The sequence below is a fragment of the Cyclobacterium jeungdonense genome (assembly GCF_010994275.1).
Lineage (GTDB): Bacteria > Bacteroidota > Bacteroidia > Cytophagales > Cyclobacteriaceae > Cyclobacterium > Cyclobacterium jeungdonense.
This window is the reverse complement of sequence record NZ_WMCD01000002.1, coordinates 114,863-172,533: the sequence shown is the minus strand read 5'-3', so window position 1 is coordinate 172,533 and position 57,671 is coordinate 114,863. Positions and strand designations below refer to the sequence as shown.

The 57,671-nt window shown below is 44.9% G+C and carries 46 protein-coding genes and 1 other RNA gene (2 of these 47 running past the window's edge); 26 read left to right on the top strand and 21 right to left on the bottom strand.

Annotated features, from left to right (window positions below):
• Both cdaA and folP read right to left on the bottom strand, forming a co-directional pair.
• Window positions 1–853, bottom strand: the 5' portion of a protein-coding gene (gene cdaA / locus GKS34_RS05845; RefSeq protein ID WP_163383874.1) for a diadenylate cyclase CdaA. 14 nt of this gene lie to the left of the window's left edge; 853 of the gene's 867 nt are visible here — the first part of the coding sequence; the start codon lies at window positions 851–853; the stop codon falls past the left edge of the window.
• Complete coding sequence (gene folP, locus GKS34_RS05840) at window positions 850–1,734, bottom strand: dihydropteroate synthase (protein WP_163383873.1); 885 nt, start codon at window positions 1,732–1,734, stop codon at window positions 850–852. Before folP ends, cdaA begins: the two co-directional genes overlap by 4 nt.
• Window positions 1,735–1,749: 15 nt before the next feature.
• On the opposite strand from folP, the gene GKS34_RS05835 reads away from it, so the two are divergent.
• From GKS34_RS05835 to GKS34_RS05825, 3 genes are read left to right on the top strand one after another with little or no spacing between them, the layout of a single operon-like run.
• Entirely contained in the window at window positions 1,750–2,298 is a 549-nt protein-coding gene (locus GKS34_RS05835; RefSeq protein ID WP_163383872.1) for a DUF1599 domain-containing protein, read from the top strand.
• Window positions 2,288–3,394 (top strand): BT_3928 family protein, encoded by a 1,107-nt coding sequence (locus GKS34_RS05830; protein ID WP_163383871.1) that lies wholly within the window; start codon window positions 2,288–2,290, stop codon window positions 3,392–3,394. The genes GKS34_RS05835 and GKS34_RS05830 overlap by 11 nt, the downstream gene beginning before the upstream one ends.
• A complete protein-coding gene (locus GKS34_RS05825) occupies window positions 3,391–3,927 on the top strand; it encodes a shikimate kinase (protein ID WP_163383870.1) in 537 nt (178 codons plus the stop codon). The genes GKS34_RS05830 and GKS34_RS05825 overlap by 4 nt, the downstream gene beginning before the upstream one ends.
• On the opposite strand, the gene GKS34_RS05820 is transcribed toward GKS34_RS05825, so the two are convergent.
• Together GKS34_RS05820 and GKS34_RS05815 are read right to left on the bottom strand one after the other, a co-directional pair.
• A complete protein-coding gene (locus GKS34_RS05820; RefSeq protein ID WP_163383869.1) occupies window positions 3,910–5,379 on the bottom strand; it encodes an OmpP1/FadL family transporter in 1,470 nt (489 codons plus the stop codon). The genes GKS34_RS05825 and GKS34_RS05820 overlap by 18 nt on opposite strands.
• Window positions 5,380–5,639: 260 nt before the next feature.
• Window positions 5,640–6,995: a hypothetical protein gene (locus GKS34_RS05815; protein ID WP_163383868.1), complete on the bottom strand. Its 1,356-nt coding sequence runs from the start codon at window positions 6,993–6,995 to the stop codon at window positions 5,640–5,642.
• Between the two features lie 131 nt (window positions 6,996–7,126).
• Here GKS34_RS05815 and proS point away from each other — a divergent pair, with 131 nt between their 5' ends.
• The 3 genes from proS to floA all read left to right on the top strand — a co-directional run bounded on the left by proS (window position 7,127) and on the right by floA (window position 10,244).
• Window positions 7,127–8,608: a proline--tRNA ligase gene (gene proS, locus GKS34_RS05810; protein ID WP_163383867.1), complete on the top strand. Its 1,482-nt coding sequence runs from the start codon at window positions 7,127–7,129 to the stop codon at window positions 8,606–8,608.
• A 157-nt stretch (window positions 8,609–8,765) separates the two neighbouring features.
• Window positions 8,766–9,227: an NfeD family protein gene (locus GKS34_RS05805; protein WP_163383866.1), complete on the top strand. Its 462-nt coding sequence runs from the start codon at window positions 8,766–8,768 to the stop codon at window positions 9,225–9,227.
• Window positions 9,228–9,230: 3 nt separating this feature from the next.
• Window positions 9,231–10,244 (top strand): flotillin-like protein FloA, encoded by a 1,014-nt coding sequence (floA, locus tag GKS34_RS05800; protein WP_162417620.1) that lies wholly within the window; start codon window positions 9,231–9,233, stop codon window positions 10,242–10,244.
• Window positions 10,245–10,265: 21 nt separating this feature from the next.
• Here floA and GKS34_RS05795 read toward each other — a convergent pair whose 3' ends face one another.
• Entirely contained in the window at window positions 10,266–11,849 is a 1,584-nt protein-coding gene (locus GKS34_RS05795; RefSeq protein ID WP_163383865.1) for a WG repeat-containing protein, read from the bottom strand.
• 120 nt (window positions 11,850–11,969) lie between these two features.
• Window positions 11,970–13,244 (bottom strand): glutamyl-tRNA reductase, encoded by a 1,275-nt coding sequence (gene hemA / locus GKS34_RS05790; RefSeq protein WP_163383864.1) that lies wholly within the window; start codon window positions 13,242–13,244, stop codon window positions 11,970–11,972.
• Window positions 13,245–13,427: 183 nt separating this feature from the next.
• Between hemA and GKS34_RS05785 the strand changes: the two genes are divergently transcribed.
• The 3 genes from GKS34_RS05785 (at window position 13,428) to GKS34_RS05775 (ending at window position 15,487) form a co-directional block, all read left to right on the top strand.
• Entirely contained in the window at window positions 13,428–14,141 is a 714-nt protein-coding gene (locus GKS34_RS05785) for a ComEA family DNA-binding protein (RefSeq protein ID WP_163383863.1), read from the top strand.
• Between the two features lie 55 nt (window positions 14,142–14,196).
• Window positions 14,197–14,673 carry a type I restriction enzyme HsdR N-terminal domain-containing protein gene (locus GKS34_RS05780; RefSeq protein ID WP_163383862.1) on the top strand — a complete coding sequence of 159 codons (477 nt, stop codon included), beginning with the start codon at window positions 14,197–14,199 and terminating at the stop codon, window positions 14,671–14,673.
• A 157-nt stretch (window positions 14,674–14,830) separates the two neighbouring features.
• A complete protein-coding gene (locus tag GKS34_RS05775; RefSeq protein ID WP_240459209.1) occupies window positions 14,831–15,487 on the top strand; it encodes a Crp/Fnr family transcriptional regulator in 657 nt (218 codons plus the stop codon).
• Here GKS34_RS05775 and GKS34_RS05770 read toward each other — a convergent pair whose 3' ends face one another.
• From GKS34_RS05770 to GKS34_RS05755, 4 genes are all read right to left on the bottom strand, one after another.
• Window positions 15,488–16,186 carry a 3-keto-disaccharide hydrolase gene (locus GKS34_RS05770; protein ID WP_163383860.1) on the bottom strand — a complete coding sequence of 233 codons (699 nt, stop codon included), beginning with the start codon at window positions 16,184–16,186 and terminating at the stop codon, window positions 15,488–15,490. It lies immediately after the preceding gene.
• 86 nt (window positions 16,187–16,272) lie between these two features.
• Window positions 16,273–16,989 carry a gluconate 2-dehydrogenase subunit 3 family protein gene (locus GKS34_RS05765; protein WP_163383859.1) on the bottom strand — a complete coding sequence of 239 codons (717 nt, stop codon included), beginning with the start codon at window positions 16,987–16,989 and terminating at the stop codon, window positions 16,273–16,275.
• Between the two features lie 3 nt (window positions 16,990–16,992).
• Window positions 16,993–18,732 (bottom strand): GMC family oxidoreductase, encoded by a 1,740-nt coding sequence (locus GKS34_RS05760; RefSeq protein ID WP_163383858.1) that lies wholly within the window; start codon window positions 18,730–18,732, stop codon window positions 16,993–16,995.
• A 120-nt stretch (window positions 18,733–18,852) separates the two neighbouring features.
• On the bottom strand, window positions 18,853–19,533 hold the full coding sequence (locus GKS34_RS05755) for an arylesterase (protein ID WP_163383857.1): 681 nt from the start codon (window positions 19,531–19,533) through the stop codon (window positions 18,853–18,855).
• A gap of 334 nt (window positions 19,534–19,867) precedes the next feature.
• On the opposite strand from GKS34_RS05755, the gene GKS34_RS05750 reads away from it, so the two are divergent.
• From GKS34_RS05750 to GKS34_RS05715, 8 genes are all read left to right on the top strand, one after another.
• The gene (locus tag GKS34_RS05750; protein WP_163383856.1) at window positions 19,868–20,545 is read left to right on the top strand and encodes an ABC transporter ATP-binding protein; all 678 of its coding nucleotides are present in this window, start codon (window positions 19,868–19,870) and stop codon (window positions 20,543–20,545) included.
• Window positions 20,538–23,057, top strand: a complete 2,520-nt coding sequence (locus GKS34_RS05745; protein WP_163383855.1) for an ABC transporter permease — start codon at window positions 20,538–20,540, stop codon at window positions 23,055–23,057. The genes GKS34_RS05750 and GKS34_RS05745 overlap by 8 nt, the downstream gene beginning before the upstream one ends.
• 110 nt (window positions 23,058–23,167) lie before the next feature.
• On the top strand, window positions 23,168–23,617 hold the full coding sequence (locus GKS34_RS05740) for a MarR family winged helix-turn-helix transcriptional regulator (RefSeq protein ID WP_163383854.1): 450 nt from the start codon (window positions 23,168–23,170) through the stop codon (window positions 23,615–23,617).
• 82 nt (window positions 23,618–23,699) lie between these two features.
• Window positions 23,700–24,227: a YceI family protein gene (locus GKS34_RS05735; RefSeq protein ID WP_163383853.1), complete on the top strand. Its 528-nt coding sequence runs from the start codon at window positions 23,700–23,702 to the stop codon at window positions 24,225–24,227.
• Window positions 24,228–24,287: 60 nt separating this feature from the next.
• Complete coding sequence (locus GKS34_RS05730; protein WP_163383852.1) at window positions 24,288–25,247, top strand: ring-cleaving dioxygenase; 960 nt, start codon at window positions 24,288–24,290, stop codon at window positions 25,245–25,247.
• Window positions 25,235–25,855, top strand: coding sequence for an alpha/beta hydrolase (locus GKS34_RS05725; RefSeq protein ID WP_163383851.1), 621 nt, complete (start codon window positions 25,235–25,237; stop codon window positions 25,853–25,855). Before GKS34_RS05730 ends, GKS34_RS05725 begins: the two co-directional genes overlap by 13 nt.
• 78 nt (window positions 25,856–25,933) lie before the next feature.
• Entirely contained in the window at window positions 25,934–26,641 is a 708-nt protein-coding gene (locus GKS34_RS05720) for an SIMPL domain-containing protein (protein ID WP_163383850.1), read from the top strand.
• 58 nt (window positions 26,642–26,699) lie between these two features.
• Window positions 26,700–27,383 (top strand): DUF2461 domain-containing protein, encoded by a 684-nt coding sequence (locus GKS34_RS05715; RefSeq protein WP_163383849.1) that lies wholly within the window; start codon window positions 26,700–26,702, stop codon window positions 27,381–27,383.
• Here the strand turns inward: GKS34_RS05715 and GKS34_RS05710 are convergent.
• The 3 genes from GKS34_RS05710 to ald all read right to left on the bottom strand — a co-directional run bounded on the left by GKS34_RS05710 (window position 27,380) and on the right by ald (window position 30,839).
• Window positions 27,380–28,192 carry a Cof-type HAD-IIB family hydrolase gene (locus GKS34_RS05710; RefSeq protein WP_163383848.1) on the bottom strand — a complete coding sequence of 271 codons (813 nt, stop codon included), beginning with the start codon at window positions 28,190–28,192 and terminating at the stop codon, window positions 27,380–27,382. The two genes, GKS34_RS05715 and GKS34_RS05710, sit on opposite strands and share 4 nt — an antisense overlap.
• Before the next feature lie 35 nt (window positions 28,193–28,227).
• Window positions 28,228–29,583 carry an oxygen-independent coproporphyrinogen III oxidase gene (gene hemN, locus GKS34_RS05705; protein ID WP_163383847.1) on the bottom strand — a complete coding sequence of 452 codons (1,356 nt, stop codon included), beginning with the start codon at window positions 29,581–29,583 and terminating at the stop codon, window positions 28,228–28,230.
• Between the two features lie 134 nt (window positions 29,584–29,717).
• Entirely contained in the window at window positions 29,718–30,839 is a 1,122-nt protein-coding gene (gene ald, locus GKS34_RS05700; RefSeq protein WP_163383846.1) for an alanine dehydrogenase, read from the bottom strand.
• A 367-nt stretch (window positions 30,840–31,206) separates the two neighbouring features.
• Here ald and GKS34_RS05695 point away from each other — a divergent pair, with 367 nt between their 5' ends.
• Entirely contained in the window at window positions 31,207–33,621 is a 2,415-nt protein-coding gene (locus GKS34_RS05695; RefSeq protein ID WP_163384201.1) for an alpha-ketoacid dehydrogenase subunit alpha/beta, read from the top strand.
• A gap of 19 nt (window positions 33,622–33,640) precedes the next feature.
• On the opposite strand, the gene GKS34_RS05690 is transcribed toward GKS34_RS05695, so the two are convergent.
• A complete protein-coding gene (locus GKS34_RS05690; RefSeq protein ID WP_163383845.1) occupies window positions 33,641–34,312 on the bottom strand; it encodes a hypothetical protein in 672 nt (223 codons plus the stop codon).
• A 76-nt stretch (window positions 34,313–34,388) separates the two neighbouring features.
• Between GKS34_RS05690 and GKS34_RS05685 the strand changes: the two genes are divergently transcribed.
• Window positions 34,389–35,381, top strand: coding sequence for a long-chain-fatty-acid--protein ligase (locus tag GKS34_RS05685; RefSeq protein ID WP_163383844.1), 993 nt, complete (start codon window positions 34,389–34,391; stop codon window positions 35,379–35,381).
• 188 nt (window positions 35,382–35,569) lie between these two features.
• Here the strand turns inward: GKS34_RS05685 and GKS34_RS05680 are convergent, their stop codons facing one another.
• The gene (locus tag GKS34_RS05680) at window positions 35,570–36,727 is read right to left on the bottom strand and encodes a sigma-54-dependent transcriptional regulator (RefSeq protein WP_163383843.1); all 1,158 of its coding nucleotides are present in this window, start codon (window positions 36,725–36,727) and stop codon (window positions 35,570–35,572) included.
• A 22-nt stretch (window positions 36,728–36,749) separates the two neighbouring features.
• Window positions 36,750–37,152, bottom strand: an RNA gene (gene rnpB, locus GKS34_RS05675) — RNase P RNA component class A.
• A 509-nt stretch (window positions 37,153–37,661) separates the two neighbouring features.
• On the opposite strand from rnpB, the gene GKS34_RS05670 reads away from it, so the two are divergent.
• The 3 genes from GKS34_RS05670 to GKS34_RS05660 all read left to right on the top strand — a co-directional run bounded on the left by GKS34_RS05670 (window position 37,662) and on the right by GKS34_RS05660 (window position 49,540).
• On the top strand, window positions 37,662–38,234 hold the full coding sequence (locus tag GKS34_RS05670) for a DUF3109 family protein (RefSeq protein WP_163383842.1): 573 nt from the start codon (window positions 37,662–37,664) through the stop codon (window positions 38,232–38,234).
• Between the two features lie 400 nt (window positions 38,235–38,634).
• A complete protein-coding gene (locus GKS34_RS05665) occupies window positions 38,635–48,321 on the top strand; it encodes a T9SS type B sorting domain-containing protein (protein ID WP_163383841.1) in 9,687 nt (3,228 codons plus the stop codon).
• 193 nt (window positions 48,322–48,514) lie between these two features.
• Complete coding sequence (locus tag GKS34_RS05660; protein WP_163383840.1) at window positions 48,515–49,540, top strand: PorP/SprF family type IX secretion system membrane protein; 1,026 nt, start codon at window positions 48,515–48,517, stop codon at window positions 49,538–49,540.
• Here the strand turns inward: GKS34_RS05660 and murA are convergent.
• The 4 genes from murA to GKS34_RS05640 all read right to left on the bottom strand — a co-directional run bounded on the left by murA (window position 49,537) and on the right by GKS34_RS05640 (window position 55,074).
• Complete coding sequence (gene murA, locus GKS34_RS05655) at window positions 49,537–50,844, bottom strand: UDP-N-acetylglucosamine 1-carboxyvinyltransferase (RefSeq protein WP_163383839.1); 1,308 nt, start codon at window positions 50,842–50,844, stop codon at window positions 49,537–49,539. The genes GKS34_RS05660 and murA overlap by 4 nt on opposite strands.
• On the bottom strand, window positions 50,844–51,521 hold the full coding sequence (locus tag GKS34_RS05650; protein ID WP_163383838.1) for a DUF4290 domain-containing protein: 678 nt from the start codon (window positions 51,519–51,521) through the stop codon (window positions 50,844–50,846). Before GKS34_RS05650 ends, murA begins: the two co-directional genes overlap by 1 nt.
• Window positions 51,522–51,613: 92 nt before the next feature.
• Entirely contained in the window at window positions 51,614–53,857 is a 2,244-nt protein-coding gene (locus tag GKS34_RS05645) for an ATP-dependent helicase (protein WP_163383837.1), read from the bottom strand.
• Window positions 53,858–54,219: 362 nt separating this feature from the next.
• Complete coding sequence (locus GKS34_RS05640) at window positions 54,220–55,074, bottom strand: lysophospholipid acyltransferase family protein (RefSeq protein WP_163383836.1); 855 nt, start codon at window positions 55,072–55,074, stop codon at window positions 54,220–54,222.
• 113 nt (window positions 55,075–55,187) lie between these two features.
• On the opposite strand from GKS34_RS05640, the gene GKS34_RS05635 reads away from it, so the two are divergent.
• The 4 genes from GKS34_RS05635 to nadD are packed head-to-tail and all read left to right on the top strand — an operon-like array spanning window position 55,188 to window position 57,219.
• A complete protein-coding gene (locus tag GKS34_RS05635; protein WP_163383835.1) occupies window positions 55,188–55,778 on the top strand; it encodes a sigma-70 family RNA polymerase sigma factor in 591 nt (196 codons plus the stop codon).
• Between the two features lie 17 nt (window positions 55,779–55,795).
• Window positions 55,796–56,068, top strand: coding sequence for an anti-sigma factor (locus tag GKS34_RS05630; RefSeq protein WP_163383834.1), 273 nt, complete (start codon window positions 55,796–55,798; stop codon window positions 56,066–56,068).
• A gap of 6 nt (window positions 56,069–56,074) precedes the next feature.
• A complete protein-coding gene (gmk, locus tag GKS34_RS05625; RefSeq protein ID WP_163383833.1) occupies window positions 56,075–56,656 on the top strand; it encodes a guanylate kinase in 582 nt (193 codons plus the stop codon).
• Window positions 56,653–57,219, top strand: coding sequence for a nicotinate (nicotinamide) nucleotide adenylyltransferase (gene nadD / locus GKS34_RS05620; protein WP_163383832.1), 567 nt, complete (start codon window positions 56,653–56,655; stop codon window positions 57,217–57,219). Before gmk ends, nadD begins: the two co-directional genes overlap by 4 nt.
• Before the next feature lie 91 nt (window positions 57,220–57,310).
• Here nadD and GKS34_RS05615 read toward each other — a convergent pair whose 3' ends face one another.
• Window positions 57,311–57,671: the 3' end of a vanadium-dependent haloperoxidase gene (locus GKS34_RS05615; RefSeq protein WP_240459208.1), read on the bottom strand. 1,028 nt of this gene lie beyond the right edge of the window; only the last 361 of its 1,389 coding nucleotides appear in the window; its start codon lies off the right edge, out of view; the stop codon is at window positions 57,311–57,313.

Below are 57,671 nucleotides of genomic sequence, written 5' to 3'. Positions count from 1 at the left end.
GTTTTTTAAAATCCCGGGGCTTATCTGTCTGGTTGATGGGTTCAAATTTTTCATCAATTTCTTCCCCGGTAAGATAGTTATTGATGATTTCGCGAACCTCCTGAAAGGACAAGTTGTGTAATATCTTCCCGTTTTTAGCCAGCGATACCTGCCCGGTTTCTTCGGAGACAATCAGTACCAGGGCATCCGTGGCTTCCGACATGCCAATGGCAGCGCGGTGGCGGAGTCCAAACTGCGCCGGTACCTCGCGCTCTGTGACGGGAAGAATACAACGGGCGGCTTTTACCCGACCACTAAAAATAATTACCCCTCCGTCATGTAAGGGAGAGTATTTGTTGAAGATAGAAACCAGCAAACGCTTGGAAACCAGGGCATCAATCAGATCCCCACTTTCAGCATAGAATTTCAATTCCGAATTTCTGGAAAGTACGATGAGGGCACCCGTGCTACTGCCGGATAGGGTTTTGGAGGCCTCAATGATGGGAGTTACATTAAAGGCAAGGCTTTCCCTTTTTCTCCAGAAAAGCAATTCCTGCCATAGGTTTTCATTGGAAAAGATCGAGGACTTGCCGACAATCAATAAGAATTTACGGATTTCCTGCTGGAAAAGAATAATGGCTGCCAGCACACCCACGCCCATAAACTGGCCTAGAATGATGGTCAGTAGCTCCATCTGTGCAGCACTCACCACCAGATAAATCAAATAGATGGATAAAAACCCTAAAAAGATCTTAATAGCCACGCTACCCCGCATCAACTTATATACCTGATAAATAAGAACACTTACCAGGGTAATGTCGATTAAGTTGACCAGGGAAACATCCAGGAAACCTATTTTAAATAGTAAATTCAAGTATAAAGTTGTTTATATAGTTTTATCGTTTCATTTGCTTCTTTTACATCATGTACCCGGAGAATGTTAGCCCCATTTATGAGGGCAGCCATGTGAAGTGCCGTGCTGCCATTCAGCGCTTCTGCGGGGCTAAGGTTTAATAGTTTGTAAATCATTGATTTACGAGATAATCCGACAAGCAGCGGCAATTGTAAGGTTTTGAAATGGGATAAATTGCGGATCAACCGGTAATTTTGCTCCAGCGTTTTCGAAAAACCCAGTCCTATATCTACAATAACATCTTTTATGCCAGCTTCATAACAGCTTCTAATTTTTTCGGAAAAAAAATCCAACATTTCTTTTTCGAGATGATCGTATTCTGTTTGCGACTGCATGGTTTGGGGAGTTCCCTTCATATGCATGCATATATAGGGTGCGCCCAGCTTACCAACCATTTCGTGCATACCTGCGTCCATGGCACCTCCTGAGATATCATTTACCAAATCAGCACCAGCTGCCACTGCTTCTTTGGCTACCCTTTGACGAAACGTGTCAATGGACAGCAGGGTCTCCGGAAACCTTGCCTTTATATCAGTGATAACGGGAATAACCCTTTTTAGTTCGGTTTCCTCTGGCACAAAGGCGGCTCCAGGACGAGTACTGTAGCCTCCAATGTCGAGAATTCGAGCGCCCTGAGCAATCATGGATTGGGCTTTATCCAATACCTCCTTTTGAATAGTCGCCGTGCGGCTGCCTGGGAAAAACGAATCCGGGGTTCTATTAATGACTCCCATGAGCCAGGGACTGTCCAAAGCAAAGAGCTTTCCTTTAATCTGTAGTGTTATTTTTGGAGGAAATAAAGTATCTTCGGCCTTACTATCCGAATGCAGATTTTCTAACATAAAAACACCATTGCTTTGGAAACGCAAACCGCAAGCGAATATAATGAAGTTATTGGCCTTTGTAAAGAACTTTTTAAGAAGAAGACTCAAGATTATGGTACTGCCTGGAGAATTTTGAGACTTCCCTCCCTTACAGATCAGCTTTTCATCAAAGCGCAGCGCATTCGCTCCATTCAGGAAAAAGGCAAACAAAAGGTGACCGATTCTATCAAAGATGAATTTATTGGGATAATTAACTATTGCCTCATTGCCTTAATGCAGCTGGATTTACGGGATGATAAGCGCATGGAGATTGATTTTCAGGAGTTGGAACCACTTTATGACAAGTGGGTGGAAGCTACCCGTGAGCTACTTGCCAACAAAAACCACGACTATGGTGAAGCGTGGAGAAGCATGCGGGTATCCTCGATAACCGACATCATTTTAATGAAATTGTTACGCGTCAAGCAAATTGAGGATCATCAGGGTAAAACACTGGTTTCCGAAGGAGTGGCCGCAAATTATCAGGACATGCTCAATTATGCCGTATTTTGTATGATAAAATTAAATCAGGATGACCGTTAAAACCTTATTATTTGTCGCCCGCATTTTGGTGGGTGGTCTGTTTGTGTTCTCCGGCTTGATAAAGGTGAATGACCCCGTAGGTACCTCTATTAAAATGCAGGAATATTTCGATGTTTTTGCAACCGATATTTCCCCCATCTTTGAACCACTTAAATCCATATCACTGCTGGTGGCCGTGATCCTGGTGGTATTGGAGGTAGGTCTGGGCATCATGGTGCTGACAGGCTGGAAGATAAAGACGGGCGTCTACCTGCTATTGGCCATGATTCTGTTTTTCACATTTCTTACCTTTTATTCTGCCTATTTCGACAAGGTGACGGATTGCGGGTGTTTCGGAGATGCCATCAAATTGACCCCCTGGGAGTCTTTTTACAAAGATTTGGTCCTTTTAGGCCTTATATTGTTCATGGCGGTTTTCAGAAAACACCTTCCGGAGGGCTCAAGTACTGTCGGTAAATGGATGACCGTCGGTTCCTTGATTATTTCCCTGTTGCTCGCCATTGTGGCCATACGAAACCTTCCCTTTATTGACTTCAGGGCATTTAAGGAAGGGGTCAATATTTCTCGTGCTATGCTGCCCTCAGAGAATCTGGAATACAGGTATGTCATGCGAAGAGATGGAGAAACGGTGACTTTCGACCAATACCCCTCGGATGAAAGCTATGAATTTGTCGAGATGCAATTAAAAAACCCTGAAGCCCTTCCGAAGATATCTGATTTCGCCATCTGGAACGATGAGGGTGACCATACAGAGGAAATTCTAAGTGGTAAAAAGGTGCTTCTACTTTCCCATCAGATATCCAAGATGGACCTTTCCATCAACCATATGGAGCAGATCAGTGCCTTGATCAACGCATTTCAGGGTACGGATGTGCGAATGGTATTGGTGGCTGCCTCATCCGAGGCGGAAATGGAAGCCTTTTTATCTGAAAATGGCCTGAAGCTGGGGTATTATATGGCAGATGCCACCGTGGTAAAAACCATCATCCGATCCAATCCCGGGCTGGTCTTTCTGGAAAATGGGACCGTGTTGGGCAAATATCACTTTCGAAATACACCGGCTCCGGAAGCGGCCAAAAACCTGTTTTCGCCATGATGGATCCCAGAAAAATAGTCTTGGTTGGCATGCCCGGAAGTGGAAAATCTACCCTGGGAAAAGAACTGGCGACGAGGCTTAACGTCCCTTTTTATGATTTGGATGATCTTATAGAGGAAAAAGAGGGGAAAAAAATTGCCTCACTTTTTCCAGAAAAGGGAGAGGGTTATTTCAGAAAGCTGGAGACGGCTGTTATATCGGAGATGCTTGGCAGGGATGAGGCTTTTGTATTGGCCACCGGCGGTGGAGCTCCTTGTTACAACGATAATATGAAACTGATTAATTCCACGGGAGTTTCCGTATTTTTAGATGTCCCGCTTAATCATATTCTGGAAAGGCTTACCCAGTCACAGGTGGAATTGAGACCATTGTTTTCAGGAATGGATACCTCCGAAATCATCCTCAAGTTGAAAAACATGTATGTGGAGCGCTGTGCGTTTTACGAAAAGGCAAAAATAAAACTCAGGGGAGAAGACATTTCCCCTGAGTTATTGATTTCATCCTGGATGCCTTTTTTAAAAATTAAACCCTAAGGTTAGTGAACCGCTGATCTGGTTGTTATCGATTGTAGCCAGATCAGCGCCGGGGTAGGAGGTGTAATAACTATTAAACCTGCGATTAATCAAGCCAAAATCGATACTGAATGCGGGCAATTTTAACCCTATCCCTCCGGATAGTTGAGTAGTGCTACGGTCCAAATCACCTGATTCCCCAAAGGGATCCCCGTAAAAGGCATAGCCAGCCCTTATCCTCAGTTTCTGAATCCGGTACTCTCCACCAACACTGTAATTGATCGTTTGTCCGTAAAGCCTACTGATTTCTGTATTATCTTGCTCCGTATTAAATACATTGGACCGGAGATTTGCCGTGCTGTAATCCAGGTAATTGACATCACCTGATATAAACCCGTTTTTCCCAAAAAAGTAAGTCATACCGGCACCTACCATCAAGGGGGTCCTCAGGTTATAACTGCTGATGAAAATATCCGTTTCAGCATCCGATTCGGCGATGGTACCAAATTCAGGATCCTGATAGGGGGGAGAAAAATCAGCAAAGATATCGGCATCATATTCTTCGTTCAACCGATTCCAGGTGGGTGATTTAAAATTCAATCCTAAGTTTAGTTGGTCTACCGGTTTGTAAATAATTCCCAGTCCGAGGTTAATACCTGACCCGTCAAGAAATAAGTTTTCTTGCAGGGAGCTGAACAAAGTGGTCTGATTCGCATCGTCCAAAAACTCTTCGTTGTAGGTTTTAGTAGACCGAAAGGAGATGGTACTGATCCCCAACGATCCGCCAATAAATAGTTTGTTTTTATAGTTTCCTCCGTAAGAGAAACTAACCTGCGTCTGATTGCCTTCATTTTCTACCGTTTCGGATTTTTCCAGCGCATCGCTGGCATTGGGGACGAAATCGTACCCTCCATCTACCGGATTGATCAGAAAGGCATCAAAGAATAGGCCATCTGTTCCGCTAGGCACACCCTGGTCGTTATACAGGTCAACATAGTAATCCAGAATAGACCCCTGATCCAACTGATTGGAAAAATAGCCGAAACTTTGATTGAATGTAGAATGCCTGTTGAGGCTGATACCGAATGAGCCTCCTCTCCAGTCACCAATTTCCAGGGGGGCCTTGGCTCTACTGATCACGGCACCTATATTGGGTATAGAGAAATTGGTGGTATTGAGTCCCCTGGATTGGTTCAAAAGCAGTGTTTCCGAATTCCAATCTCCATAGGCTGCTGTAACGCTAAATTCCGAATTCTGGAAAAACCCTAGACCTGCAGGATTTCCGTGGACATTGCTAATATCACCACCCAAGGAATTTTGGGTTCCACCTATCGCATTTATCCGGGCAGATCCGGTTGCACCGTATTGGCTAAATCTAAGCGCATCTTCCACATATCCGCTTTGGGCTTTAAGAAGAGGTAAATTAAAGACTAGTATGGCCAAAGAGGCTAAAATCAATTTTAATCCTTTCATATCAACTGAATTGGGTTTTACTGAAGCTAACAAAATCACGTCAATCGTATATTTTCCTGTCAGCTTATCGGGTGAACGAAATAAGAAAGACTTATTATCCGAAACGAAAATCAGGAAATTAAGTTAAAGTAAAATGTTGCGCAAAGATTGATAGTTAGAATTAAACGATTCGAATGAAATTGAAACCAAAATTGACGGGTATCAACTAAGGTAATCTGAAAAAAAATGATTTTTAAACCAAAAGAGAAAAAAAGAGGGAATTAATTCCCTCTTCTACTGCCTCCAACACTACCTCCTCTGGAAGATCCTCCACCGGAACTACTCCTGCTTGGAGCGCTATAGGATGAAGACGATCTGGATGGTGCAGAATAAGAATTTCTGCTAGGGGAGGTAGATCGTTGTTGATAACTTGGTGTTGTAGTTCTATTAGTTCTGCTTCTGTTATAGGAAGGAGATGAACTTCTACTGTTAGACCTGGGAGCTGAATAGGTTGAACGCGAGTTACTTCGTGAATTATAGGTCCTTGAGTTAGAATTCGAAGGTGCCTGCGTTCTGTTATATGTGTCCGTCCTGCTAGGCGTATTATAACTGCTTCGGGTTGAAGTGTTACCAGCACGATTCATTGCCGGTGAATTGATGTTCCTTCTGGTCGGTGCTGCAGATGCCGCATTGTAATAATCATTTTGAGATCTGGAGAAGGAGTTGGTTGTACCTGCGGATCGATTTCTACTAACAACACTACTATTCATAGCTTCTCTTCTCGCAGAAGCTCTTGTTGAACTAGGTTGTACAGCACTTCTGGTAGATCTGCTAGCCGTGTTTGCCAGGGAAGAAGCTCTACCAGGTCTGGCACCCTGAACTACCTGCCTCCTGTTTCCTTCATTGCCGCCAGGTAGTACGATGATGGGAGAATAAATGTTTCTACCCCACATGCCTCCACCGTAGAAGCCTCCAAAACCTGGTCTGTAACCAAAACCAGATCCCCAAAATGGATCATAAAATCCGAACCCTGGTCTCATGAAAGGGCTTCCCCAACCCATACCCATACCTATACTTAGGTTAAATCCAGGCCTGAAACCAAATCCTGATCCCCAAAAGGGGTCATACATTCCCATTCCTCCGAAGCCGGAGCCCCAGTAAGGATTGTACATGCCACCCATTCCCATCATCGGGTACATACCCATCATGGGATTCATGAAGTAGTTATTGGTAATGCCTGAGTTGTTTCCACCTGATCCACGGTAATTGTCGTAGGCATTTATGTTTGGCTGACCCTGGGCAAGCTCACCGTCAGACTGGGAATCGTCAAAATATACCGTTCCTTCTTCTGCGGGAGTAGTAGAACGCTGATATTTCGCAATATATTCCGGATTGACGTTTTTGGCGGAAAAATTATCAGTTTCTCCGTCTAAAGAACGTATGTCCTCGATTTCCTCGAAATTTTCAGGATTGTTGTTTTTTACGGCAAATTCAGTGGCTATTCGGGCATCTGATGCCATAAAATACAAATTATCCATTTCTTGTCCGCTTCTGCTGGCATTGTAGCTGGTGCTACATGCAGCCAAGCCAAGAATAGATAATGCACCTATGGTCCGAATTGGATTGAAATTAATCATGGGGTTTTCAGTTTATTTCTCTCTTACTATATACGGTAACATAGCGGGAGGGTTATCATTTTTTAAATTATATTTGCCTAAAATCAAGAATCGAATATAAAGAGTTTTTTTATTACAACAAAGAAATACTAATGAGCAAAGGATTACCGAAACGAAGCGAGGATTATTCCCTCTGGTATAATGAATTGGTGAAAAGAGCGGATCTTGCTGAAAACAGTGCAGTAAGGGGCTGTATGGTGATCAAGCCCTATGGATTTAGCATTTGGGAAAAAATGCAGGCCGAACTGGATAGGATGTTTAAAAAAACAGGACATTCCAATGCGTATTTCCCTTTATTCATTCCAAAATCCTATTTATCCAAAGAAGCAAGTCATGTAGAGGGCTTTGCGAAGGAATGTGCCGTAGTGACCCACTATCGCTTAAAATCAGACCCTTCGGGCAAAGGAGTAATTGTGGACCCTGAAGCTGCGCTGGAGGAAGAGCTTATCGTCCGTCCCACTTCAGAAACCGTGATCTGGAGCACTTATAAAAACTGGATCCAGTCTTACCGGGACCTGCCCCTGTTAATCAACCAGTGGGCCAACGTGGTCCGCTGGGAAATGAGAACCCGGTTATTTCTGAGAACCTCAGAATTTCTTTGGCAGGAAGGCCATACCGCCCACGAAACTAAAAAGGAAGCAGAGGAGGAAACGATACGAATGTTGAACGTATACGCCGAATTTGCGGAAAATTTCATGGCGCTGCCGGTAATTAAAGGCATTAAATCCGAAAGTGAAAAGTTTGCCGGAGCGGAAGCTACCTATTGCATTGAAGGTATGATGCAGGATGGAAAAGCCCTGCAGGCCGGAACTTCCCACTTCCTGGGTCAAAATTTTGCCAAGGCTTTTGATGTCAAATTTGCCACCCGAGAAGGCGGGCTAGAGCATGTCTGGGGTACCTCCTGGGGGGTAAGTACCCGCCTTATGGGTGCCTTGATCATGGCCCATTCCGACGATCAGGGCCTGGTACTTCCACCAAAGCTAGCGCCCATTCAGGTAGTAATTATTCCCATATTTAGACGCGACGAAGAACTGGAAGCCATACGGGTGAAAGCAGGGGAAATCATGGAATCTTTGGAAGATCTGGGTATTTCGGTGAAGTTTGACGACCGGGACACCCACAAACCAGGTTGGAAATTTGCTGAATACGAACTCAAAGGGGTGCCCCTGAGACTGGGGATTGGTCCTCGGGATTTGGAAAACCAAACCGTAGAAATGGCTCGTCGCGATAACTTGACCAAATCCGTGGTTCAGCTTGAAAATGAAAACCTACCTGCATTGATAAAAAAGACCCTGGCTGATATTCAGGAAAACATCTATAGAAAAGCACATGCGTTTACGTTGGAAAAAACGACGAAAGCCGATACATGGGAAGAATTTATCGATATTCTGGAAAACAAAGCAGGCTTCGTCTCGGCTCACTGGGATGGTACGGAGGAAACCGAGGAACGGATAAAAGAGCAAACCAAAGCTACAATCCGTTGTATTCCGCTGGATCAGATTCCGGAGCAGGGAAAATGCATACTTTCTGGAAAACCCTCCAAGGGTAGGGTGCTGTTTGCCCGTGCTTATTGAGTACATTCAGTTTCTTTCAATTCAGAGTTTTTGTTCCGAAATACGAATGGTCGGGAGAATTACCGGATGATTCGCATTTCAGGCTTTCAATTGTTGCGAAATCTTGTAAATTTACAGAAATCCTGAATTTCAGGACAAGTAAAATTAGCGCCGTCTCATGGATTGGATAATCGTATTGAGTTTAATTCTGTTTGGAGCGCTTCTGGTGCTCATGGAGGTGGTGTTTGTACCCGGTACCACTTTGGTGGGTGCTTTGGGCCTGGTGTTTACCGGAATGGGGGTCTTTTATTCCTTTCTTCATTTTCCTGCATCTGTAGCCTATGGCGTTTTAGTCCTTAGTATCCTGGTAAACCTGGGGTTTCTGGTGTATGGATTTAAATCCGGGGTATGGAACCGGTTTGCATTGAAAGGAACTTCAGTAAACCGTACCTACGATGACCGTCTGGAAGGACTTGAAGTTGGTCAAGCCGGACAGACCATTTCCGATTGCAAACCCTACGGAAAAGTGGAATTTGGAGATAAAATGTATGAAGCCAAGTCTGAGGGCGGTTTTATACCTGCCGGGACAAACGTGACGATACAAAAAATAGCAGACAATAAAATTATCATTAAACCGTAAATCATGGAAATTTCTAATTCGGCATTCATATTGGTAGCAGCATTTGCCGGGCTGATTCTTCTTTTCGTTTTTCTTTATTTTGTCCCGGTCAATCTTTGGATAACAGCCATATTTTCCAATGTGAAGGTAGGGCTTTTGGAATTAGTAGGGATGCGGATCCGGAAAGTGCCTCCAGGGGTGATCGTCAATTCGCTGATCACTGCCACCAAAGCAGGTCTAAATCTGACCACCAATGATTTGGAAACGCATTTCCTGGCGGGAGGTAACGTGCCCAATGTGATTCGGGCGTTAATCTCTGCGGACAAGGCCAATATTTCCCTGTCGTTTAAACAAGCTACGGCCATCGATTTGGCCGGAAGGGATGTGTTTGAGGCAGTGCAGATATCGGTAAATCCGAAGGTCATTAATACGCCCAACGTGGCAGCTGTTGCTGCAGATGGCATTCAGCTTATAGCCAAAGCCAGGGTTACGGTCCGGGCCAATATTGCGCAACTTGTCGGTGGAGCAGGTGAAGAAACCATTCTGGCAAGAGTGGGCGAAGGCATCGTGACCTCCATTGGATCTGCCAAAAACCACAAAAGTGTTTTGGAGAATCCGGACAAAATATCCAAACTGGTTTTGGAAAGGGGATTGGATGCTGGAACAGCTTTTGAAATTCTTTCCATCGATATTGCGGACATCGATGTGGGATCGAATATCGGAGCTAAACTACAGATTGACCAGGCCACTGCCGATCTTAAAGTAGCCGAGGCAAGAGCCGAAGAAAGAAGGGCCATGGCGGTAGCACTGGAGCAAGAGATGAAAGCGAAGAATGTCGAAATGAAAGCCAAGGTTACCGAGGCAGAGGCCGAAATACCCAAAGCCATTTCAGAAGCCTTCAGGTCTGGAAATCTGGGAATAATGGATTATTATAAAATGGAAAATGTAAAATCCGATACCAGCATGCGGGATTCTATCGCTAATTCGGATGAAAATAAATCTGGAGACCGGTCAAAAGGAAACGATAAAAACAAGTAATACAACTTACCAAAAGGGGCTTTAGGCCCCTTTATTTTTCTTTTTCCTTGACTTCTTTCCTTCCATTATTTCCGTAGATTCTATTTCGATCTGCATGCTTTTAGCTAGTATTTTATCATTCTCCTCATCAAATAGAATACGGCTGTAATACAGGGGCAATACATAATCACCGTTTTCCCGCATGATTCCGTAGTTGGCGCCTTTCCGAATCAGAATCCGGTCTGTTCCTTCCCTCCGAATTTCTTCAAACTGAGGAAGACTGATAAGTTGGCCGTTCGGATTGGCAATACCTAATAGCCCTTCTTTTTCCAGTAAGTAATACCCGTCCCGCATCCTGCTGATGCGATCAGAGGATACGGGAAGTAGTTTTTCGCCGTTGGAATCGATCAAATAGGTGCCCTGATTCTCCCTCACGATGGCTACCCCATGGGTAAAAGAGCCTGCCCAATCATAGACCATAGGAATGTTCAATTCATTGTTAGAATTGATGTACCCCCATTTTGAGCCTAATTTCACAGCCGCCAGCCCCTCCGAGAAGGGTTCGACCTGATCGTATTCCGAATCGATGATCGTATTGCCTGCAGCGTCCACATAGCCAAATTGTTCTCCCATTTTCGCAGCAAAAAGCCCCTCATTTCCCGGGAATAACAAGCTGGCAGCCGCGGTAGGCCTGACCTCCCATTTTCCCTGTGAATTCAGCAATCCGGTAGTAGCGTTCCTAAAATGGACATTGTAATGATCGTTGATTTTCCTCACGGAATCCATTCCTAAAATGTCCAGAAGAATTCCGTCATTTTTCATGATTCTCCGGAGTTTACCATGAATGTACTCCACCATGACCCCTTCTTCAATGCTAATCCGGTGAAAACTGTTGTAGCGAATATCCGCGTCGGTAGAAAGGGCATCAATCAGCAGGTATTCTTTTTCGTTTTTCGCAAAATAATAGGTGCCTTCCAGATGATCAATTTTATCAATAATAGGATCCAGAATGTACTCGCCTTCCCTGTTGATCAGTCCAAATCCGGTGGATTCCTGAGAAACGATCGCATCCGGGCCGGGATCAGCCAGGAATTGAAACCGGTAATCTGGAGTAGGTGAAAGGGGCAATGTGTAAGCGCCATCAGCTAATTGGGCGATTACCTGCCCGTTTTTTGCTAAGCGGGCACCCGCAAAAGTTCCGATGGGCGAAGTTGTTCTACTTCCCCTGTCATAAATAAAGTATTCCTGGCCTTTTCTTGCTAAAAGATGGGTATAGAAGGTACTTATTTCATCATAGATAGGAGGAAGGACCTGTTCCCCATACTCATGAAACGCACCATATTTCCCACTGTTTTTGATAATTATCCAAGGTTCCAGATACTGATACAAACTGGCGCTGTCGACTGTGATAAAGGGGCGATACTCCGGGTCTAAAAACGACAGGTCATTTTCCCAGACATTTATCCTCAGTGAGTTTCCCAGGAGGTAAATGTTGCCGGGGGAAATTTTCTTTTCTAAATTAAAATTCTGGTCAAAGACTTCCCAGGTTTGACCAAATCCAATGGATACAGATAGAAGCGTCAGGTAGAAAGGAAGAAAAAAAGATAAAAGGTAAACTTTTCGCATAAGGACTACTTTTGAGGTGAAAGTAAAAATTTATCGGGTAATCTCAATAAAAAAAGAAGTAGCAATTTTTTTAGGTAATTGACAAGGAAGAAATCCCGAAAAATAGGGATGGATGGGAAGTCAATGCTGCTTTTTCTCCTCCTGTTTTTCCAGATCAAACAAGTCATTGATGATGTCAATCATTTCTTCGGCCTGATCTCGCTTGCAAGCCGCCCTTAACTGTACCACCGGTACTTTAAGGATTTTTTGCATCATACTCTTGGTAATCTTATCGATGATTTCGATCTGGTTATCATCCGCATTCTTTAGGTAACGCTCCAATTCCTCCTTTCGAATCTGTTCCAGACTGTTTTTTAGCTTATTGATGGTAGGGGATACCATCATTTCTTTTTTCCAATCGTAAAATTCATTGATGTTTTCCTGTATGATTTCCTCGACCTGAGGAATGGCAGCCGTCCGTTTGCTCAGCGTTTCACTGGCTTTACTTCGGATGTTATCCACATTGTAAAGGAGTACTCCTGCGATATCTTCCACAGCCGTATCGATACTTCGGGGAACAGACAGGTCAACGAAGAGTTTGTAACTTTTAATATCAAAACTACTTACCAGACCTTTAGTGATAAAAGGCTCTGATTTCATAATAGAAGAAATGATAACGTCTGCCTCCTTCATGGCCTCAAAACAGTCCTCAAAAGGGATAGCCTCAAATCCGTATTCCGAAGCCATGGCTACCGCCTTGGAATAAGTTCGGTTTGAGATAGTAACCCGGGCATCCGGAAGGTAGGCAAGGTTTTTGGCTACATCTTCTCCAATTTCCCCCAAACCGATTAACAATACCCTGGGCTGATGGGTGTTGGAAGTAAGCTCCTCTATCAATTCTACGGCAGCATAGGAGACGGAGGCGGCTCCATCCCGAAAAGCCGTTTCCTGAACCACCTTTTTATTGGTAAAAAAGATGGTGTGCATGAGTCGGTGCAGAAAGGGACCGGCCATTTCCATGTCTGCAGAGGCCTGATAGGCTCGTTTTACCTGATTGGAAATCTGCATGTCTCCTATTACCTGAGCTTCCAGCCCCATGGCTACACGGAAAAGGTGTTCGATCGCTGCCTTATCATTCGGGAATAAATCAAAGTATTCCAGATAAGATATGGTGTCTACAAGCCCTTTTTCCAATCCTACCAGCTTAATAATCTCCGTAGAAAGGTCTAATTCATGGCTGTAATAGATTTCTGTCCGATTACAGGTAGAAAGTATAAGGGTGTCAGTGAGGCTAAAAAAATCTTTTAATTTACCCAAAAGTGAATGAACTGCACCCTCATCCAGAGAAACCAACTCCCTGATTTCAACAGGGGCTTTCTTATAGGAGAGACTTAAAGCTTTAAACTTTGACTGCATGTTACAATACTTTCAGTTACAAATTTATCACAGAAAATGGACGAAAGGAATTAATTCAGACTGTGGAAATTAATTTATAACCCTTCTAAATAAGGTTTTTCCATTCCTACTACAATGCAATAATGCGAATTTTTGGAATATAATTCCAATATTATTAATTTATGAAGCCAATAGATTAGAACAATGGTAGATAAGTTGTTTTACTTTCTGAAGACCTATCTTGGCTTCACACGAAAAGAGTCCAGGGGATTCGTTTTCGTAATCCCCATGCTGGCAGTCTTGTATGCGATTCCGTATTGGATGTCAGGCTATTTTCGATCCTACAATGAGGAGAATTACCTGCTCTATCTCGAAAAGGTAAAAAATGATCCCGGGTTTTATAAAGAAGCAACCCTCAAGTCAGATACAGTGTCCATCGAAGATTGGCCGCAAGAAGAAAAAGGCAAAAAGGAAGACAAGCCAGAAGCGCAGGGACTTTCCCGGCCTGAGACTCCCAAACTGAATTCCTTGAGGTTTCCAGAAGCCACCGCTGTGGAACTCCAAATGGTTTCCGGGGTAGGGCCGGTTTTGTCTGCCAGAATTGAATCCTTCCGGGACAAGTTGGGAGGGTTTCATTCTCCAGAGCAATTACTGGAGGTGTATGGAATCGATGGGGAATTGGCCGGAAAAATCTATGAATTATTTCCATTCCAATCCCAAATTAATCGCACCATTAAAATCAACGAGGCCACCTTTAAAGACTTGGTAAGCCACCCCTACATAGGTGCCGGAGAGGCAAAGGTAATCATTGCCTATCGGAACCAACATGGTAGCTATGAAGCGGCCAATGACCTGCTTGGAATCAAATTGTTTACAGAGGAGTGGGTGGATCGGATTGCTCCTTACCTCAGTTTTTAATGCTTAATTTTACAAAAGACTTTTAGGGATGGTTAATTTCAAGCAAATTTGCATTATGGATGAAAAGGTGCTGCAGCTATGTGAGGAAAAGCTCAATCTTCCTTCGTTTGACTTTCGGATTCGGAAAGAAGCTAATGGGAAGCCCTATATTTTTGACCCCCTGAGGAGAAAATTCCTTTTATTAACTCCCGAGGAATGGGTCCGTGTACACCTTGTTCATTATTTGACAACCTACCTGAATTACCCCAGAAGCTTAATTTCACTGGAAAGGGGACTTACCTATAACTCGCTAAGCAAAAGGTATGATGTTTTGGTTAGGGATCGGACGGGAAATGCCTTCTTTCTGATTGAATGCAAGGCTCCTGAAGTTTCACTGACCCAAAAAACCGTGGAACAAGTCAGTATTTACAATCAAAAAATTCAAGCGGCTTTTTTAGGTATTAGCAATGGGAACAGGCATATCTGCATGCAAAGGGATATTCATTCTGGGAACTATGTACAAATCGATTTTTTTCCGGAGTTTTTAGGTTGAAAAAAGATATTTTCACCTTAAATTGGAAAGTTCAGTGACATAAGTCATGTAATTAAGTTACATTAGCTAACAAGTTTACAAATCATTTGAAAAGACCACTATGAGCAACCCGGTTAAAAGTACTCCTTGTGAATTGTGTTTAAGTAGAAAATTTTCTATGTTTTCAGACTTGGCGGACGAGCACCTTTGTACTATTTCCGATAGCAAGAATTTTATCTCTCATAAAAAGGGGCAAATACTTTACTACGAAAACACCAAGCCACTAGGCGTATTTTGTGTCAACAGCGGGGTTGTGAAGATTTTCAAAACTGCTTCAAACGGAAAGGAGCAAATCATCCGGCTGGCCAAAAAAGGGGACTTTGTAGGGTATACCTCCTTGATAGGAGAAGAAGCCTACTCCACATCTGCGACAATCGTGGAGGATGCCAGCATTTGTTTCGTTCCCAAAGAGGTGTTTTTAAAAGTGCTGTCGGAGGATAATAACTTTCACCGCAGACTCACGCAGGCCCTGTGCCAGGATATGGGTGTCATGGAAAGCAAACTAACGGATGCCACCCAGAAATCGATTCGGGAACGGCTTGCCCTGGCCTTACTTAAGTTGGGAGACGGCTATGGCGTTGACGGGGGGGATAAGCAAAGATTGGATATTGCTCTTACCAGAGAAGAAATTGCCGGTATTGTGGGCACTGCTACTGAAACGGTCATCAGGTTATTGTCTGAATTCAAAAAAGACAAATTAATTGACCTTCAAGGAAAAAAGATTCTTTTGCTGGATCGCAAAGGGCTGGCCCGACTTTCGGATTTTTACGGTTAATCATTCCGGGTTTTCGGATAGACCACTGATTTGCTCTAGGTTCAACTCTCTAAACTCCACCTCAGCTCCCTCTGCCTGTATGGCAATTTGGCCTCGGGTAGCGGTGGACTGATAGCCTTCATTGACCAGATCTCCATTGATCCAAACTTTTATTTTGTCTTCAAAACATTCGATGATCATTCGGTTCCATTCGCCGGGTGGATTCTCCGAGCCATCCGTAAGATTGAGGATGCGTCTATTTTTCCCCTCTGTAATACCCCAATCTTCTTTTGGTCCTCTTCTTTCTACCATATTATCTACTTTTATGTCCTCGACGATGCACCAAAAATCCCCTGCATTTTCATGCATCATCTGGACTTCTATGGACTTGGGGAACATATCGTATAAAGAGCGGGGAGTAGAAGCATGAACCAATATCCCGCAGTTGCCGGTCTCTCCGGGAAACCGGTATTCACTAGTGATCCGGTAGTTTTGATATACCCTATCGCTAATCAGGTGCCCCAAAGGCCTTCCCAGGCTTACCAACATACCGTCCCGAACGATAAAGGAGGGTCCGATATCAGGGTTTTCGTCTCGTTCCGGAACATCCGCATGCCAGCCTGTGAGGTCCTTACCATTAAATAAGGGCAATTCCTGAGCCTTTACAGGGGAAAAGACAAAAGCCGTCTGGATCATCAACCAAAAGGGGAAAAACTTCATGGCATGTTGGGTTTAGGAGGGATGTCCGGAAGCGGGTAGGGTAAATACCGGCTTCCGGACCAGTTGAGTAAGGTATTTAGAAACTATTATCCAATAAGGTTACCTTCATCATCCCACTGGGCGATGGTTCCCCGGGTAGAAATATCCAGGTATACATCTTTATATTTGGGGTCGTTCTGAAGGCCGTGTTTGGCCAATACTTCTTCAGGCACGCCGTCCCAGGCATTCGGCCTGTTTCCTACGTATCCCAGATCCTTGAACCCTTCTTCACTAGTAAAAAAGCCCGTTGCGGTCAGGTTTCTCAGCATATTAAAGAAGCGGACACCCCCTTCGTTTTCTGCTTTAGCTTTGTCCGGATAAGCAATCAGATCAATGATCTGGATGCGCTGCGATTCACTTATTTCCATAAATTTAGCACCAAATAGCTCGTCTGATTTATGATCCAGCCACAATAATCCGCCGCGCATGGGCGTCTGATAGGCGGGAATGTCTTTCATCATAAATTCAATGAAATCGGGTACCCCGGCTTGCGTCGCACTTCCCGAGGTAGCATCGGCAGGAATGATAATATCTACCAAAACGTCCAGTTTCTTCCGCTCGTCATCGGTAAAGAAAGTAGTGGACTTTAGGGCCTCATTGTAAATGATTTCTTCCGGAGTCCGGCCATAACTTCCAAACTCCCCTAAGGTAGGATTGTGTGGGATTTCGGTGGTTTCAGGAGCCTCAGGACCACAACCTGTAAAAAGGAAGCCCGAAGCCAGGGATCCTGTAAATAAAAGCTTGAGATTTTCTCTTCTGTTCATGGCTTATATGTTTTTCTTTGATAATTGATCAATGATATATTCCGAGGTCCTCCAGGACAGGGCCAATATTGTCCAGGTTGGATTTTTATCGGCCTGAGACACAAACGGACCACCGTCCACAACAAATAGATTCTTGCAATCATGGGCTTGTGAAAACTTGTTGAGTACGGAGGTTTCGGGATTATCTCCCATGCGCGTTGTTCCCACTTCGTGAATGATCCGGCCGGGTTTGTGCAATCCGAATTGCTGATCTGCTCCTGGTTTGCTTCCCAAAATGGTAGCACCCATACTGGTAAGTATCTCCTCAAAGGTCTCGTGCATGTGTTGGGCCTGTTTGAGTTCCTGATCGGTCCATTTGTAATGGAATTTCAATACCGGGATACCGTACTTGTCCACTACCTGATTATCTATTTCGCAATAGTTGCTGTACTGGGGGATACTCTCTCCCCGGCCAGACATGCCTACAGTGCTGCCGTAAAATCGTCTTATATCCTTTTTTAATCCTTCTCCATAACCTCCATTCGGACGTGGGTTGCCAAATTCATCCTTGACATATTGCCGCATGGTGTCCATGCCACCACCAAAACCATAGGAAGGCATGGTCATCCCTCCCCAGTATTCAATGTGATATCCTCTGGCAAAATCAAGGTTTTTTTCATTGAGCCACCAGGGGGTGTACACGTGCATTCCTCCTACACCGTCTTCATTGTACCGTTCCCGGTCCATCATGTCCGGGAGGATTCCCATGCGGTCAGCCCCCGTAGAATCGTGCAGGTAGTGCCCTACTTGCCCGGAGCTATTGCCCAGCCCGTTAGGGTGGGTTTGGGATTTAGAATTTAACATGATCCTAGCCGATTCACAGGCAGAGGCACCCAAAACCACCACTCGGGCATTAAGAGTGTATTCTTTCATGTCCAGCTTACTAATATACCGGACACCCGTAGCTTCTCCCTGCTCGTTGGTGTTGACTTTTCTTACCATAGCCATGGTGAAAAGGTCCACCTGACCTTTTTTCATAGCCGGTTTTACCAGGCAGGTGCCTGCAGAAAAATCCGCGTATATCTGACAGGCCCGGTTGCACTGATTACAGAAAAAACAGGTGCCTCGGTCATTGTTTACCGGTCGAGTCAAAATAGACAAACGGGAAGGGATGACAGGAACGCCAATTTTATCCGCCCCTTTTTTTATCCGCAATTCATGCAATCGTGGCTTGGGAGGTGGTAGAAAATAACCATCCGGCTCGTTTCGAATACCCTCTTTGGAACCAAAAACGCCGATCAGCTGATCCACCTTATCGTAATAGGGTGCCACATCCTCGTAGCCAATGGGCCAGTTATCTCCCAAGCCATCCAGGTCTTTTCTTTTATAATCCAACGGCCCGAATCGCAGGGATATGCGTCCCCAGTGGTTGGTTCTTCCGCCCAACATTCTGGATCTGAACCAATCAAATTCACTGTCCGCTCCCCGGGTATAGGGCTCTCCTTCGATGTCCCAACCACCGATGGCAGCATCAAAATCCCCAAAAGGCCGTACGGTTCCAGCGCCTCTCCGAGGAGATTCCCACGGTGGACGAAGTTGAGTTCGGTGTTCTTCAATAGCCGGATCAAAATCAGCTCCCGCTTCCACCACAGCTACTTTTAATCCTGCTTCTGCGAGGATTTTTGAAGCCATACCTCCTCCTGCTCCGGATCCCACGATAACCACATCATAAGCCTCTCCGGTGGATTGTATGTTTATACTCATTCTTTTTCTCTTTGATTAAAATTTTTCAAAAAGTAAGATAAATTTCTTAAAATTAAAAACGAATGATTCTTCTTTAGAAAGAATACCGGTTGATTGGAATCAGGCTATTTTCTGGTAACACTATAGTAATAAGGGTTTCAGGTATGGCCAGACATTCTCGGCTACCATACGATGACCTTCCTCCGTGGGATGAATGCCATCCGGCAGATTCAAGTCCGGATCGCCAGCCACCCCTTCCAACAAAAAGGGAATCAGGGACACCGAGGTGGTTTGTGCAATGTCAGCATACATTTTCCGGAAATTTTCCGAATACTCCTGTCCCATATTGGGAGGAATTTGCATTCCTGCCAATACAATTTTAGTTTCTGGAAATTTCTCTTGCACACCCGAAATGATGTTTCGAAGATTTTTTTCTGTTTCCGCCAGGGAAATCCCCCTTAAACCGTCATTCCCACCCAATTCCAGAATAAAAATTTCAGGTTTTTCTTCCAGAAACCAGTCCAGACGGCTCAGTCCACTGGCAGTAGTTTCTCCGCTTAATCCGGCATTGATGACATCGTAATCAAGGCCCAGGCTATCTACTTTTTCCTGGATTAATGCGGGAAATGCCTCCTCCTCTTCAATGCCATATCCGGCAGTCAAGCTGTTCCCAAAAAACAAAATGGTTTTTTTGGCGGTTTTTTCTTCAAGAGCAGCAGACTCCTGGGTTTCCTGTTTGTCCTCTTGTGGTTTTTGATTGCAGGAATAGAGCAGTGTAAGAGCCGCCAAAACGTAGGGGGCGTATTTAAAAGGTAGTTTCATATGTTTATAATTGTTTTTAAGCGGCCATATGGAATCTCGCATGCTTTATAATCATCCCTCTGTATGTCGCCTCCATCATGCTCGATTTCATCTGTTTATTATTTTTTTTCAACGGTCATAACCTGTCCTGCACCGAAGGTCGGGATAGCCTGTCCTGAATTTATACGGGAGAATTTCGCATGTTGTATAATCATCCCTCCCTGGGTCGCTGGCGTCGTACTCGATTTCATGAATGCATAATTTGACAGAAATTTAACGGTCATTTGTTAAAATTAATAAACTTAATTGACTATTGTTTTTGTTAGGAGAGGATAAGTATTTTTATTTGAAGTCTATGAATGTATTGAAAGTTGATAATCTTACAAAAACCTATCGAAGTGGTAACCGGGAACTTACTGTTTTGGATGAGGTCAATTTCGAGGTAGCTTTTGGAGACACCTTGTCTATCGTTGGACCCTCCGGTAGCGGTAAAACCACCCTGCTGGGGCTTTGCGCTGGATTGGACGTTGCTAGTTCCGGATCCGTAATGCTGGATGGCAGAGCACTGGAAAAGATGAACGAGGACCAGCGAGCTGCCGTGAGAAATCAACTGGTAGGCTTTATTTTTCAGAACTTTCAACTGCTACAAACCCTGACCGCGCTGGAGAATGTCATGGTGCCATTAGAACTTAAAAAAAGAAAGGATGCCAAAAACAAGGCCATGGAACTTCTGGAAAAAGTAGGCCTTGCGGATAGACTGACTCATTACCCAAACCAACTTTCTGGTGGTGAGCAACAGCGGGTTTCCATAGCCCGTGCCTTTGCCAACGAGCCAAAGATTTTGTTTGCGGATGAACCTACCGGAAATCTGGATACCGAAACAGGGCAGATGGTGGAAAATCTTATTTTTAAATTAAACGAGGAAGAAGGAACCACCCTTATTTTGGTTACCCACGATTTGGAACTGGCGGCCCGAACACACCAATCCATTCACATTAAAGGAGGGAAATTACAGGAGGCGATCAATGGTTGATTGGAACTGGTCGCTACTAATGGCGAAAAGAGACCTTAGAAAGACGGGGGGAAGACTCATTTTGTTTATTTCAGCCATCGTTACCGGGATTGCTGCCCTGGTGGCCGTCACCTCTTTTGGAGATAACCTGAGTAATGATATTGACGAGCAGGCGAAAGAACTGTTGGGAGCGGACCTCTCTTTAAGAAAAAATCAGCCGATCGATTTTCCAGAAATCGAAACACAGGCAGCTCGCCGCGCCCTGGAAGTGAATTTTGCTTCCATGGTTTATTTTCCTAAAGTGGGGGAAAGCAGGCTGACGCAGGTAAGGGCCCTGGAGGGTGACTTCCCCTTTTACGGAAGCTTTGAAACCCTACCTGTGTCTGGGGAAATGGAATTCAGAAAGGGAGCCAAAAGAGCCCTGGTAGAAAAAACGCTGATGGCACAGTTTGGGGCCGTGGTGGGAGATAGCATCAAGGTGGGAAATGTGACCTTGGAGATAGTCGGCGCTTTACAGAAAGTACCCGGCCAAAATGGCATTACAGCTACGGTAGCTCCTGCGGTATATATCCCCATCGATCAGTTGGAAGCCTCAGGCTTGGTTCAATACGGCAGTAGGGTCAATTACATCCACTATTTTCAGTTTCCGGAGGAGTTTGACCTGGGGGCCCTGATTGCTGAAAAGGAAGAACAATGGGATGAAGATAAGGTCAGACACGAGACCGTACAATCACAGAAGGAGGACACGGGTAGGTCATTCGAAAACCTGTCCAACTTCCTGGTTTTGGTGGCCTTTATTGCCGTACTGCTCGGCTGCGTGGGTGTTGGTAGCGCCATCAATGTATTTGTGAAAGAGAAACTACCTTCCGTAGCTGTTCTAAGGTGCCTGGGAGTAAGGTCAAAAGAAATCGTAGCCGTTTATCTGGTTCAGATCGTCATCATGGGACTTTTTGGTTCCCTGCTGGGTGCTGCTGCCGGGGCTTTCCTACAATTTCTATTGCCATTGGTATTTAGTGATTTCCTTCCGGTGGAAGTGTCTGTCCAAATTTCCTGGAGAGCAGTGATTATGGGAACCTTTACCGGGGTGTTGATATCCGTTTTATTCGCCCTGATTCCCTTATTGAAAATCAGGAAAGTATCACCTATGATGACGCTCAGACCGGATGATCCTTCTACAGGCTTGGGTAAGGATCCCTTGCGCTGGATGGTGCTAGGGGCAATCGTCCTGTTTATTTTAGGGTTTAGCTTTTACCTGTTGGAAGAGTGGGACCAGACCTTTTGGTTTACAGGTTTTGTGATATTTGCGTTTGGTTCCTTGTGGTTACTGGCCATGGGGATAATGAAAGCCATTCGAAAATTCCTTCCCATTAGCTTAAATTATCCTGCCCGACAAGCCTTGTCAAATTTGTACCGGCCCAACAACCAAACAGTGTCCTTGCTGGCTACCATTGGCTTGGGAACAGCCATGATAGGCACGCTTTTTTTTATACAAAACCAGCTGTTGGATGAGGTGCGATTTGCGGACAAAGAAGATCAGCCCAACATGTTGTTTTTTGATATCCAAACGCATCAGGTAGACAGCATGAAGACCGTATTGGCACAAGAGGGTTTGCCTATATTACAGCACGTTCCCATAGTAACCATGGGTGTGGCCGAAGTGAATGGCTTGACACGAAATGACAACGATGAACTCGAAGAGGAAAAGCAGAGGTCAAATTCAATGTACAGCAGGGAATTCAGGGTTACCTACCGGGATACCCTCATTGCCACCGAAGAATTGACCTCGGGTGCGTTAATCCCTTACGATGCGGAAAGTGATAGTATTTTTGTCTCCATGGAAGAAGGATACGCCGAAAGAAACCGGGTCGCATTGGGGGATGAAGTTGTCTTTAACGTTCAGGGAAGGCCACTCACCACCTATGTGGGAAGTTTCAGAAAGGTGAATTTCAGGAAGGTTTCTACCAATTTTCTGGTTGTTTTTCCTGATAACGTATTGGATAATGCGCCTAAATTCCATGTATTAATCACACGGACAAAAAATGACCAGGAATCTGCCGATATACAAAACATGATGGTGCGCCAATTTCCAAATGTTTCGGTGGTTAACCTGAGCATGATCGTGGAAACACTGGAAGATATTTTAGGGAAAATCAGTTTCGTTATCCAGTTTATGGCCCTGTTCAGTATACTTACTGGGGTTTTGGTATTGATAAGCTCGTTATTGATTAGTAAATTCCAGCGAATCCGGGAAAATATTTTGCTTCGTACGATAGGGGCACGCAGAAGTTTGCTGCTAAAAATCAATGTCTTGGAATATTTGTTTTTGGGTAGCCTTGCCGCTGGGGGAGGGATTCTTCTTTCCTTGCTGGCAGCCTTCCTGCTCAGTCAATATGTTTTTGAAATATCCTTTCGTATGGAATGGGGTCCATTACTCATCGTGTTCGTACTGATTACCCTGCTTACGGTGATCTTGGGTTGGATAAACAGCCTCAGTATATTAAAAGCCAAAACCATGGATATCCTGAGATCTTAAATGACTGCCTATATAAGGTAGAATCCCTCAGGAAAAAATAAAAAATCTTCCAGATAATGAAACCTTTTGGTTGATTTGAATGTATATACATTAAATACAAATTAAAATAAATGAAAATTGAAGAGGAAATCAGGCAGAAGCCATTCAAAGATGTTTACAACAAGGCAGTGGTAAATTTGCTCTACACGCATAATTACCTGGTAACTCAGCAAAGTAAAATCTTCAAGCCTCATGATTTATCCCCGGAACAATACAATGTTCTTCGAATACTCCGGGGCCAGCATCCCGAACCCATAACGGTGTCTTCGATCCAGGATAGAATGCTCAATAAAATGAGTAATGCTTCCCGGTTGGTAGAGAAATTAAAAATAAAGAAGATGGTGGAGCGTAGGGAATGTGCGGAAGATCGTCGCCAGGTAGATATTACCATCACCGATAAGGGGCTTGAAATTCTGGAGCAATTGGAAGATGAAGTGAAAAAATTCAATAAAAGTATTTTGCACCTTAATAAGTCAGAGGTAGAGCAACTAAATGAATTGTTGGATAAATTAAGAGGATAAAAAAAATTTACCTATTTTAATGTATATACATTAAATGTATAAATATTTAATTAAATACCGATAACTAATAAATAATAAAAAGATGAGTACAACAAAATGGATTATTGATCCCACGCATTCCGAAGTGTCATTCAAGGTTAAGCACCTGGTAATCTCCACCGTCACGGGTTATTTCCGTGAATTTGAAGGCGCCGCTGAAACGGAGTCAGATGATTTTTCCAACGCTACCATCCACTTTTCGGCAGCTATTGACAGCATTGATACGAATCAAAAAGACCGTAATGCGCATCTAAAGTCAGCCGATTTTTTTGATGCGGAAAATCACCCTCAGTTGGTTTTTAGTAATGGAAGACTCGAAAAGAGGGAAGAAGATTTTGCGGTAACGGGAGAACTAACAATCAGGGGAACTACCCAGCCCATTACCTTAAAAGCAGAACTGGGTGGTATTGCCCAGGATGGCTATGGGCAAACTAAAGCTGGTTTTGAACTGGAGGGTAAAATTTCCAGAAAAGCCTTTGGCCTAACCTGGTCTGCGGTGACCGAGACGGGTAGTGTAGTCGTGGGGGATGAGGTAAAAATCTTCGCCAGTATCCAGTTAGTAAAACAATAATCAGGTAACTTTATGCCGGGCTTTGATCAGGTCGGAGCCCGGCCCTAACCTTAGAATCTCATGAGCAATTTAATATCAGGAATTCATCACATTACGGCGATCGCTTCCGATCCCCAGCAAAATGTTGACTTCTACACTCGGGTGTTGGGATTGAGGCTGGTAAAAAAAACCATCAATTTTGATGCACCCGATGTTTACCATTTTTATTTCGGTGACGAAACCGGAAGCCCGGGGTCAATCCTAACCTTTTTCCCTTTTAAGGGGGCCGTAAAAGGAAAAAGGGGACTGGGAGAATTAACCTTCACCGCCTTTTCGATTCCGGAAAGCTCCATTGACTATTGGAGAAACAGGCTTGCTGGTTTGGGAATTTCGCTCTCGGATACCCTCCAAAGGTTTGGAGAAGAGGTGCTTCGGTTTACAGATCCAGACGGGATGGGCATAGAATTGGTCGCGATTAAGGAAGACCGGCGGGAGGCCTGGTCAGGAGGAAGCGTACCCCAAGAGCACGCCATACGGGGATTAGCCGGTGCCACCCTGAATTTACGGGAACTGGAACCCACTGCTGCATTGATGACAGAGGTGCTGAATTACAAGCTTAAGGAAGTACTTCCCGGCAAAAGGCAGCGCTATGAAATAGCAGGGAACCCGGGAGAAACAGTGGATCTGGTCCAAATGGACCCCCCAGACCGATCCATTCAAAGTGCTGGTTCCGTTCATCACATTGCTTTCCGGACAGCAGGAGAGTCGGAACAATTGCAAGTTCAGCGATTACTTCAGCGTTACGGTGTGCCGGTGACAGAAGTCAAAGACCGAAATTATTTCAAATCCATCTATTTTCGGGAACCCGGTGGGGTGCTTTTTGAAGTTGCTACGGATTCGCCCGGGTTTTTGGTAGACGAATCACTGGAATCATTAGGCGATGCGTTGAAGTTACCCGAATGGGCCGCAAGTCAAAGGGAACAGATTGAAAAGAATTTAGTACCCATTCAGGTAAACTATCAGGAGGCATGGAACAATTAGTGAAAGCAGGTAAAGACTTAATTCAAGCGGAGAAAGTAGCCATCATTTTACACGGAAGAGGAGGAAATGCTTCCGGAATGAAAGGGTTAATTGAGGTGCTGAGCTTTCCGGATTTCGCATTTCTGATTCCACAAGCCCCGGGAAATACCTGGTATCCGTATGGGTTTATGGCAGAAGAATCGGAGAACGAACCCTATTTAAGCCAATCATTAGAGCAGATCCATTCCCTGGTTCAAGGTTTAAAGGAAGATGGAAAGGATCTATCAAACCTTTATTTTATTGGGTTTTCTCAGGGAGCCTGCCTGGCACTGGAATACATTGCCCGATACCCCGCCCGGTATGGAGGCGCTTGTGCTTTTACAGGTGGACTGATAGGAAAATCGGTGTCTGCGGAAAAATACCCGGGCGATTTGAAGGGGACGCCTGTATTTATCGGTGCCAGCGAAAAGGATTTTCACGTACCAATGGCCCGCATTCAAGCTTCCGGTAGCATTTTGTCCGGCATGCAGGCGGATGTAAAAATTCTTGGCTTTCCGGACGGTATGCATACCATCCGTGAGGAGGAGATCGCCGCAGCCAATGATTTTATTTTTAAAAAAACGCCCTGATTTTGGCCCGGGATTTGAAGAAACATTTTTATCAACCCTGTCGTTAGACGGGGTATTATTTTAAGAAAGCGATCCCATATGAAAACCAAAATACTCCTTTTTGCCGTTCTTTTATTGAGTCCCCTTTTCCAGGGTTTTACTCAGGAAATCCCACAAATTTCCGTGGTAGGCCAAAGCCAGTTAGAGGTAATGCCCGATGAGGCCTTACTGACCGTCTCTCTGAATGCAAAGGCCATGGAAACGGCAACTGCTACGGCCGAATTGAATAGAAAAGCAAAGCAAGTGAAAACTGCGCTGGAAAAATCCGGGGTAGAGGGCTATGAGTTGACCGCTGAAAACTACTACGTTAACGTCAATAGAGTCTATGTAAAAGGTAGCAGCAAAGACAGTGGGTATATTGCCAGCCAAACCATGGAGATTCTGGTCCCGGATACGGGCGAGGATCTTCTGAAAGTAATGCAGGCATTGCACGGATCTACAGATATGGGTTTTCAGCTCGCCTATAGGCTTTCGGAAGAAACGAAGAAAAGTTACCTTGAAAAGTTGCTGGAAATGGCAATAGCGGATGCGCGAAGAAAAGCCACCGTCATTGCAGCTAATCTGGATATCGATGAAATTATGGTGCATCGTGTTAATTACCAGGGGGGCGAGTCTTTTCAGCCGGTGGCTTACGGAAACGAGACTTACCGGATGAAGGCGGCCGATCAGGCAGAGCCTCCCACCTTACAGCCCGGGGAACAAACGCTTTCCGAAAGGGTGGATATCATTTTTACTTTTGACAGGTAATTGGCTTAGATAAGCTTATAAGACAAGAACAATCTCCTGATTAACGGGTTTTATGCCTATGAAAACGAACGGAATTTTGGAATTTCTAACGGAATTGGCAGCCAATAACTCCAAAGAGTGGATGGATGCCAATCGTTCCAGGTACGATCAGGTAAAAGAAAGCCTGCAGGAAGATGCGGCGAAGATTTTGTCCGGTTTGAGTGCAAATCAACCCGCTTTTTCTTCATTGAGACCTAAGGATTGTTTGTTTCGCCAAAATAGGGATATTCGATTTAGTGCCAACAAACTTCCTTACAAGATGAATATGGCAGCCTATTTTGCAGTGGGGGGAAAGAAATCACCGGGGCCGGGTTATTACCTGCATTTGGAACCTGGAGGCAGTTTTCTGGCCGGAGGTATTTGGATGCCTGGTTCGGATATTTTGAAAAAAATAAGGCAAGAAATCGATTATGCCGGTAGTGAACTTAAAGGAATTTTGGAAGCACCTTCTTTTTACGATTATTTTGGGGAAATGGAAGGGGAGCAGTTGAAAACCTCTCCAAAAGATTATTCCAATGAGCACCCGCACATTAAGTTACTTAGGTACAAAAGTTTTATTGTGTCCAAAAGGCTGGCTGATTCTGATGTAGCCTCGGGTGACCATGTAAGATTGGCTTTAGAAGCCTTCGATACGATGAGACCTTTTATGGCTTTTCTGGATAAAGCAATTGCCGACTACGAAGACGAAGGGTTTATTATTTAGAGCAAATACTTTTCGATGGAAAGTGCCACACCGTCTGCTTTGTTTCCTGCAGTAATTTCATTTGCCACCGCTTTCACTTCATCCCTCGCATTACCAACCGCAATACCTAAGCCTACGGAAGAGAGAAGGTCAATGTCGTTATAGTTATCGCCAAATGCCATCACCTCGTCCATGGAGATCCCGAAGCCGGCGATGATTTCCCGGAGTCCGGTAGCTTTGGAAATAGATTTCGGAGCGATTTCCAGGTAAGTATCTTTGGATCGGTAGAGATGGAGTGCTGCTGACAATTCCCGTTGTAAATGCTGGTAGAGCTCTTGAATCTCCCTTGCAGTCCCCATGCACATGACTTTGTGCGCACCACTTTGACTTTTTTTCCAGGCGGCGATTACTTGATCGTTTCCAAGCAAACTGGCCTTTACCTTGGTTGCTTTTTCCTCTTTTTTTGTCCAGGGATCCATTTTCGGAGCAAACCAATCATCTTCCGAATACAGGCTGACATGTATGGAGGTATTCGCGGTCTGCGCGATGATTTTTTGGCAAACCTCCGGCTCTATCCAAACCGAGCTCAGGGCATTTTTTTCGAGAGAAGCCGGAAGTACATAGCCTCCGTTGTAACAGACCAATGGATTGTTCTCCCTTTTTAAATCCGTCAATAAATGGATCATGGCGGATGGCATCCGGGAAGAAGCCAAAATGACTGGAAAATCTTCCGGTAGGGCAGCAAAAGCCTGCCGTGTTCTCCGGGATAGTTCCCGGTTTTTATCCAGCAGCGTGCCATCGATGTCCGTGCAAATCGCTTTTATTCTCATCAAAAAAGCTTTTTTGTGAGGCGAAGATAGGGAAATCAAATGGTTTTACTAAAGAGAGGGGTTGACTTTTTATCCGAAAGCATGTAAGGGTCAAAGGCCATGCATATGTTCCTGACAAAAGGCTTTCCTGCTGCCGTGATGATAATTCCCTTTTGATTGAAAGTAATCAACCCATCCTTTTCAAAGACCAACAGTTTTTCCAGCAGCTCATCCGATAGGTTTTCCATTGTCGTCCAGGACGCCTCCATGTTACAGATCAAATTAAGGATAATGGACTTGGACATGAGGTTTTCAACGCTTTGAACATGCCCTTTTATCAAAGGAAGGTCACCATTCAGGATGTTTTTCTTGTACAGTTCCACGGATTTTTCGTTTTGTCCGTAAGCATAATAGAGGTCACTGATCGCACTACAGCCCAAGCCCAATAAGATCCTGGAAGGAGAGGTGGTATATCCCATAAAATTACGATGAAGGGTTTTATCTGATTTTGCCTGAAGCAGTGGATCGCTGGGTAAAGCAAAATGATCCATTCCAATTTCTTCGTAACCCATTTCTTCCAACCAGTCTTTGCCTTGTTCGTAAAGTGCCCGCTTCTGTTCTTCATTTGGCAGGTACGCTTCAAAGGATTTCTGGGAGGGAAAGGCAGACGGTAAGTGAGCATAACTGTAAAAAGCAATCCTATCCGGCATCAGCTCCTGAACCCTGTTAAAGGTTGCTTTCAGGGTGTCCAGGTTCTGATGCGGCAAACCATAAATCAGGTCAAAATTAATGGAGGTAAAGCCGAGCTGCCGGCTGGTATCCGTCACTTCCTTTACTGTTTCGAAGGGCTGAACCCGGTGGATGCTTTGCTGTACCTTGGGATCGAAATCCTGAATTCCAAAACTAACCCTGTTAAAGCCATGTCTGGCCATCACTTCCAAATGTGCTTTAGTAGTGTTGTTGGGGTGGCCTTCGAAGCTGAAAGCCGCATTTTTTAGGCGTGAGGAGGTATTGCTGATATGCTTTAGTAAAATTTCCAGGGAGGTCGGGGAGAAAAAAGTGGGGGTGCCCCCACCCAAATGAATTCCTGCCAGTTTGGGCTTTTCATCCAGCAGTTCCAGGTACATGTTCCATTCTTTCATCAGAGAGGAAATATAGGGAAGTTCCACCTGATGATTTTTGGTGATCCTTTTGTTGCAGCCGCAATAGGTACACAGGCTTTCGCAATAGGGAAGGTGAATGTACAAGCTGATGCCTTCCTGTGAGCCAAATTCATCATATGCCCGCTGAAAATGCAGCTTCCACTGCTGCGGGTCGGCCGCGTTGTTCCAATGTGGAACTGCCGGATAGGAAGTATACCTGGGTGCTGGAACGTTGTACTTTCGAATCAGGGAATTTTGGTCTGTATCCATACTTGCTTATTTCACTAAACAAATAACGGGCCCCCTGCCTCAAAAAAACATGACGGACGGTAGTAGCAAGCCTGATAAAAATCAGGTTTGCTGGAACGGGATATTATCGGAACTAAGCCTGCATGACTTTTGAATTAATGGTGGTTGATGTAATAGCTTACCGGTACATAAGGTAGGTCAAAGGTTTCGGCAACTGCCTGATATACCACATCTCCTTTAATGATATTGAGGCCGGATTTGAGTTCAGGGAAGCGTATGCAGGAATTCTCCCATCCGTTATCCGCCAGTTCGAGTGCATAAGGTAGGGTGGCGTTGGTCAAGGCAAGCGTGGAAGTATAGGGAACTGCCCCCGGCATGTTTGCAACGCAATAGTGGAGGACCCCATCAATGGTATAGGTAGGGTTTTCATGAGTGGTAGGTTGGCAGGTTTCGATGCACCCTCCCTGGTCTACTGCTACGTCAACTAACACCGTACCGGGAAGCATGTATTGCAACATGTCCCGGGTGATAAGGTGCGGGGCTTTTGCGCCCGGAATTAAAACAGATCCGATAATCAGATCGGTTGACGGGATCAGGTTTCGGATATTGTATTCATTGGACATCATCGTTTTGACATTTTTCGGCATGACATCCGAGAGGTAGCGCATTCTGGGAAGGGAGACATCCATAATGATAACATCTGCGCCTAAACCTGCCGCCATCCAGGCAGCTTGTGTACCAACGATCCCTCCCCCCAGGATCAGGACTTTGGCAGGCAGGGTACCCGGTACCCCACCCAGAAGGATTCCCCGTCCTCCTAAGGGTTTTTCAAGATAATTGGCGCCCTTCTGAACCGCCATTCTACCGGCAACCTCAGACATGGGTACCAGAAGGGGAAGGCTTTTATCTGGTCTTTCCACGGTTTCATAAGCCATGCAAATTGCTTTGCTACGAACCATGGCCTGGGTCAGGGGCTCATTGGAAGCAAAATGAAAATAAGTAAACAGCAATTGGTCTTCCTTGATCAGTTGGTATTCCTGGCCTACTGGTTCTTTGACTTTAAGAATCATTTCACCCGTTTCGTAAATGGATTCGATGCTGGGTAAAATTTCTGCGCCCGCTGACTGGTAGGTTTCATCGCTAAACCCGCTGCCCTCACCGGCAGCCTGCTGGACAAAAACAGAGTGGCCTTTTTTTACAAATTCTTTGGCTCCTGCCGGGGTAAGGGCCACCCTGTTTTCATTGTTTTTTATTTCTTTGGGAACAGCTACACGCATAATCGAAGATGTTAGGTTAAAGTCTGTAACAAATATAACCAGCTGATTTGCCCCTGTGTAAAAACAAACAAAAAATTTACAGGTAAACTTTGAAAAGGAGGGATAATCGGGTTTATTTTGGATGTATCCGGTTTTTTTATACCCGGGAGGGTGAAAATAATATTTGCATACGACAACGTGAGATCCAGGCAATTTTTAATTAGCATTCAGAATATTATTTTAAAAAACAAATAATTTTGAATATAAACAAAATTTAATTTTTTTTATTCGATTTAATATCCCCTTATAGATTGGGATAACTCTAAAATTTGTGTATTTTTGGAATTGATGGCATACCCTTGTACCGAAAACAGTTTGATTGATGAATATGGAAACCCTATCCACATTGACTGAAGAAAAAACAGCAACTTTGGACAAGCAGCGCATCCTTGCAGATTATAAAATAGTGATGATCAGCAGGCATGCGTCCTTGACAGTGAGAAAAGAGGTTTTCATGGGTAAAGCCAAGTTTGGCATTTACGGAGACGGAAAAGAATTGGCACAGGTAGCCATGGCAAGGTATTTTGCGCCTGGCGATTTCAGATCAGGGTATTATCGGGATCAAACCATCATGTTTGCCATGGAGGGGTTGGGGCTGCAGGAATATTTTGCGCAGCTCTATGCTCACACAGAAATTCAGGCGGAACCCGCCAGTGGAGGCAGGCTGATGAATGGTCATTTTGCTACGCGGTCTCTGAATGAGGATGGTACCTGGAAAAATTTAATGATAACCAAAAATTCCACGGCCGACATTTCTCCTACCGCAGCCCAAATGCCCAAACTGCTTGGTTTGGCCTATGCTTCCAAATTATACAAGGAGAATCCGAAACTTCATGATATGACCACTTTTTCCAATAAAGGAAGGGAAGTGGCCTGGGGAACGATCGGTAATGCTTCTACAGCTGAAGGCATGTTTTTCGAAACGTTTAATGCGGGTGGCGTTCTGCAGGTGCCGATGGTAATCTCGGTATGGGATGATGACTATGGAATATCGGTAACGAATGAATTGCAGGTTACCAAAGCCAGCATCTCGAAAGCATTGTCCGGATTTAAGAGAAACCAAAAGGAAAAAGGATACGAAATTTTTGTCGTTAAAGGCTGGGATTACGAGGAGTTAGTCCGGACCTATGGCAAAGCTGCTAAGTTGGCCAGGGAGGAGCACATTCCCGTGCTCGTGCATGTTGTAGAAATGACACAACCCCAGGGGCATTCAACCTCTGGTTCCCACGAGCGGTATAAAAGCAAGGAAAGGTTGGCTTGGGAGGCAGCTTTTGACTGTGTGGTAAAATTCAAAGAATATATTCTGGCCAACAATATTGCCACTGCGAAAGAGCTGGACAGGATAGAGGAGGATGCCCGGCAGTTGGTGAAGGAAAATAAGGATCGAGCCTGGAAAGCGTTTACCGGCAGCATTAAAAAAGAATTGAATGAGGCGGTTCACCTGATAAGAGAGCTCGCCAATCACTGTAATAACCAGGAGGAATTACTTCAATTGGCCGATGAATTGACTCAAACCCTTAATCCCGTTCGTATGGATGTGATTGGCACGGTAAGAAAGTCCTTGTTGTTGGCAAGAAATGAGCCTCAGGAATTGAAAGCAGAACTTCAAGACTGGTACAAAAAGCAACAACAGCTAAACCTGGAACGGTATTCCAGTCATCAATACAGCGAGTCTGCGGAAAATGCCCGATCCATAGCCTCTGAACCAGCTATCTACGATGAGCAGGCTGCTCTGGTAGATGGAAGGGAGATCCTGAAAGCATGTTTTGATAAAATGCTCAGTAGAGATCCAAGGGTTTTTGCCATCGGGGAGGATGTAGGTTTGATTGGTGATGTGAATCAGGCCTTTGCGGGACTCCAGGCGAAGCATGGGGACCTGCGTGTGACCGATACTGGAATCAGGGAGGTAAGCATTATCGGTCAGGGAATCGGATCGGCCTTGAGAGGACTCAGGCCTATTACGGAGATTCAATACCTGGATTACCTGATCTATGCACTGATGACCTTGTCAGATGATTTGGCCTGCCTGCATTACCGAACCAAAGGGGGGCAGAAAGCCCCGCTGATCGTTCGTACCAGGGGACATCGCTTGGAAGGAGTTTGGCATTCCGGTTCTCCCATAGGGATGATTTTAAATAGCCTTCGAGGTATATTGATTTGTGTGCCCAGAAACATGACCCAAGCGGCGGGAATGTACAATACGCTGTTAGAAGCGGATGAACCGGCCTTAATGATTGAAGTACTGAGTGGGTACCGGCTGAAGGAAAAAATGCCGGCAAATATTGGTGAATTCAAGGTCGCTCTTGGCAAACCTGAAGTTTTAAGGGAAGGGGACGACGTTACGATAGTAACGTATGGTGCCATGTGTAGGATAGTAATGAATGCGTCCAAACAACTAGAAGAAATTGGAATTTCGGTTGAAGTTATTGATGTGCAGACCCTGGTTCCTTTTGATGTGGATCAGGTTATTTCCAAATCCATCCGAAAAACCAATCGGGTAATTTTTGCGGATGAGGATGTGCCGGGAGGAGCTTCAGCTTTTATGATGCAGCAGGTGGTAGAAGGACAAAATGCCTATTACTATCTGGATTCCAAGCCGGTCACGCTTACTGCTAAAGAGCATCGTCCTGCGTATTCTTCTGATGGGGATTATTTTTCCAAACCCAGTGCCGATGACGTGATTGAAAAGGTGTACCATTTAATGCACGAGGCGGAGCCTAAGCGATTTCCCCCTATCTACTGACAAACTTAAAATAGCTTGCTTACCTTTCTATCTGGGAAAGGGTAAAGTCGGGACTGGTAACGACATTACTTCTATTCAATGACCTGTCCTGAATTTGGACTTCAAGACGGACCGTATCGGTACGGAAAATACTATTCCATCCCAGAGATAACATGGAATATCGAATCTGGCCTTCTATGGAACGGGATCTTTCTTCTTCCAACATGCGGGGAAACCTCCCATCAAAGGTGGTGAAATAAGGAGGATCCGACCAGTCAAATTCAGTGTAGGTTCCACCTCTCTTTATAAAAAAATCCACAAAAATGTTATAATGATCTGGGTTTTCTGCAACCCAAAGGGTGTCAGGTATTTCCACATTGTTAATAAGGGGGAAAATTACCCAGTCCCGGTTGTTGAAATCAGGAGCTTCTTCAGGTCTGTTACTATAGGTAATGTAATTCCCATTATTATCCGTCAGATAATTTAATTCATTGAATGGAGGGAAAATATCCCGGGCATTCAGCCCTAAATCACCCTCTGAATCTCTAAAGGAGATGGTTAGGATTAAAGAGTCAGCACTTGTGGTTTGAACAAATTCCATATTTTTGAATTCGATCTCAGGTACTGTAGGGAAATTTTCCGGTGGAGAAATGCAACCACTCCAAGTAAAGAGGATTGGAATAACGAAGAGAGAGTAGTTTTTTAACTTCATGGGTAATCCTTAAATTTACATTTCCGGGTGCTCGGTGTAAAAATGACTAAATTTTGGGTTTTACCATAAAATAACGATGAATTATTTCAAAAGTTTTAGCGAAAAAATTATTTCGGCAAAAATCGATGATTTTGACGCACTAGCGCTTGAATTGTTTCATTTTCAGTCGCATAACAATCCGGTATACCAGCGTTACCTTCAGGCCAGGGGTGTTCGCAGCGCGGAAGTAACGAGCCTTGAGCAAATTCCCTTTCTACCGATTTCCTTTTTTAAAACCGAAAAGGTGATTTCCCAACCAGAAAACAATTATCACTATTGGTATAGCAGCAGTGGTACTACAGGCATGCAAACGAGTCGTCATTTTATATGGTCAAGGGAGTTTTACCTTAAACACAGCCTCCGGATTTTTGAATCGGTGTATGGTTCCATTCGGAATTTTCATGTATTGGCCCTTTTACCTTCGTATTTGGAAAGGGAAGGTAGTTCATTGGTAGATATGGCGTCCTATTTCATCCAAGAAAGCGGCTCCGAACATTCGGGATTTTATTTGTATCAGCAGGAGGATCTTCATGATAAATTAATTCAACTTAAGGCAAGTTCCAAAAAGACACTCCTACTCGGAGTAACTTTTGCCTTGTTGGATTTGGCAGAGAAGTTTACCTTTAGCGATTTCGAAAACTTGATTGTGATGGAAACAGGGGGAATGAAGGGGCGCAGAAAAGAGATGATTCGTGAAGAAGTTCATGAAAAACTTAAAAAAGCTTTTGGTCTCAGTCAAATTCATTCTGAATACGGAATGACCGAATTGCTATCCCAAGCCTACGCTCCTAGTGATGGAATTTTTCGGGAGTCATTCACAATGCGGATTTTAATCCGCGATACCTACGACCCTTTTCATTGGGTGAAGGGCAATTCCGGAGCTATCAATGTCATTGACCTGGCAAACTTTCATTCTTGTGCCTTTTTGGAAACACAGGATTTGGGAAGAAAAAATGAGGATGGAAGCTTCACCGTTTTGGGAAGAATGGATAACAGCGAAGTCAGGGGCTGTAATTTATTGATCAATTAATTTTGTATTTAAGGACTTATTATACATATTTGGCCATTAACTAGCTTGGAAAATGAAAACAGCATTGATTATTTTAGTGGTAGGAGTGGTTTTGGCGATGTCTTCCTGTGCTTCCAGTAAGCCGTGTCCGGCATATGCCCGAACAGTAGATGTGGAGGCAAGAGGTTAACTCACAGTCCCCGGATTAATTAGTAATTCGCATATTTTTTTATGTCATCGGTGGATATGTTTTTTCCACCCAGAATTACGAGCCTTTCAATTACGTTACGGAGTTCCCGGATATTTCCAGTCCATGGGAATTCCTGCAATTTCTTTATAGCAGCGGCTTCGATTTCTTTCTTAGCGGTACCATATTCTATTGCTATTTCTCCCAGAAATTTGTCTACCAGTAGTGGGATGTCCTCAGCCCTTTCTTTTAATGGAGGAACCGGAATCAGAATGACGCTTACCCGATGGTATAAATCTTCTCTGAAATTTCCTTCAGCAATTTCTTTTTTCAGATCTTTGTTTGTAGCTGCCAATACCCTTACGTCTACTTTAATGTCCTTGTCGCCACCTACCCTGCTCACTTTATGCTCTTGCAAGGCCCGAAGTACCTTGGCTTGCGCAGAAAGACTCATATCACCAATTTCATCCAAAAAGAGGGTGCCTCCATGGGCTTGTTCAAATTTCCCATGCCGGAGTTTCATTGCGGAAGTGAAGGCGCCTTTTTCATGCCCAAACAGTTCACTTTCTATTAGCTCGGAGGGAATGGCGGCACAATTTACTGCAATGAAAGGAGCCGCTTCCCTATTGCTCTTTTGATGAATCCAGTGAGCCACCAGCTCTTTTCCAGTGCCATTGGGTCCGGTAATCAATACCCGCGCATCTGTCGGAGCGACTTTTTCAATGGTTTCTTTAACCTGATTTATTGCTTCAGACTCTCCGACCATATCTAGTTTTTTGGAGAGTTTTTTCTTCAGAACCGTGGTTTCCTGAACCAGGTTTTTTTTATCCAATGCATTCCGCACCGTTAGTAACAACCTGTTTAGATCCGGGGGTTTTGGGATAAAGTCAAAAGCCCCTTTTTTGGTGGCTTCCACGGCCGTTTCAATGGTGCCGTGAGCGGATATCATGATAAATTGAGGTTGTTTCTGCAATTCCCCTACCTTGGTCAGAACCTCAATTCCATCCATTTTTGGCATTTTAATATCGCAAAGCACCAGGTCAAACTCATCGTTTTGTATCATCTCGAGCCCCTTTTCTCCATCTTGGGCTTCAAAGATTTCGTAGTCTTCGTACTCCAGGATTTCCTTTAGAGTAGACCGGATGACTTTTTCATCATCGATAATTAATATTTTGGGCATGTTCGGCGGTTTTATGTTTTTATAAATGTGCAGGCCTGTAAGCCGGGTTCTGTTCTTTTTTCAAAGCGTTTGTCATTTATCTCGTCTTTTCTTCGCAGAAAAGATCAAACGACCTACCCACTCCGGTTTCCCTTTAACAGGGATTGGACGAGCAGCCCTTGGACCGGAGCCTATTTGGTCTTTCAACCCATAAGGTTTGCCTAGCGGTACCGATCACCCGGTACCCGGTGGGCTCTTACCCCACCATTTCACCCTTATCCCGGTACCGAAAATCGGAACCAAGACGGTATATTTTCTGTGGCACTGTCTGTTACCCAACCATTTCTGGTCAGGTACCTTCCCGTTAGGAAGTATGGCGCTCTGCGTTGCCCGGACTTTCCTCTCTTCCCTGACCAGCAGGGAACAGCGACAAACCAGCCTGCACCTTGCAAAAATAATTGAAATAACGGCATTTATCCCAACTGTCCTGCCTTTTATTAAGTGGTTTACTTCCGAAGTCTTTCTAGAATGAAGAAACCGTGCCCATGCCAGCTTGTATGCTACCTTAATGGAGCAGTAAGTTTACCTTTTAATGAAAATCCTTATCGAGGACGGTACATTGTTAATAATAGAATCCCAAGGCATCCGGGTAAGTTTGCCAAGATTGCATACACTTATGCTTTCCCTTTACGGTTTTTAATCTACAATACTTCAAACATTTTTGAGCTACTTAAGTTTATACTGTGTAAGGCTTTAACGAGCTTTTCTTCATAGTGCTGGGTTATGCCGCCTCCTTTGGGGGCGGCATTTTTGCGTTACTGCATCCTGAGATTTCAACACAAATTGCTTTTTCGGGGAGGATTGGTTCGGAAGATGATAAGCGGTATTATGGTAAGACTTATTTTTCGTTTTTTTCCCTACTTGAATTCGGTACCTTTGTAAAAAAGACTATAACATGATTTTAGTTGGAAATGCGGTGATCAGTGATGATATAAAAGATCACTTTTTTGTTTGCGATTTGGAGGCGTGTAAAGGTGCCTGTTGCGTAGAAGGTGATGCCGGAGCACCGCTAACGGACGAAGAGACGGAAATTCTGGAAAAGGAATACCCTTCCATTGCTCCGTTTCTCACAGATGAAGGACGAAAATCAATCGAGAGAAACGGTACCTGGGTCATCGATCAGGAAAACGAAAAAGGAACGACGACCATAGAAAAAGACGGTGCCTGTGCCTATGCCATTCGGGACGAAAGAGGAATCCTGAAATGTGGCATTGAACAAGCTTTTAACGCAGGTAAGACCGGTTTTAGGAAGCCCATTAGCTGCCACCTGTATCCCATACGGGTTACCAGATACGACGCTTACGAAGCCTTGAATTACGACAGGTGGCATATTTGCGATCCGGCTTGCCGTTTGGGAAAAACCCTGGGCGTACCCATCTATCAATTTCTAAAAGATGCCCTGATCAGGAAATACGGAGTTGCCTGGTATGAAGAATTTTTGGATCGTATCGCGGAATCAGAGACTTGAAACTTTCGATGCAGATACCCCCTTACAAAATCATTTTTTTGACTTTCTCATTGTTTTTTTTGTCGCTGCTATATCCATAAATGCGGCTTTCTGTTTTTCTTTATTTCCCGCAGTAATCCGACTGATTATCAGGCTTTATATTTTTTTCACAACTCCTTTGTTACTATTAAATTATTCAATTAATTACTTAAAGTAATTATATTTTACCATATATATTTTAGTATATGTAAAATGAATATTACTTATTATCAAAAAGTAAAATACTTTTTAGGTAAAATAAAATGCAGAAAAACTGGAGTAAAAGGAAAGGCGAGTAGCAAAGCCGAACCGTTACTTCTCTCTGGTTCAGGAGAGTAGTAATTCGATCAGAATTTGCCTGTCTAATCAAATGGAGTTTTCAATGATTATCCGTTTCCCACATAGCGTACTTTGTATTTGGATAGGCCTGTTTTTGCTTTCGGGAATGAAAGAGGCGGGTGCGGCTCCCATTATCCGGGATGTTTTCCAATTTTCAGAGTGCGAAAAAATGGCATCCATCCGGGTACGAAATGGAGTTGCTCCCTATACCTATGTTTGGAGTTATGAGGGAAACGTTATCCAGACGGATGTAGATTTAGGGGAAGACGAAATGAGTACCATTGAGCAGGCTCAGGGTGGGGATTACAACCTGACGGTAACTGATAGCGATGGAAATACATACACGGAGACCATCAATTTTTCGGGAAGTACGAATTTTATTTTAAATATTCTTTACGAAGAAAATCAGGAATGTGAAGGAGAAACTTTTGGACAGGTTTACGGCACTATTGAAAATGGGATAGCACCTTTTACCGTTAATTTTTTTGATGAAGTAGGAGCGGTGGTTTTGACTACCGTCCTGAGTGGTAGAAACCTGGACCTTAACGGCGTTCCGGCCGGAGATTACCTGGTAGAAGTGATTGATGCCTCCGGTTGTAAAGAATTGACCAGCGTTACCATTGAGGAAGTGGACCCATTGGTAGTGGCTCCAAATAGTGGCCCCGGTACTTTAGCAGAAACCTGTGAAGCAAATGGTGGAATCCGATTCGATGTTTCGGACTATGCAGGTGATGTGGCCTTTCGAATCAGGAGGGCAAACGGGAGCTATGCCACTTCCTGGCTTCCAGCTTCCTCAGGAGAAATTCGGTATGAGCAACTGGAAGCCGGTGATTACGTGCTGGAAATAACCGATGATTACCGGCTGGAGGATTGTCCGGAGGAACTGGTTTTTAATATTGCTGACGAGCAGCTTTTGGATTTTGACCTGAGCAGTTCTGCAATCAGTTGTTTTGGTGCATCGGATGGCATCATCCATCTGGAATCTGAGCGCCTTTTTATGGGTTTTGCTTTTCCGCCCGATGAAATCATTGTAGACATTCTGGATTCCGGCAATACCCCGGTTTTCAGCGATCAGGTGGTGTCCATCGGAGCTTTATCGGGAGAGGCTGATTTTTCGGGATTGCCTGCTGGAGACTATACGGTCATTGTTCGGCATGGTGGGGGCGATTATCCGGAATGTTCGCTTACCTACACTGTGGGTATCGATTCCCCGGTTGCTGCCTTGACGGCCACAGTTAGCAGTACGCCGGAAATATGTTTCGGTGAAGAAAACGGTACCGCTTCCGTCGCACGGACTGGGGGCTGGGGAGGGTACTCCTATTTGTGGAGTGATGGACAAACCGGTAGAACTGCAACCGGGCTTGCTCCCGGAAATTATTCGGTACGGGTTTCAGACAGTGGAGGTTGCTTTGTTGATGTGCCGATTACGGTGGACGGACCACCCGAAGCGATAAGCGGGTCGATCGATTTACTCTCCGGCCTGACCTGTGTAGGTGCCAATGATGGATCTGCAAGCGTTACAGGCCTTCAGGGGGGCTGGGGCAATTATTCCCTGGAGTGGAGTAATGGAGAAACCGGGGCCGAAGCGAATCAACTTCCAGCTGGAACGAATTCAGTGACTATTCGGGATGACGAAGGCTGCGAGCATGTATTATACGTGGATGTACCTGTTCCCGATGCCCCGGATGTTACTTATTCCCTCACAGAGCCAAGTTGTTTCGGGGCGTCGGATGGTCGTATTCGTGTGCAAATTCACGATGCTTCTACCACCTTCACTGTTACAGTTGATGGAGAAATCCAAACCGGAAATGACCTGATTTTTGACCGGCTATCTGCAGATCAATACCAGGTACAAATCACTTATTCCGGGAGCTGTTCGATCACCGAGTTTCTTACATTGGATGATCCCGACCAGCTTGCTATTGATGAAACTAATTTGGAGATAACTCCAGTAAATTGCGCAGGGTCGGGCGACGGAGCGATTTCAGGACTTTCGGTGACGGGAGGAACCGGATCGTACCAGTACCAATGGCAAAAGGTAATAAGTGGGACATTCGAAGATCTGCCGGGGGAAACCGGGCTTTCACTGCTTAATCTTTCGGGAGGTAGGTACCGCTTGCAGGCTATCGATCAGAACTCCTGTACTGTTTACCAGGATTATGATCTGGATGAGCCAGCTCCACTTCAGACCGGTATTCCAGTTATCGCAGATGTTACTTGTTTCGGACTTAGTGACGGAAGTATCTCTTTTACAGTAAGTGGAGGGACCGCACCCTATACCTTCTCTCTTAACGGAGGAATTCCCCAAACCACCTCCGGGTCCCAAATCGAATTTTTCGGTTTGCCAGCCGGATTGAATAATTTCATAAGTCTGGTTGATACCCGGGGTTGTACAGTACCCAATATAAATTTTGATATTGAATCGCCTCCTGCTATCCAGGTTTCAAATGTGCAGCTTCTTCCGGAAACTTGCTTTGGTCAGGGAAATGGAGGTATCATGGTGGACGTTAGCGGTGGCTCGGGCAGTTTTACCTTCGAATGGTTTCGCTCTTCGGCGCCAGCGACTGTTATTGCCAGTACTGAAGATTTACCCAATCGAGGACCTGGTGAGTATTTATTGAAGGTAACTGATGTTGCCAACCCTTCCTGTGAATTACTGGAAACGTTTACCATTCCGGAAACACCAGCGTTGCAACTTGACCTGGATGGGGATCCGGTAGACGTTTCCTGTTTTGGGGAAAGTACGGGAGCCATTTCGGTGTTGGTACAGGGCGGTACGGGGGCTTATACCTTCTCCTGGACTGGTCCGGATGGATTCACTTCAGTTCAGCAAAATCCCAGCGGTCTTGCTGCCGGCCTGTATCAGGTTACGGTGTCGGATGAAAACGGATGTTGGGAGCAGTTAAGTGATATATTGGTCAGGCAGCCTGCCGCGGCTTTGGGAGTAAGTTTATTAAACAAAGTTTCACCCTCCTGTCACGATGCAGAAAATGGGCGCATAGAAATTCAAGTAGGAGGGGGGAAGCCCTCTTACCTTATATCCTGGGAGGAAGAAGTTTCACCCGGAGTTTTTGTTCCTTTTCCCGGGTCTTCGTTAACCCTTTCCGGCATCGTAGCAGGGACTTACAGGGCTGTGGTGGAGGATGAAAATTCCTGCGTTAGCATCCTGGAAATACCGTTGGATGCACCGGCGCCTTTGCAGGTGCAGCTATTGGAAAAGGAAGACGTATCTTGTTTTGGCAGGAATGATGGTCGGATTACCATTGAAGTGACCGGAGGAACAGGCGTTTACTTTTTCGATTGGGATCATGGTTTTATCAATCAAAATCCTACAAATTTGGGAGAGGGTTCTTACGGAGTGACCGTAACTGATGCCAATGGATGTAGCTTTCGTCTGGATAATCTCTTAATTGAGCAACCCCAAGAATTAGAGATTGACCTGATACAGGTGACTGAACCTACTTGTGGATTGGACGATGGTGGGATCGAGGTGGCATTTAGCGGGGGAAACCCACTTTCTGCGAGTAGTAAATGGGTGGAACTGTCCACGGAGACCATCGTTGCCGAAAATGTAAATCAGGTAGGCGGTTTGAGTCCCGGCTATTATCGAATTGAATACAGTAGCGGAGCAAGTTGTACCGTTACCGAAACCATTCTTGTGCCGGGTCCTGCCAGTCCCTTGCAATTGGTAACCAATTCTCAGGATGCTGCATGCCCCGGTGAAAATGGGATCATTTTTCTTTCAGCCACTGGCGGGGTTCCCGGATACAATTATTATGTACGAAACAGTGGAGTATGGGAGGAAGCCTCCAGTTCCATTCTGGCAGGTTTGCCGGCTGGGGATTACGATGTGCGAGTTGATGACGCCTCAGGTTGTCAGGATTTTTCAGTTATTACCATTGATGAACCTAATCCGCCTGTGATTGATGCCGAAATCATCAGCCACGTTTCCTGTTTTGGTGCGGATGATGGGGCTATCTCGTTTAGTATTTCTGGAGGTAGCGGGGGATATACTTCGCAATGGTACCGTAAAACAGCTCTGGGAGGGAAAAGTCCCATTGCTACGGCCAGTTTAACCAATCTGATTGCCGGAACCTATTTTGTCGAACTGATTTACGCCGGTGGTTGTACGGTAAGTTCACCAGAATACGAAATTACCAGCCCCGAACCTATTCTTCACACAGTGGATCAGAATCAACCCCAATGTGCGGATGATACGGGAACATTTTCCATTACCTTTTCCGGAGGTAACCCAGGAAAAAGACTGTCGGTGTCTTCAACTAATGGGTATTCTCAATTACATGAAAATGAAGTCTCCGGAACGTACAACTTTGAAAATCTTTCTCCAGGAACCTATGCCTGGAGCCTGGAAGATCCTTCCTGCCCGGTAATTGAAGGAAACTTTACCATGAATGCCGTTGTGAGGCCTTCTTTTACGACATCTTTTCAGAATATTTCCTGTTTTGGCGCTGCCGATGGCCTGCTGGAAATTGAAGACCCTGTCGTCCAATCGGGAAGGGCTTATTCGGTATGGATCAATGGTGCAAATCAAGGGAATCAAACCACGTTTATTAATTTACTTCCCGGAGTATATCAAGTCTGGCTTCAGGATAACCTGGGTTGTCAATCCGAAGTCCAGGTAATTGAACTAACCGAGCCAGCACGCCCATTAGCGATTGATCGGGTAGAAACGACGCCTGCTATTTGTAACGGAGAATCTTCTGGTTCTTTGCTTTTCGAACTTTCGGGCGGAACTCCGCAATATCGCGTAATGCTGGTTCCTGAGGCCGGAGCATCTTTACCCATGACCGGATTACTGGCAGAAACAGCCTATGAATTTATCGGTTTGGCTGCCGGAACGTACACCCTGGAGGTTTGGGATCAGAATGATAAATGTTTTGTGGCAGAAAGCTATACAGTAATGGAACCTAATCCTCTTGCGGCGGATTTGGAGGCCGGAATCATTCTTTGTGCCGGTGGTACAACTGCGCTGGAACTTACTGTAAGCGGCGGTACTTTACCTTATACCTATACCTGGGAAAAATTTAATCCTGGTGGAGGTGCCTGGGAGCTGCTTCCGGAAACTCAAAACCGACTCACGGGTATTCCTCCCGGGGATTATCGGTATACTGTTACAGATGCAGTATCCTGTGTGGAATTGACCGATGAAGTTACCGTATCGGATGCTTCGGAGATTACCCTTACCTATTCTGCCGGGGCGATTGCCTGTTACGGTGAAGCCGTGCCGGTGGACCTTAATGCAAGTGCGCCTGGAAAGGACAGCTTTACTTTTTTTGTCAATGGAGCTCAAATTTTTGGCAGTACTTTTATGGCGCAGGCAGGCACCTATGCCGTTTATGCGCAAGATAATATTAATGGCTGTGTATCTGAAGAACAATTTGTTACGATTGGGCAGCCCCTGGAACCCCTATCTGTGGTCGACTATTCCTGGGAGGATTTGAGTTGTCACGAATCTGCGGACGGCCGTCTTTCCCTTACCGTGGAAGGGGGTACGGCTCCTTATACGATTGATTTTAACGGAAACACCTATACGGCAGCTGAAAATGAAGTTCTTCTATTTGACGGACTTAGTGCGGACATATCCTACCAACCACAGGTGAGAGATGCCAATGGCTGTTCGATTGATCTCCCTCAAAGAACCCTTCAACAACCCTTGCCCTTGCAGGCAGCGGCTACCGTTCCGGCCATTAATTGTTTTGGAGGGAGTACCTCCATTGATCTTCAGATTACTGGCGGAAGGCAGCCTTATGCCATTACCTGGGAATTTTCTCCCGATGGAAATGTATACACTTCCATGCCATCTTGGGAAGATGAAAGTCTTCTGGTAAACATCGGTCCCGGGTATTATCGGTACGCCATAGCAGACGGTGCTTGTTCAGATCTCACAGATACCTTGGTAGTCGAAGAACCAGCTGCCGTCGTACTTGGCACTAATGTTACTGCTGTGTCTTGTTATGGAGGTAGTGACGGAAGGGTGGAGTTATCGCCTTCCGGGGGTATCGGTGCCGATTACCGGCTATTTTTTAATGGGGTGGAAATTATAGGTACAAGTATCGAAGGACTCAGTGCCGGCACCTATACCGCTTTTGCAATGAATGGAACCTGTCGGTCAGAGGATGTCGCGATTACGGTATCACAGCCTGCTGCTCCGGTAACGGTAGTTGTCGATTTTCCCGATTTGTTGGCCTGTGCCGGTGATGAAGCGGTAGTAACCTTAGAGGTAGCTGGTGGAACGGCACCTTATACGGCAACTTTTAATTCCGAGACCCAGGTGGTTGCGGCACCGGGAGAACTTTCCTTTGCCGGAATTGGTGCGGGATCCTATACCTTGGAGCTCGTAGATGCTGCAGGTTGCTCCTGGATGGAAACTATAGAAATTGCCGAGCCGGATCCGATGGAACTGGTACTGGAGAATCTGGCCGACGTAAGCTGTTTTGGTGGAGAAGATGGTTCAATTACAGTATTGGCTTCGGGCGGAACGGGTACCTTCACTTATAGCTGGCAAGATGCTGATGGTCTGGAAATCGGCACCGGTCGCCACATTTCCGGCCTGCAAGCTGGTCTTTATGAAGTTGAAATTATTGATGAAAACGGATGTAGTCTGGTTGACCAGTTCGAAATTGAAGAGCCTACCGCAGTGAATTTTACTTATTCTGTACAAGATGTAACCTGTGCTGGTTCACAAAATGGTCAAATCACTGCCCAGGGTTCGGGAGGAAGGCCCGATTACCACCTGGTAGTAAACGGAATTCACCTTCCTGGAATGCAGGCCACGGGTTTGTCGGCCAATACCTACCAGGTAATGGTCGTGGATGCCTTTGGCTGTGCCTCCCCCCCACAAGAAGTTATCGTAGAGGAACCCCTTCCCTTGCAGATGAATCTGGATGCCTTGGATGTAAGTTGCTATGCTGCTAACGATGGTTCCGTTTCAATAAGTGTCCAGGGTGGTACCGCTCCTTATAGCTTCCGTTGGTCGGATGGCAACACCCTGCCCACAAGGGCCGGAATGGCCCCAGGGAATTACGAGGTCGTAGTTACCGATGCCAATGGTTGTTCTATTCGGGATCGGGTTTTAATCCAGCAACCAGAATCCATCTTGGTAGCGGCTGAGGTGATTCCGGTAAGCTGCCATGCTGGTAGTGATGGTGAGATCAGGCTGGATATCACGGGCGGCAATGGTCCTTTTTCTGTTGAATGGCAAGAAGTGGCAACTGGTACGAATGTGGGAGGAGGAACGGTGGTAACCGGACTTTCGGCCGGCAGGTATCGGGCATTGATTCAAGATGACAACGGCTGTACCCTTAGCAGGGAATACGAGGTAAGGGAGCCGGGTTCTTCATTATCAGTGCAGCCGTTGGTTTCGGATATTCGCTGTTTTGGAGAGGATAGCGGTAGTATTGTACTTATTGTTTCGGGAGGTACGGCTCCGTATGCTTTCAACTGGTCTACCGGTGAGACCAGTAGTGCCGTTTCCAACAAATCTGCTGGAAGTTATCAGGTGCAGGTCACCGATGCCAACGGTTGCCGTTGGGTGGAGGACATTACCATTGATGAGCCTGACCCGGTTGACGTAATGGCCGCCATTACGGATGTTTCCTGCAAAATGGGAGCGGATGGCATTATAGACCTTACCATCACTGGAGGTAGTGGCGAGCCCCGGGTGCAATGGAGCAACGGGATGACAGGATCGTCGATCTCGGGCTTAAGAGCAGGGACCTACACTGCCTTTATTCTGGATGCGCAATCTTGCTTTGATAGTTATACCTTTCAGGTAAACGAGCCGGAGGCAGCCCTTACTGTAGAAGGCTCCGGCTCATTTGAGCTTTGTTTCGTGGAGGATGTCATGAGCATTGAGTTGGAAGTTAGCGGCGGTACGGTTCCCTATACCTATTCCTGGTCCAACGGGTCGACCGACAAGGATATTTTCGATCTTGAACCGGGAATGTATGAGGTGACCGTCAGCGATGCAAAAGGATGTTCGGTGGTCGAATCTTTCGAAGTACCCCCGCCGACCCTACCCATGGATGTATCCATAAGTGGAAATTTAGGTATTTGTACTAACGAAGAACGGGGAGAAGCTTCTGTGACGGTGAGTGGCGGCCTGGCACCTTATACCTTTTTATGGTCCAACGGTGCTACCACCGCTACGGTATCCAATCTTGGTCCAGGTCAGTATTATGTGGAGGTGACAGATGCAAAAGGCTGTGCGGTTAGTGAACAGGTCGAAATCATTCGGTCGCGGGATCTTCACGTGAGTCTGGAAGACATTCAAAGTGTGTCTTGTTTTGGAGCAAATGATGGGTTAATCGCCATTCAGGTAGATCAAAACAGCGGTCCTTTTCAAGTGCTCTGGAGCAACGGGCTGAGCGACCAGTTGTCCATCACTGGGCTGGAGCCTGGAATATACACTGCCGAAATTACAGATGAGGCGGGCTGCGTCACTACGGTGGCCTATCAGATCCGGGAGCCGGAGATACTGTCTGTTTATGAGACCATAAATGATGTGGATTGCTATGGCAATGAAAACGGAAGCCTGTTACTCGAGGTAAGGGGTGGAACGGCTCCTTATTCCTATGAATGGTCTAACGGTGCGAAAAGCAAGGACCTTAGGAATCTTGGCCCGGGTACCTATTCGGTGATCGTTACCGATCGAAAGGGCTGCACCACCGGAACTTCTTACACCGTGGCTGAGCCCGAGCTCTTAGCAGTGGCGATTGATCAGACCGATACCCTGGCATGTTATGGGGATGCGAATGGGTTTATCAATTTGGATATCACCGGCGGGGTACAACCCTACCGGATTACCTGGTCGGATGCTCCCGAATTGGGTACACAAAACAGAAATGGCCTGGAGGCAGGTAGTTACACGGTTCTGGTAACAGACGCCAACAATTGTACCCAGATAAATACCCTGGTCATAGCCCAGCCCGAAGCATTGGAAGTAGAATTGTTTACCCGTTTTGATGCCGATTGTGAACAAAAGCTATTGACCGGAGAGGCCTGGATTGAAATACAGGGTGGTACAGGGGAGTACGATATAACTTGGAACACGGGTGACCAAGATGTCTTGGAAACCCAGTTTTTTGAAGATGGGGTTGTGGAAGTAAGGGTTACCGATCAAAACGGTTGCTCTGTAGAGGTCTCAAGGGTAGTGACCCTTCCTTTGGCCTTTACAGAAGCCGCGTTTTTATATACGGTCATTTCCACCGGAGTAGAAGGCGAAATTCTGTTGAACGATCCGGTGCAGTTTAGCGATGAGACCTTGGGCAATGTCTTTACCTGGGAATGGGATTTTGGGGATGGAACCAAAAGCAATGAGCAACACCCAATGCATAGTTATAGCAAACCCGGAACCTACTCCATTCGCCTGACTACTTTTGACGTACTGGGTTGTGTTTCTGAGGCCGAACGGGTAGTGGAGGTAGTTTCCTCATACCGGATTTTAATACCCAATGCCTTTTCCCCCAATGGAGACGGATTGAACGACAAGTTTTTGCCCAAGTTGAGGGGCATAGAAGATTTTGAAATGCACATCTTTAATAAATGGGGAGAATTGGTTTATTCCTCCTTTAGTCAGGAGGATTCGGGCTGGAATGGAACCCTGAACGGCAAATTGAGTCCCAATGGAAATTACGTGTACAAGATCAATTATACTTCGGTAGCAGGGGAATCCGGGACGCAAACGGGGGTTTTTACCCTGATATTTTGATGGTAGAGGTGCCAAAGAGAACAAAAGGATAGGATGAATAAACCGTTGGAGTTATGAAATCGAGCATGACGTACCCGTCACACACTGGGATGATTATCAACCATGCGAGATTCTCCCGATTTAACATCGGGACAGGGTATCCCGACCTTCGGTGCGGGACAGGTTATGACCGTTGAAAAAAAATGATAAACAGATGAAAACGATATATACCCTACTTATTTTTATGGTGACCTGGAATTTTGTGCAAGCCCAGGACATGCAGTATTCCCAATTTTATGCTGCACCATTGTATTTGAATCCGGCATTTGCAGGATCTACGGAACTGACTCGGATTGGAGCCAATTACCGAAATCAATGGCCGGGGCTTGACCATTCGTTTGTCTCCTATTCTGCTTACATAGATCATTACATGTTTGACATCAACTCCGGAGCAGGTCTGATCATCAATTCTACGCGAGAAAGCCAATCACAATTAAGTACCAATGAGGTGGGTTTGGTTTATTCCTACAAAGTGCATTTAGGACTGGACTCCTTCCTCAGATTTGGCGGACAGGCCAGTTTTGTGACCAGGGATGCCTATTTTGGTGATTTAGTATTCGGCTCTCAGTTAGATATCGAACGCGGTTACATCGATGATTTTAGCGGGGAGTTGATGGCAGCTGACTACAAGCACAGTTTTGTGGATTATAATTTTGGTATGGTGTTTCATACTCAGATGATGTGGGTGGGCGTATCGGGACATCACCTTTCCGAACCCAACACTTCTTTTGTGGATGGTAATATCAGTGAGTTGCCCATGAGGCTTTCTGCACATGGGGGCATTAAATTCAACCTGGGAGAGGGAATGATTAATAATTACTATAGCAATACGCGTCAGGAGCGATCGGCGTTTTTTGCTTTTAATTATAAGCACCAGGATCCATTTAATCAATTGGATCTGGGGGCTCAATTGTTTATTGAACCTTTGATCCTGGGTGTCTGGTACAGAGGCTTTCCCGTCAAATACGATTTACCCAACAACGAGTCCATTGTAGGCTTGCTGGGTGTGGTACTGAACAATGGAATAGATATCGGCTATAGTTTTGATTTTACCGCATCCAAGCTAAGTCTGGGGAGCTCCGCTGGCGCTCACGAATTTTCTATCCGGTATTCATTTTTGTACGGCGATCCCAAGGAGCGAAACAAAAGAAGCACGATCATCCCGTGCTTCCGGTTTTAATCAAATCGCACGATATCCGCTCCCAGAGCGTTGAGGCGTTGGTCAATGTATTGATAGCCACGGTCAATTTGCTCCACATTATCGATCACAGAGGTGCCATCGGAAGACATGGCAGCTATTAATAAAGCCACACCTGCCCGTATGTCCGGTGATGTCATTCGGATCGCCTTGAGGGGGTATTTGCGTGCCAGGCCGATAACGGTAGCCCGGTGCGGGTCGCATAAAATAATCTGTGCGCCCATGTCTATTAATTTATCTACAAAGAAGAGACGGCTTTCAAACATTTTCTGATGGACCAAAACGGTGCCTTTGGCCTGCGTAGCAATGACCAGCACAATGCTTAGCAAATCGGGAGTGAATCCAGGCCAGATAGCATCCGATATTGTAAGAATAGAACCATCGATAAACGTTTCAATTTCATACAACTTCTGGGAAGGGATGAAAATATCATCGTCTCTGATTTCTAATTTTATTCCTAATCGCTGAAAAGTCTCCGGAATCAGACCAAGTTTATCGACTCGGGCGTTTTTTATGGTGATTTCGGACTGGGTCATGGCGGCCAGGCCTATGAACGAACCAATTTCAATCATATCTGGCAGCAGAGTATGGCTGGTGCCTTTTAACTTTTCTACACCTTCAATATGAAGGAGATTGGAACCGATCCCGGTTATTTTTCCTCCCATGCGATTGATCATAAGGCATAGTTGCTGAAGGTAGGGTTCACAGGCAGCATTGTAGATGGTGGTTTTTCCTGAGGCCATGCATGCGGCCATGATGATATTGGCTGTGCCGGTAACAGAAGCTTCGTCCAGCAGCATGTAGGTACCAGTGAGCTTGCTCCCGTCAATTTTATAAATCCCTTTTTTTCCGTCGTAATGAAATTTCGCTCCCAGTTTTTGAAAACCGGTAAAATGAGTATCCATCCTTCTCCTGCCGATCTTATCGCCTCCCGGCTTGGATATTCTTCCCTTCCCAAATCGGGCAAGCAAGGGTCCAAGTAGCATCACGGATCCACGGAGCCCTGAGGCTTTTTGAAGGTATTCCTCTGAATCCAGATACGAGAGCTTGATGTTTTTTGCCGTAAAGGAGTAACTCTCAGGGCCTTTTTTTTCAATTACCACGCCCATATCAGAAAGCAATTCCATTAATTTATTGACATCGCGAATATTGGGGACTTTGTCTACGATTACCTCTTCGGAGGTAAGCAGAACGGCACAAAGAATCTGCAGTGCCTCGTTTTTTGCACCCTGGGGAACGATCTCTCCTTTGAGTTTCGTTCCACCCTTTACCCGGAATGATGCCATTAATTTCTTCTTTTTTTGCTATTGGAACTGTTGTTTCTTCGCTTGCCTCCGCCGTAATTCCTTCTACCGCCACTGTTTGAAGTAGTATTTTGTGGGGTGGCTACGTTGGTTTTAAAATCCCTTCGCATACTGGTTTCAAAAAGTCCATTCTCTTTCACTTTTTCCAGGTCTATGTGTAGTCTTCCCTTGGAAAGTGTTTTGATATCGTCAAGGATAATGGCATCGTCAAAGTTTTCCCTGTTCCAAGTAGAGTGAAAACTTCTCATCAATTGGCCAATATAGATTAAAGCGGTTTCCTGTTCATCATCATCTTCTATTTCTATGGCTTTTTCGATGAGTTTTTCTATATTTCTTCCATAATGTTTGAATCTCACCTCGCCTTCCGGGTAGCCAATGGGCTGGGGTTTTTTGCCCAGTAGCTCCTTCGGCGGCATGGGAAAAGGACCATTCACTTCCAGTTCAAAATCCGACATGATGTACATGTCGTCCCAAAGTTTCTGGTCACTTTCGGTTTTTAATAGTGGATTAAGCTGTTTCATCAACTCTACAAGGGCATAGGCATATTCTGTCCTTTTTTCATCCTCTGGAACCGTCTTGATGTAATCCACTAATTTTTGGATGTTTTTTCCGTATTCTTTCAAAATAACTTTGTTTTTAGGCTTTTCATTATTGGTCATGATACCTGCATTTAAGTTTCCTGAACTTTTGTCAATATACTAAAAAATAGGCATTTGTCAGTACGCTATGTTTTGGGTATCCGCCTTCCGTCTCAATCTACTATGCGAAGTTTTGCAAAGCTAAGTAATAAAGTTTTATCTCCAAAATGCTCGAAGTGAATATGAGCCTTTCGATTCACGCCTTCCGTTTCAATTGCTTTCACCAGGCCAAACCCAAACTTGGGATGTTCTACCTTCATTCCTTCCGTTAAATTGTGGGTGTTGGAGGGTTTGAAATCCGGGCTGGGGGTATGTACTTTGGCAGTGGTGTTTCGGGTAGCGGGTTTTTTTAGCCCGACAAATCCCTGGCTGCTTTCGGTATCCCTAAAACTACTGGAAAGCGCGCTGCTGATTTTTTTGTTAACCTTTACGAAGGCAGGGTCAATTTCCTCTAAGAACCGGCTGGGCTCACAGTTAAGTAACCTTCCATAGCGGTACCGTGTCAGGGCGTAACTCAGGTATAATTTTTCCATTGCCCTTGTTGAGGCCACATAAAAAAGCCTCCTTTCTTCCTCCAGGTCTTCCCTGCTTTGCATCATCATTTGGGAAGGAAAGAGATCCTCTTCCATGCCCACCACAAACACATACTTAAACTCAAGACCCTTGGAGGCATGTATGGTCATCAATGTGACCGTATCCTGGCTGTCTTTGTTCTGGTCTTCATCTGTCAAGAGGGCAATTTCTTGTAAAAAGGCACCTAAAGATTTGTCCTCATTTTCGGGATTGTCCACATACTCCTTTATGGCATTCAGCAATTCCTGCACGTTTTCGTAGCGATTCAGCCCCTCAATGGTTTTGTCCTCATACAATTCCCTCAACAATCCAGATTGCTTCGCAATGTTCGTAGCCGCTTCGAAAGCGTCTTTCCTTTCGGCTTCAATTTTAAAACTGCGGATCATCGTGCAAAAATCTCCTACGGCATTTGCCGCCCGACCTGATAAGAAACTGCTACTGTTGGAAATTACTTCCCAGAGGGCAATATCATGCTCATAGGCAGCCACCATCATTTTTTCCACACTGCTGGCCCCAATCCCTCTTTTAGGATAATTAATAACCCGCTTAAATGCCTCTTCATCTTCTTGATTGACCACGTACCTGAAATACCCCATGAGGTCTTTAATTTCCCTTCTTTGGTAAAAAGAAAGCCCACCTACAATCCGGTATGAAATACCCAACTTCCGCAGGGCTTCCTCCATGGATCGGGACTGGGAATTGGTGCGGTAGAGAATGGCGAAATCACTGTTTCGCAATTTTTTATTGTTTTTTTCCTCAAAAATGGTCGTTGCTACCATTCTCCCCTCCTCATTATCAGAGGAAGCTTTCATCAATTCTATCAAATCCCCTTTATCATTTTGTGTCCATACGTTTTTTTGGAGCTGGGATTTATTTTTAGCGATAATGGAGTTGGCCGTTTCTACAATGTTTTTGGTAGATCGGTAATTCTGCTCCAGTTTGACAATAAACAGGTCAGGATAGTCTTTCTCATAATTGAGGATATTCTGGATGTCAGCACCTCTGAAGGCATAAATGCTTTGCGCATCGTCACCTACGACACATATGTTCTGATGAACAGCGGCCAGTTTTTTGGTGATCAGGTATTGAGAAAGGTTCGTGTCCTGAAACTCGTCCACCATTACGTAACGGAATCGTTGCTGGTATTTATTCAATACATCCGGATGATCTCTGAAAAGCACGTTGGTATTAAACAGTAAATCGTCAAAATCCATCGCCCCGGAACGAAATAACCGTTTTTGGTAATTTTTGTAGATTTCGCCGACTTTAGGTTTCATGGCAGCTTCGTCATCAGCGGTAATGTAGGGGTCGTTCAAGTAGGTTTCCCAGGAGATAAGCCTGTTTTTGGCACCCGAAATCCGGGACAAAACGGTATTGGCCTTGTAAACTTTATCGTCCAGCTTCATCTCCCGGACAATGGAGCGAATCAGCGATTTACTATCATCATTATCGTAAATGGTGAAATTAGAGGGATATCCCAGCTTTTGACCTTCCACTCGCAAGATTTTAGCAAACACCGAATGGAAGGTTCCCATCCAGGTATTTCTGGCGTCCAGTCCAATCAGTTTTTCTATGCGCTGCTTCATTTCACTGGCAGCTTTATTGGTAAAAGTCAGCGATAATATCTGGAAGGGATCTACTTTCCTGGCATGGATCAGATGGGCAATTCGATAGGTTAATACCCTGGTCTTACCGGATCCGGCGCCGGCAATGATCATCACTGGCCCCTCCGTTCTTTCTACTGCTTCTCTTTGGGGGGGATTGAGGCTTGCTAAGTAATCCATAAGGGTTATTCGATTTTCTTTATTCGGGGGATTGGTAATTAGCCAGATCAAAGTTACCAATTCTTTTTAATGTTATCCTTTATCAGATTTGAAATGTCGTTCCATATGTTTACAATTGTTTTTTAGCGGCCATAGCTTGTTCCGCGCCGAAGGTCGGAATAGCCTGTCCTGATCCTTAATCGGGAGAATATTACAGTTTTTAATCATTGCTCCGTGTGTCGCCTCCATCATGACTGTCTGTCGCAGGCAGGCTCGATTTCATCTTCTGTTTGACTAAGCCAACTTGACACTATGGATTTAATTTCCGGTACGCGTTTCTGCCGTTTTACTTTTTACCGTTGAGATTTTCTGGTGGTGCTAAATCATTTTTTTCGCGGAAATTGTTCTTTCCAGCGGTTATGAGACCACAGGTAAAGGGCAGGTTGATGCCGAATATTTTCCTCCAATAACTCGACAAAGGCATCGGTTATGCTGTGAGGTTGTTGATTTTTATAGGGTGGTTCTGCCAAAACCCGGTAGTCGTATTCGTAATATCCACGCCGTGGCTTGGTGATGTATGCGTAGATGACGGTGAGGTTAAATTTTTTGGCCAATTTTTCTCCCCCTTCGAAAAAGGTTGTTTCTCGATTCATAAATGGCCTTCGGTACCGGATATCAGCAAGGTTGGGTCTCTGGTCCGCCGCCAACACAATCAGTCTGGGAGTATTTCTTTTTTTTAAAAATGCTCGCTGGAATGATTTCCTCTCTGTCAGGTCCGCACCCATTCTTCCCCTGATTTTTTGCATGAGATGTTCGAAAAATGGCTGATTAACCCGGGTATAAATGGTCTCACATTTCTCTTGTACCTCAGAAGACACTGTTAGCAAATGGCCTTCCCAGTTGAAGAGATGCCCACACATGCCAATAATAATTTCACCTTTGTTTACTTTCTCAAAGACCAGCGCAGGATTTTTTGCGTGAAACCGATTGTTCAGTTCCTTTTTTCCAATGGTGAGAAGTTTAACTGTTTCTGCCAGGGAATCGGTGAAATTCCTGTAAAATTTTCTCTCAATTTGCCGCCTTTCTATGCCGCTTTTCTCTGGGAAAGCCTGATTTAGGTTAGCGCGAACAATATTTTTCCGGTAGCCTAATAAGTAATAGGCAGTAAGGTAAATCAGATCTGAAAAAACATACAAAACCCTCAATGGTAATTTAGAAAGGAGGCGGATAATAATCATGCGATAGGAGGCTGGGTTTTCCTGGCTCAAAAGAAATTCAAAATAATGAAATATTGTGGACTTTCTTGGTTTAAATTAGTTATAAATAAAGTCAATTTGTAATTTTATATTCTATGTCCGAAGTGCAGCGAAAAAAATATACCGATAAAGAAAAAAACAGCATCTTTGATCATGAGTTCATGCCTCACATTGATTCCATGTATAATTTTGCGTACAGGTTGACATTTGATGAGGACGATGCGAAAGACCTGGTTCAGGATACTTACCTGAAGGCCTATCGGTTTATCAACTCTTTTGAGCAAGGAACGAACGCCAAGGCCTGGCTTTTCAGGATTTTGAAAAACAGCTTTATCAACGAATATCGCAAGAAAAGCAAACAACCCTCAAAAGTAGATTATCAAGAAGTTGAAACTTATTACAACTCCGATAATGTTGACTATAATATGACCTCAGATTTGAGGGTCGATGCGGTCAAAGACATGTTGGGAGATGAAATTTCCAATGCACTCAATAGTCTGGCCGTGGATTTCAGGACCGTGATAATCCTTTGTGATCTGGAAGGGTTTACTTATGAAGAAATGGCTAAAATCCTGGATATCCCTATCGGCACGGTGCGGTCCAGGCTTCACAGGGCCAGGAACCTTTTGAAGGATAAACTCCGTTCCTATGCAGAAAATATGGGGTATGATACGGATGAAGAATAATCGAAAAACTAGTTGAAATGGACAAAAATCTAAACACATCCAGCAAGAGAAAATTGAACTGTAGTGACGAGAGCAAATGTTTTGAGCTATTGGAAAGTATACTGGATGGAGAAGAGACCACGGGTTCAAGAGAAATTTTAGATGAAAAATTAGCTAAATGTCAACCTTGTTTTGAGCATTATCATCTGGAAAAAGTTATTCGGGAAGTATTGAAAAACAAATGTACCAAGCATATGGTCCCTGCGGAGTTAGCAGATACCATTCGGCAAAAAATACAGGAAATCAAGTAAATTTTTATGGCTCAGGGAAAAGCGATAATTTTTTCAGCCCCTTCCGGATCAGGGAAGACCACGATCGTCAAACACCTCCTTCAACAAATACCCCAACTTGGTTTTTCCATTTCGGCTTGTACCCGAGATAGGAGAGGAAGGGCAGAAGAGAATGGCAAAGATTATTATTTCCTTACTCCGGAAGAATTTCGTGAAAAAATTGCTCAAAAAGCCTTCATTGAGTGGGAAGAGGTGTATGAAGGAAATTTTTATGGTACCCTAAAAGAAGAAATCCAACGCATTTGGGATGATGGAAAACACGTCATTTTTGATGTGGATGTCAAGGGTGGACTTAATTTAAAGAAGTACTTCGGTAAGAGAGCATTGGCTGTTTTCGTAAAAGTACCTTCCATGGAGGATCTGGCGGAGCGGTTGAGAGGGAGAGGGACCGAGTCAGAGGAAAGTCTGTCCAGAAGAATATACAAAGCCAAATTTGAAATGGGTTTTGAAGATCGATTTGATATTACCTTAATCAATGAGGATTTGGAAGTCTCTTTTAAGGAAGCCGAAAAGCTCGTTAGGGAATTTATTGAAGATAAAGCGGTTTGAAAGTAGGATTATTTTTCGGCTCTTTTAATCCCATTCATATTGGCCATCTGATCATTGCTGATACCATTCAAGACCAGACCGATTTAGAAGAAGTTTGGTTTGTGGTTTCCCCTCAGAACCCCCACAAATCCAGCCGCTCCCTGCTACATGAATTTGATCGCTTGCGGATGGTAGAACTTGCTACTGCTGATCATTTTAAGTTTAAGGTAGTGGATGTTGAGTTTCACATGCCTAGACCTAGTTATACCATAGATACGCTAACTTACCTTTCTGAAAAATTTCCTAACCACGATTTTTCGCTAATTCTAGGGGGCGACAACCTTACCCACTTTCACAAGTGGAAAAACAGTGAGGAAATCCTTAAGCAGTACGGAATGTATGTCTATCCCAGGCCTGGAAAAAATAAAACCCTAGATCACGAAAATATACGCTATGTGGAGGCTCCGTTGTTGGATATTTCTGCGACATTTATCCGAAAAACCTTACAGCGGGGGGGATCGGTGAGGTACCTGCTTCACCCGCATGTACTGGACTACATTCGGGATAAGAAATTTTTCATGTAATTATAATTGTTTCTTAATGGTCACATGGAATCTCGCATGCTTAATAATCATCCCACTGTGTGACGTTCTCGTCATGCTCGATTTCATCTAATCAATTTTCCTCCAGGGCATTTTCAGCAAGAGAAATTTTTCTGGTTTGGATATGTCCGTCTATCCAGGATGCGACGGCTTTTCCCTGATCTACCCCATGTTCGATCGCCGGCAAATAATGAATGCCTCCATAAAATCGGCTGATTGCTGCTTCTTCTGCAGCTTCCCGGAAGGAGTTAAATTCTCGCGTACCCAATCCATATTTCACCTCCGTAGAATCCAGAAAAGTAAAGGGCTCTCCCAGTAAGTCGGTAAGGGCGAGGGAGGCTGCCGTAGAAATCACACTGTGTCCACTGGTGTACTCCGGAAAGGGAGGCGTTTGTAGCAGAGGTGTCCAACTCTCGTCCATATATCGGTTGATA

Coding starts and splice junctions, on each gene's coding strand:
- folP (WP_163383873.1), bottom strand. CDS start 1,734: ATGTTAGAAAATCTGCATTCGGATAGTAAGGCCGAAGATACTTTATTT.
- GKS34_RS05830 (WP_163383871.1), top strand. CDS start 2,288: ATGACCGTTAAAACCTTATTATTTGTCGCCCGCATTTTGGTGGGTGGT.
- GKS34_RS05825 (WP_163383870.1), top strand. CDS start 3,391: ATGATGGATCCCAGAAAAATAGTCTTGGTTGGCATGCCCGGAAGTGGA.
- GKS34_RS05820 (WP_163383869.1), bottom strand. CDS start 5,379: ATGAAAGGATTAAAATTGATTTTAGCCTCTTTGGCCATACTAGTCTTT.
- GKS34_RS05815 (WP_163383868.1), bottom strand. CDS start 6,995: ATGATTAATTTCAATCCAATTCGGACCATAGGTGCATTATCTATTCTT.
- proS (WP_163383867.1), top strand. CDS start 7,127: ATGAGCAAAGGATTACCGAAACGAAGCGAGGATTATTCCCTCTGGTAT.
- GKS34_RS05805 (WP_163383866.1), top strand. CDS start 8,766: ATGGATTGGATAATCGTATTGAGTTTAATTCTGTTTGGAGCGCTTCTG.
- floA (WP_162417620.1), top strand. CDS start 9,231: ATGGAAATTTCTAATTCGGCATTCATATTGGTAGCAGCATTTGCCGGG.
- GKS34_RS05795 (WP_163383865.1), bottom strand. CDS start 11,849: ATGCGAAAAGTTTACCTTTTATCTTTTTTTCTTCCTTTCTACCTGACG.
- hemA (WP_163383864.1), bottom strand. CDS start 13,244: ATGCAGTCAAAGTTTAAAGCTTTAAGTCTCTCCTATAAGAAAGCCCCT.
- GKS34_RS05785 (WP_163383863.1), top strand. CDS start 13,428: ATGGTAGATAAGTTGTTTTACTTTCTGAAGACCTATCTTGGCTTCACA.
- GKS34_RS05780 (WP_163383862.1), top strand. CDS start 14,197: ATGGATGAAAAGGTGCTGCAGCTATGTGAGGAAAAGCTCAATCTTCCT.
- GKS34_RS05775 (WP_240459209.1), top strand. CDS start 14,831: ATGTTTTCAGACTTGGCGGACGAGCACCTTTGTACTATTTCCGATAGC.
- GKS34_RS05770 (WP_163383860.1), bottom strand. CDS start 16,186: ATGAAGTTTTTCCCCTTTTGGTTGATGATCCAGACGGCTTTTGTCTTT.
- GKS34_RS05765 (WP_163383859.1), bottom strand. CDS start 16,989: ATGAACAGAAGAGAAAATCTCAAGCTTTTATTTACAGGATCCCTGGCT.
- GKS34_RS05760 (WP_163383858.1), bottom strand. CDS start 18,732: ATGAGTATAAACATACAATCCACCGGAGAGGCTTATGATGTGGTTATC.
- GKS34_RS05755 (WP_163383857.1), bottom strand. CDS start 19,533: ATGAAACTACCTTTTAAATACGCCCCCTACGTTTTGGCGGCTCTTACA.
- GKS34_RS05750 (WP_163383856.1), top strand. CDS start 19,868: ATGAATGTATTGAAAGTTGATAATCTTACAAAAACCTATCGAAGTGGT.
- GKS34_RS05745 (WP_163383855.1), top strand. CDS start 20,538: ATGGTTGATTGGAACTGGTCGCTACTAATGGCGAAAAGAGACCTTAGA.
- GKS34_RS05740 (WP_163383854.1), top strand. CDS start 23,168: ATGAAAATTGAAGAGGAAATCAGGCAGAAGCCATTCAAAGATGTTTAC.
- GKS34_RS05735 (WP_163383853.1), top strand. CDS start 23,700: ATGAGTACAACAAAATGGATTATTGATCCCACGCATTCCGAAGTGTCA.
- GKS34_RS05730 (WP_163383852.1), top strand. CDS start 24,288: ATGAGCAATTTAATATCAGGAATTCATCACATTACGGCGATCGCTTCC.
- GKS34_RS05725 (WP_163383851.1), top strand. CDS start 25,235: ATGGAACAATTAGTGAAAGCAGGTAAAGACTTAATTCAAGCGGAGAAA.
- GKS34_RS05720 (WP_163383850.1), top strand. CDS start 25,934: ATGAAAACCAAAATACTCCTTTTTGCCGTTCTTTTATTGAGTCCCCTT.
- GKS34_RS05715 (WP_163383849.1), top strand. CDS start 26,700: ATGAAAACGAACGGAATTTTGGAATTTCTAACGGAATTGGCAGCCAAT.
- GKS34_RS05710 (WP_163383848.1), bottom strand. CDS start 28,192: ATGAGAATAAAAGCGATTTGCACGGACATCGATGGCACGCTGCTGGAT.
- hemN (WP_163383847.1), bottom strand. CDS start 29,583: ATGGATACAGACCAAAATTCCCTGATTCGAAAGTACAACGTTCCAGCA.
- ald (WP_163383846.1), bottom strand. CDS start 30,839: ATGCGTGTAGCTGTTCCCAAAGAAATAAAAAACAATGAAAACAGGGTG.
- GKS34_RS05695 (WP_163384201.1), top strand. CDS start 31,207: ATGGAAACCCTATCCACATTGACTGAAGAAAAAACAGCAACTTTGGAC.
- GKS34_RS05690 (WP_163383845.1), bottom strand. CDS start 34,312: ATGAAGTTAAAAAACTACTCTCTCTTCGTTATTCCAATCCTCTTTACT.
- GKS34_RS05685 (WP_163383844.1), top strand. CDS start 34,389: ATGAATTATTTCAAAAGTTTTAGCGAAAAAATTATTTCGGCAAAAATC.
- GKS34_RS05680 (WP_163383843.1), bottom strand. CDS start 36,727: ATGCCCAAAATATTAATTATCGATGATGAAAAAGTCATCCGGTCTACT.
- GKS34_RS05670 (WP_163383842.1), top strand. CDS start 37,662: ATGATTTTAGTTGGAAATGCGGTGATCAGTGATGATATAAAAGATCAC.
- GKS34_RS05665 (WP_163383841.1), top strand. CDS start 38,635: ATGATTATCCGTTTCCCACATAGCGTACTTTGTATTTGGATAGGCCTG.
- GKS34_RS05660 (WP_163383840.1), top strand. CDS start 48,515: ATGAAAACGATATATACCCTACTTATTTTTATGGTGACCTGGAATTTT.
- murA (WP_163383839.1), bottom strand. CDS start 50,844: ATGGCATCATTCCGGGTAAAGGGTGGAACGAAACTCAAAGGAGAGATC.
- GKS34_RS05650 (WP_163383838.1), bottom strand. CDS start 51,521: ATGACCAATAATGAAAAGCCTAAAAACAAAGTTATTTTGAAAGAATAC.
- GKS34_RS05645 (WP_163383837.1), bottom strand. CDS start 53,857: ATGGATTACTTAGCAAGCCTCAATCCCCCCCAAAGAGAAGCAGTAGAA.
- GKS34_RS05640 (WP_163383836.1), bottom strand. CDS start 55,074: ATGATTATTATCCGCCTCCTTTCTAAATTACCATTGAGGGTTTTGTAT.
- GKS34_RS05635 (WP_163383835.1), top strand. CDS start 55,188: ATGTCCGAAGTGCAGCGAAAAAAATATACCGATAAAGAAAAAAACAGC.
- GKS34_RS05630 (WP_163383834.1), top strand. CDS start 55,796: ATGGACAAAAATCTAAACACATCCAGCAAGAGAAAATTGAACTGTAGT.
- gmk (WP_163383833.1), top strand. CDS start 56,075: ATGGCTCAGGGAAAAGCGATAATTTTTTCAGCCCCTTCCGGATCAGGG.